This is a genomic window from Pseudomonas sp. Eqa60 (genome assembly GCF_018326405.1).
Classification (GTDB): Bacteria; Pseudomonadota; Gammaproteobacteria; order Pseudomonadales; family Pseudomonadaceae; genus Aquipseudomonas; species Aquipseudomonas protegens.
In genome coordinates this window covers 1,257,238-1,313,763 of sequence record NZ_AP024342.1, presented here as the reverse complement: position 1 = coordinate 1,313,763, position 56,526 = coordinate 1,257,238, and the positions used below count along the sequence as shown (strand labels likewise).

The window sequence follows — 56,526 nt, the reverse complement described above, 5'->3', positions numbered from 1 at the left end:
AACCTTCGGTTTGAGCCTCAAGCCGCAAGCTTCAAGCCTCAAGTCAAAGCCGATCAGCTTCTGACTTGGCGCTTGCCGCTTGCCACTTGCGGCTGCTTCATTAATTCAAATGTTCGACGCGGATACGCACCACCGGGCCAACGACGCCCTGCAGGGCCTCCAGGGCGGTGATCGCATCGTTGATGTGCTGCTCCAGAACACGGTGGGTCAGCAGGATCATCGGCACCAGGCCGTCCTGCTCTTCCACTTCCTTCTGCATGATCGATTCGATGTTGATGCCGCGCTCCGAGAGGATGCTCGCCACCTGGGCCAGTACGCCCGGGTGATCCTTGGCCTGGATGCGCAGGTAGTAGGCGCTCTCGCAGGACTCGATCGGCAGGATCGGATGATCCGACAGCGAGTCAGGCTGGAACGCCAGGTGCGGCACGCGGTTTTCCGGATCACTGGTCATGGCGCGAACCACGTCCACCAGGTCGGCCACCACCGAGGAAGCGGTCGGCTCCATGCCCGCGCCGGCGCCGTAGAACAGGGTCGAACCGGCAGCATCGCCATTGACCATGACCGCGTTCATCACACCGTTGACGTTGGCGATCAGGCGATCGGCCGGAATCAGGGTCGGGTGCACCCGCAGCTCGATACCGGCCTCGGTGCGGCGCGCCACACCCAGGTGCTTGATGCGGTAGCCCAGGGCCTCGGCGTAGTTCACGTCGGCGGTGGTGAGCTTGGTGATGCCTTCGGTGTAGGCCTTGTCGAACTGCAGCGGGATACCAAAGGCGATGGAGGCCAGGATGGTCAGCTTGTGCGCGGCATCGATGCCTTCGACGTCGAAGGTCGGATCGGCTTCGGCGTAGCCCAGGGCCTGCGCTTCGGCCAGCACGTCTTCAAAGGTGCGGCCCTTCTCGCGCATTTCCGAGAGGATGAAGTTGCCAGTGCCGTTGATGATCCCCGCCAGCCAGTTGATACGGTTGGCCGAGAGGCCTTCGCGGATCGCCTTGATCACCGGGATGCCACCGGCAACGGCGGCTTCGAAGGCCACGATCACGCCCTTCTCCTGGGCCTTGGCGAAGATTTCGTTGCCGTGCACGGCGATCAGCGCCTTGTTCGCGGTGACCACGTGCTTGCCGTTCTCGATGGCCTTGAGCACCAGGTCACGGGCCACGGTGTAGCCGCCCACCAGCTCGATGACGATATCGATTTCAGGGTTGGTGGCCACGGCGAAGACATCGTTGGTAATCGCAATACCGGTCGTTTGGAACTGCGGCTTTGGCGTACGGGTAGCAATCTGCGCTACTTCGATTCCACGCCCGGCACGGCGGGCAATCTCCTCGGCGTTGCGCTGAAGTACGTTTAGGGTACCGCCACCGACAGTACCCAGCCCACAGATGCCTACTTTGACCGGATTCACTCTGAACTCCCCATAAAACGGCCGACTCTAGGCCGGCCGTGGAATACAGCCGCAAACTGCGCGGCTCTCTATTAATGGCCCGCCGGCTTGGCCGGCGGGCCATGATCGTCAAAGGCTAGCGTGACGATGCAGGATTATTTCGCACCCAGGGCCAGTTTGGCGATCTGCGGTGCCGGCTGGTAGCCGGGAATCACCTGGCCATCGGCCAGAACGATGGCCGGGGTGCCGTTGACACCGATCGACTGGCCCAGGGCGAATTGCTTGGACACCGGGTTGGCGCACTTGGCGGCCTTGATTTCCTTGCCGTCGACCATCTTGTCCATCGCGGCTTTCTTGTCCGCCGAGCACCAGACCGCCTGCAGCTGTTCGTCACCCGGCGAGCCCAGGCCCTGGCGCGGGAACGCCACGTAGCGCACTTCCACACCCAGCTTGTTCAGCTCGGGCACTTCGGCGTGCAGCTTGTGGCAGTACGGGCAGGTGGTGTCGGTGAACACGGTGATGTGGGTCTTGGTCTCGCCAATGGCTGGATAGACCACAGTTTCCGCGACCGGAATGCCGTTGATCAACTTGGAAATGCCCAGGCGCTCGGTTTTTTCGGTGAGGTTGACCGGCTTGCCATCCTTGAGCTGGAACAGGTAGCCCTGGACCACGAACTGGCCGTCGGCGCTGGCGTACAGTACACGGCTGCCCTTGAGCTTGACTTCGTACAGGCCACCCATGGGGCTGGCGGTAATGCTTTCCACAGGCGTTTCGAGCTGCAGGGTCTCGAGGCTCTTGCGGATGGCTTTCTCGGCACTGTCATCGGCCATGGCAAAAGTGCTGAGCAGCGCCAGGGAGGCGGCGGCAAAAATCTGGGTCAAGCGCATGGGAACTCCTGAAGGCGGGCAAATGGGCCACTCGCAGCGATCACCATGGCAACCGCTCGCAAACAGCCGTTTTGCAAACCGGCAAAGCCTATCACATCTGTTTGCCGGCACCGACTACGGGCGACGCAAAGCGCGGCCCGGAAGGCAAATCAACCGCGCGGATGGTGCTTGGCGTGCAGATCCTGCAGCCGGGCGCGGGCCACATGGGTATAGATCTGGGTGGTGGACAGGTCGCTATGGCCCAACAGCATCTGCACCACTCGCAGGTCGGCGCCGTGATTGAGCAGATGGGTAGCGAAGGCATGGCGCAAGGTGTGGGGCGACAGCGCCTTGCCGATCCCGGCGACCTTGGCCTGGTGCTTGATCCGATGCCAGAAGGTCTGGCGGGTCATCTGCTCGCCACGCAGGCTGGGGAACAGCACGTCGCTGGGACGCCCGCCCAGTAGCTCGGCACGGGCATCACGCATGTAGCGCTCGACCCAGACAATCGCCTCCTCGCCCATGGGCACCAGGCGCTCCTTGCTGCCCTTGCCCATGACCCGCAGCACGCCCTGGCGCAGGTTGACCTGCTCCAGGGTCAGGCTGATCAGCTCGGTAACCCGCAGGCCGCAGGCATAGAGCACTTCGAGCATGGCCCGGTCGCGCTGGCCGATGGCCTCGCTCAGGTCCGGCGCGGCCAGCAGCGCTTCCACATCCGCCTCCGACAGCGACTTGGGCAACGGACGCCCCAGTTGCGGCATGTCGATCTGCAAGGTTGGATCGATTTCAATCAGCTTTTCCCGCAGCAGATAGCGATAGAAACCACGCACGCCCGAGAGGAATCGCGCTGTCGAGCGGGGCTTGTAGGCTTGCTCCACGCGCCAGGCCAGGTGATCGAGGATCAGCTCGCGCCCGGCCCGCGGCAACTCCAGCCCCTGCTCCTGCAACCAGCCGTTGAACAACGCCAGGTCACTGCGATAGGCGTCGCGCGTGTTGTCGGACAGGCCTTTCTCCAACCACAGGGCGTCGAGAAAACGGTCGATCAGGGGGTGGTCGATGGCAGGCATAAAGACTCGAAAGGCGCGGCCCAGAGGCCAGGCGTAAAAAAATAGTGAACTGCGCGCAGGGTCGCTAGTCTTTCATAGCCAGCCATTTTCAGGAACAGGGTGCATTGATGAGTGAACAACAGATTCTGCTGGCCTTCGGCGGCATCGGCGTGGCCGCGCTGGGCTGCCAGTGGCTGGCCTGGAGGCTGAAACTGCCGGCCATTCTCTTTCTGTTGCTCAGCGGCATTCTGGCCGGGCCGATACTGGGCTGGCTCGACCCGCAGGAGATGTTCGGCCCGCTGCTGATGCCCCTGGTTTCGCTGGCGGTGGCGCTGATCCTGTTCGAAGGCAGCCTGACCCTGCACCTCTCCGAGTGGCGCGAGATCGGCAGTGTGGTGCACCGCCTGGTGACCATCGGCGCGCTGTCCACCTGGGCCGTGATCACCCTGGCCACCCACTGGCTGCTGGGCTTCGACTGGATGCTGGCCCTGCTGTTCGGCACCCTGACCCTGGTCACCGGACCGACGGTGATCGTGCCCATGCTGCGGGTAGTGCGGCCCAAGGCCTCGATCGCCAATATCCTGCGCTGGGAAGGCATCGTCATCGACCCTATCGGCGCCCTGCTGGCGGTGGTGGTCTACAGCTTCATCATCGCCAGCGCCGAGGGCGCGGGCCTGAGCCAGAGCCTGCTGACCTTTGGCGGGGTGATTCTGTGCGGCAGCCTGTTCGGCATCGCCGGCGGCTGGGTCCTGGGCAGCATCATGCGCCGCCAGTGGCTGCCGGAATACCTGCACAACCTGGCAACCCTGGCGGCAGTGCTGGGAATCTTCATCGCTTCCAACCAGGTGATGCACGAATCCGGACTGCTGGCGGTGACCCTGATGGGCATGTGGATGGCCAACATGAAGGGCGTGGATGTGCGGCACATCCTGCACTTCAAGGAAAACCTCAGCGTGCTGCTGATTTCCGGGCTGTTCATCCTGCTGGCGGCACGCCTGGACCTCAAGGCGCTGATTGCCCTGGGCCCGCTGGTGCTGATCCTGCTGCTGGTGATCCAGTTCATCGCCCGGCCACTGAACGTGCTGCTGTCCACGGCCGGTTCCAACCTCAACTGGCGTGAACGCGCCTTGCTGGCGTGGATTGCCCCACGGGGGATTGTTGCAGCAGCGGTGTCGGCGATCTTCGCCATCCGCCTGGATGAAGCCGGTCATGAGGGGGCATTGCTGCTGGTGCCACTGACCTTTGCCGTGATCATCGGCACCGTGGTCCTGCAAAGCGCCACGGCTCGCCCCCTGGCGCGCCTGTTGAAAGTCGCCGAGCCGGCGCCCAGCGGCTTTCTCATCGTCGGCGCCAACGGCCCGGCACGGACCCTTGGCAAAGCCTTGCAGCAACTGGGCAGCCGGGTGCTGTTGACCGACTCCAGCTGGGAAAACATTCGCGCGGCGCGCATGGAAGGGCTGCCCACCTATTTCGGCAACCCGGCCTCGCAGCACGCCGATGCCCATCTGGACCTGGTGGGCCTGGGCCACTTGCTTGCACTCTCGCCCTCAGGAGAGCTGAACACCCTGGCCGCCATGCGCTTTCGCCACGACTTCGGCCACCAGCGCCTGTTCGCCCTGGCCAACAGCCAGGAAAGCCGGCGCACCGACAAGCACCGGGCCAGCCACGAACACCGCGGCCAGTTGCTGGGCAGCGAGGCCTTGACCTACACCAAGCTGGCCAGCCTGCTGGGCCAGGGCGCGGAGCTGTACAGCACCAACCTGACCGAAGCCTTTGGCTGGGACGATTACCAGGCCCTGCACGGCGAACGCGCCACTCTGCTGTTTGCCCGCGACAGTAGCGGCTGGGTGCATGTCGTCACCCCAGACAGCAGCCTCAAGCCGGCGGCAGGCTGGACGCTGCTGGCCCTGATCCAGCCCGAGTCCCTGTAACGCTCCCCTTGCAGGAACTGGTTTGCCAGCGAAGAGGCCCGATGGCTTATTCGCCGGCACGCCGGCTCCTACGTCGCAAACCCTGGAAGCACCGGCACCGGGCGCTTGTCATCGTCGATGGCGACAAAGCTGAACAAGCCATGGATGGCCTTTTCCCGACCATCACAGCTCATGCTCTCTACAAACACCTCGACTTCGACCTTGAGGCTGGTGTTACCCACCTTCACCACTCGCCCCACCAATTCGACGATCGAACCTGCGGCAATCGGATGGTTGAAATCAATGCGGTCGGTGGACACCGTCACCAACGGTAGCCGGCAGAAACGGGTCGCGGCGATAAACGAAACCTCGTCCATCCAGGCCAGGGCGGTGCCGCCGAACAGGGTGTTGTGATGATTGGTGGTGGACGGGAATACCGCCTTGGTCACGCGGGTCACCGAGAGTTCGGTACGGCGCTGGATTTCTTGCTCACGAAGGGTCATCGGACTACTGCCTGAATGGATGGATCCGCGCACGGGCACGCTGCGGGCATGGAACGCCCATGAGCGCTGCAGGGCAGCGACCCAAGGCTTGATGGGAATAATCGGGGGCGGCCTGCCTGTGGATAGAACCAGGCCAGGATTGCCGGGAGGATGCGACGCACCCTGGGCGTCCGTGCAGGCTGCACGGATCGGGCGATCACACTTTATTGGGCCGGCGAGTATATCGCCGCCCGGCAGGGGCCGAAAGAACCCGCCAGGGGCCAGAGGCCACAACCGGCGATAAAAAATGCGATTATCCGCGCACTGAAAAAGGAGACCCGCCGCCATGGATGCCCCGCTCGCGCCTTCGCTCGTCGCGCACCTGCAACAACGCCTGAACACCGACCGAGTGGATCATCCGAACTTCATCGGCCCGCCGCCCGACATCAGCCCATTGACGCCCGCTCAATTGGGCAGCCTGTGGCCGGCCATCCGCCGAGCCCTGCGCGATCATGCCAACCCGGCAGCGCAGCAACTGGCGACCGCGATCGTGCAGCAGGCCACGCAACTGGAGCTGAGCCCGGCCCTCGATCAAACCACCCTGCTGGAGGCGCTGCGCAGTTGCGTGAACTGGCAGGAGGCATTGGAACAACTGGCCTGTTTCAGCGGAACACCGAGCTCCGCCCTGGCCGAAGAACTGCGCAGGATCCTTGCGGAACCGGGCCCACAGTGGGCGCTGTACTACCACCAGGCGTACGTGCTGGCGCAATGGGTGGATGAAGAAACCCGCACGGCGCTGCGGCGTTGCGTGGAACAACACTACGCCGATGCGCCCTACGCCCGGCAGGAGTTCGAACTGCTTGAGCAACTGGAGCCTCGCTCACGGCAGGCCCTGGCCGGCAGCGAGTACTGGACCGGCCATCATCACCTGAGCGCCGATCCGGCCAGGGTGCTGATGGATGACGCGGCGTACGTCGAATTCTCACAGCAGATCCTCAGTACCGCAGCCCAGCGCCTGGACGCCATCCACAACGGCGCCACGCCCTATGTGGCCGATGGCGCCTTTACCACCGATGACACTCCGGTGATCGCCCGCGCCGCGCGGGTCGCCCTGCTGCGCGATGCCTCCTGGCTGCCGCCACTGATGGACATTTTGCTGCCCAAGGCCTGCGTCGCCCCGACCCAGGCCAAGACTGCGCCGTCGCAGTCCCTGGCCATCGCCCTGGGGCATTGCATCGAGCAGGTGCCAACCCCGGAAAGCGTGCAGGCACTGCGCAGCGCCCTGGGCCTGGTGCGCCATGCCAGCATCCAGAAAAAACTCGCCCGCAACCTCAAACCTGCCGAACGCGGCCTGGCCCAACGCCCCGAGATCGCCCTGCGCCTGGCCCCCACCAGCACGCCCGGCAAGGCCCAGCACGGGCTTCTGGCCAGTTGCCTGGAATCCGGGCTGTGGCAAGCCTTTGAGTTGTCTTTGCGCGACTGGCGAGCGCAACTGGCGGACTCCGCCGTGGGCTCGCCCTTTGCCCGCTCACTGGTTTGGGTTGCCCATTGCACAGATGGCCAACGCCGCAGCTTCCTGCTGGACGCAGATGCGCAAGCGCTAGACTCCCGGGGCCAACCGCTGAGCCTGGATGCCGGGTGCAGGATTTCGCTATGGCACCCGCTGTCAGCCAACGCCGCAGAGCGCCACGCCTGGCAGGCCCTGATCAGCGAACGCCGGATCAAACAACCGCTGCGCCAAGTGTTTCGCGAGTACTACCTGCCCTCTCAGCAAGAGCTGGAAAGCCACACCTGCCAGGCATTCGCCGGATACAGCCTGTCCATCCGCCCCCTGATCGGCCTGGCCCGCCGCGAAGGCTGGAAGATCGACAGGGACAGCGGCCTGAGCCGGAACCTGGGGGATATCCGGGTGAGCTTTGCGGTGGACGCGGCACTCTATCCGGGGCTGCAGGGGCACTGCCTGTCCGGCAGCGCAAGCTTCGCTCGGCGCACCGATAAACACTGGCAGCCGATGCTGCTGCAGGATGTGCCGCCGCAGGTGTTTTCAGAAGCCTGCCGGGCCATCGACCTGCTGGTGAGCGTCAGCAGTTTCGCCATCGAAGAGCTGGCACAAAGCGCCACCGGCCAGCCCCTGCCGCAAATGCCGACAGCCAGGCGCGAGCAACGCCTGAACCTGCTGGCCGGGCACAACCTCACCCAGATGGCTCTGATGCGCCAGCACGTGCTGGGCAGGGCTTTCGCCCCACTTATCGAGCAGGGGGTGTTGTCGATGGAGGGGCGCCATGCCCGCATCGGCGACCATGCGGTGCATCTGGCCACCGGGCGCGTGACACGCGATGGCGAACCCGTGGAGATGGCCCTGGCGGCGCAAAGCGGCAAATTGACCGCCGTGCCCTGGCTGCCTTATGACGAGGTACTGCTGGAACGGATCGCCAACACGGTCTGCGCCCTGCTGAACCGCTCCGGGCATTAAATGACAGGCAACAAAAAAGCAGCCCGTAGGCTGCTTTTTTCTGCATCGGAAGCTGGACTTAAGCCAGTTTTTCCTTGATGCGAGCTGCTTTACCCGACAGGTCGCGCAGGTAGTACAGCTTGGCTTTACGCACGTCACCGCGACGCTTGACAGCCATGCTGTCGATCTGCGGGCTGTAGGTCTGGAAAGTACGCTCTACGCCAACGCCGTTGGAGATTTTACGTACGGTGAACGCGCTGTTCACACCGCGGTTGCGCTTGGCGATAACTACGCCTTCGAACGCCTGCAGACGGGAACGATCACCTTCCTTCACTTTCACCTGAACGACAATGGTGTCGCCCGGGGCAAAGGCTGGGATCTCTTTGGTCATCTGCTCTGCTTCGAGTGCAAGGATGATTTTGTTGGTCATGCTGTGCTCCTAAGGTAAATCGTCGGATCTACCATCGATACGTTGTTAACTATCGTCCCGCTCGCGGAGATATTCCTCGAGCAGCTTCTTCTCTTCTCCAGAAAGCGAGCGGCTTTCCAGAAGATCGGCGCGTCGTTCATAGGTCCGACCAAGGGACTGCTGTAAACGCCAACGCCGGATGTGTGCGTGGTTGCCACTTAGCAACACGTCGGGAACACGCTGATCCGCATACACCTCCGGTCGGGTGTAGTGCGGGCAATCCAGCAGACCGTCCGTGAAGGAATCTTCCTCCGCGGAATCCACATGCCCTAAAGCTCCGGGCAGCAGTCGCGTAACCGCATCAATCAGGACCATCGCCGGCAGCTCGCCACCGGAGAGTACATAGTCGCCAATCGACCACTCTTCATCGACATGAGCATCAATAAAACGCTCGTCAATGCCTTCATAACGACCAGCAATCAGGATCAATGCATCCTCATTCGCCAACTCGCGCACCGCCGACTGATTCAGTTGGCGGCCTTGGGGCGACAGGTAGATCACCTTCGCGCCCTCCCCGGCTGCGTTTCTGGCCTGAACCAGTGCATCTTCCAGGGGCTTGATCTTCATCACCATGCCCGGACCACCGCCAAACGGGCGATCGTCCACAGTGTGATGTCGATCCGTGGTGTAGTCTCGCGGATTCCAACAGGTCAGCTGCAAGAGCCCCTGTTTCACCGCGCGGCTGGTTATGCCGTACTCGCTGATGGCGGAGAACATCTCGGGAAACAAACTGATCACTTCTACGCGCAAGTTAGCCACGCTTAGAAGTCCGCATCCCATTCCACCTTCATCTCGCCCGCGGCCAGGTCGACGGCCAACACGCATTGCTCGGTATAGGGCAACAGGCGTTCGCGATCATCCAGGCTGCCAGCGCAAGGCTTGACCACCATTACATCGTTCGAGCCGGTCTCCAGCAGGTGATCGATCTTCCCGAGCAGTTGCCCGAGGCCGTCGATAACCTTGAGACCTTGCAGCTGGTACCAGTAGTACTCGCCGTCGGTCAGTTCAGGGAACAGGCTGCGCGGCACGCAGATCTCGTAACCGGCCAGAAGACGAGCTTCCTCGCGATCATCAAGACCCTTGAGCTTTGCGACCAGGAACTTGTCGTTCCCGCGTCCGCTGACCAGCTCAACCTGCTTCACGCTACCTTCGCGCTTGAGCGTCCAGGTTTTGTAGTCCAACAGGTTTTTAATCGGATCAGTAAAGGAAAAGACCTTCACTTCGCCGCGAACGCCATGAACAGAGTAGATTTTGCCGATAACGATCAAATCATCAGCAGGAGCTGGCGTCGCGTTCATAGGGTTCAGGCTGCAGCCTTAGCCGATTCCTTCAGCAACTGAGCAACACGCTCAGAAGGCTGTGCACCAACGCTCAGCCAGTAGGCTACGCGCTCTTGGTTCACGGACAGGCGGACTTCTTGACCACGAGCGATCGGGTTGAAGAAGCCAACTTGTTCTTTGTGCGAACCGTCGCGTGGGTTGCGGCTGTCGGTCACGGTCAAGTGGTAAAACGGGCGCTTTTTGGAGCCGCCAAGGGCAAGACGGATTGTTAGCATGTGAACATCGTTCCTGTAGTCGGTGCTGCAAATCTAAATGCACAGCGGGCATGGGTGCCCGAAAGGCCGCATATTCTAAGGAATATCCGGACTTTTGCAAATGACTTTTTCCGGCGCCCGTCGGCTGCCATTCAGATTTGCCATGGAGCTGCCGCAAGCGACAGCGGGTGAGCGCACCCCAATCGAGGGTTTGCCCGGGATTCCACGTCCCCGTGGAAAAAGCGCCGGCATAACGGCCGGCGCGGATTCTTCAGATCTTCGGCATGCCGCCGCCGGGCAACATACCGCCCATGCCGCGCATCATCTTGGCCATACCGCCCTTGGCGGAGAACTTCTTCATCATCTTCTGCATCTGCTTGTGCTGCTTGATCAAGCGACCGATGTCCTGCACCTGGGTGCCGGAACCCAGGGCGATCCGGCGCTTGCGCGAACCGCTGATCAGCTCGGGGTCGCGGCGCTCGGCCGGGGTCATGGAGTTGATGATGGCTTCCATCTGCTTGAACTGCTTCTCTGCCGCGCCCTGGGCATTGCCCATCTGCGCCAGGTTCACGCCACCGATGTTCGGCAGCTTGTCCATCAGGCCGCCGAGACCGCCCATGTTCTTCATCTGCTGCAACTGATCGCGGAAGTCTTCGAGGTCGAAGCCCTTGCCCTTCTTCAGTTTTTTAGCAAGCTTGTCGGCCTTGTCCTTGTCGAGGGTCGCTTCAGCCTGTTCGATCAGGCTGAGCACGTCGCCCATGCCGAGGATGCGCGAAGCGATGCGCTCAGGGTGGAACGGCTCCAGGGCTTCGCTCTTCTCGCCCATACCGATGAACTTGATCGGCTTGCCGGTAATGGCCCGCACCGACAGCGCGGCACCACCACGGGCATCGCCGTCGACCTTGGTCAGGATCACACCGGTCAGCGGCAGCGCGTCGCCAAAGGCCTTGGCGGTGTTGGCGGCGTCCTGACCGGTCATGGCGTCGACCACGAACAGGGTTTCCACCGGCTTGATGGCCGCGTGCAGCGCCTGGATCTCGTCCATCATCTCGCTGTCGATGTGCAGGCGACCGGCGGTGTCGACAATCACGACATCGATGAACTTGAGCTTCGCCTCCTTAATAGCCGCTTCGGCGATAGCTACCGGCTTCTGGCTCAGGTCCGATGGGAAGAAGGTCACGCCAATATCATTGGCCAGGGTTTCCAGCTGTTTGATAGCCGCCGGACGGTAGACGTCCGCGGAGACCACCATCACGCTCTTTTTCTTGCGCTCTTTAAGAAAGCGCGCAAGCTTGCCGGCGGTGGTGGTCTTACCCGCACCCTGCAGACCGGCCATCAGCACCACGGCCGGTGGCACTGCGCTGAGGTTCAAATCTTCGTTGGCCGCGCCCATCAGGCTTTCCAGCTCGGCCTGGACGATCTTCACAAAAGCCTGGCCCGGCGTCAGGCTGCGGGACACTTCGGTGCCGACCGCACGCTCCTTCACGGAGTTGACGAAGTCCTTGACCACCGGCAACGCAACGTCGGCTTCGAGCAGCGCCATGCGCACTTCGCGCAGGGTGTCTTTGATGTTGTCCTCGGTCAGCTTGGCCTTGCCGGTGACATGGCGCAGCGTCTGCGAGAGACGGTCGGTTAGGTTTTCAAACATGCTCGATCCTTTCAGGCCCAAGGTAGACCGGGGGTAATGGCGGCCCAGAGCGTAATAAACAGGTGCTCGATGAGCCTGCGGCGTGGGCAGGTCGCGGATTATAGCGAAGACTGTGCGTGGCGGACACCTCGCCGTCTGCTTGCCTGGTCTTTCAGGGCTCTGGGTTCTATGCCAAACTCAGCGACTTTCGGGCCTGCCTAACAGGATTTATGCTCCCCTTGTCACCCAGTTTGCTACCCACCCTCGCCGCCGCCGTCCTTTATGCCGCTGCGACCTTCTACCAAGGCTCCCGCCTGGCCACAGGCGCCAAGGCGAACAAGCGCCTGCTGGTTACGCTCGGCATCCTGGCCTTGCTGGCCCATGCCGCCAGCCTGCTGACCCACTTGATGACTCCGGTCGGCCTGGGCCTGGACTTCTTCAGCGCCGCCAGCCTGATTGCCGCTGCAGTCATCGCCCTGACCCTGCTGGCCTGCTGGCGCATCCCGGTGGAAAACCTGCTGGTACTGCTGTTCCCGCTCGGCGCCCTGACCGCGCTACTGGCGCAATTCGTCCCCACCGGCACAGTGCCGGTGATCGATGAGGAACCCGGGATCCTCGCCCACATCCTGTTGTCGATCCTGGCCTACGGCATGTTCACCATCGCAGTGTTCCAGGCCTTGTTGCTGCTGGTGCAGGACCATCAGCTGAAGAACAAGCACCCGTCCGGGCTGATCAGGAACTTCCCGCCACTGCAAACCATGGAAAGCCTGCTGTTCGGTTTTCTCTGGGCCGGCTGGACCCTGCTGTCGCTGTCGCTGATCTCCGGCTGGCTGTTCGTCGAGAACCTGTTCGCCCAGCACCTGGTGCACAAGACACTGCTGGCCTGTTTGGCCTGGGTAGTGTTCAGCGTGCTGCTATGGGGCCGCAATCGCCTCGGCTGGCGCGGGCACAAGGCAATTCGCTGGACCCTGGCAGGTTTCTGCCTGCTGATGCTGGCCTACTTTGGCAGCAAGCTGGTTCGTGAATACATCCTGCACATCTGACGACCGGCCATGACCGATTCCCTGCCCACCGGGCCCATGCTCGCGGTAATCGCCCTGCTCATCGTCTGGTCGGGCCTGTTCACCGCTATCGATGCCGCCCAGCAGCACCTGCTGACCCTGCGCGGCAACTCGCGCAATGGCGACAAGTCCCAGGCACGCCTGGCCTTCCCCAAGGAAAGCCTGATCCTGTGCAATACCCTGTGCCGGGTCCTGGCGGTGATCATCAGCACCCTGCTGGCGCTGTTCTACTGGGCGGAAAATGGCCCCTGGCTGGCCTGCCTGATCAGCACCTGCGCCCTGCTGGTGCTGGCCGAATACCTGCCGCGAGCCCTGGCCGTGCGCTACCCGGAAGGTACCTTGGGCTTTGGCAACAGCCTGCTGCTCATTCCGATGAAAATCGTCTATCCCCTGGCCTGGCTGCTCGACACCCTCAGCCAGTTGCTGCTGCGCCCGTTTGCCCGCAAGGCCGGCGCGGTCAAGCACAGTGACGACGACCCGGCGCTACTGGACGACGAGCCCACGCCACAGGAGCCACATGCCCTGTCCGGCATCCACGCCCTGGACAACATCACCGTCAATGACATCCTGGTGCCCCGCAGCGAAGTGGACGGCATCAACCTGGACGACCCGATCGAGGACATCATCGCCCAACTGCGCCTGAACAGACGCACACGGCTGCCGGTGTTCCACAGCGATATCAACCAGGTCGAAGCGGTGCTCAACACCCGGCAGATCCGTCACCTGCTGCCGGACGCCAGCCTGACCAAGGACGCCCTGCTGGCGGCCTGCCACGAGCCCTACTTCGTCCCGGAAAGCACCCCGTTGCAGTTGCAACTGCTCAACTTCCACAAGCAGCAACGGCGCCTGGGCATGGTGGTGGACGAATACGGCGAAGTGCTGGGCATCGTCACCCTGGAAGACATCCTCGAAGAAATCGTCGGCGAGTTCGAAAGCGAGCACAGCCTGGACAACCCGCACATCCACCCCCAGGCCGATGGCCGCTATGTGGTGGAAGGTGCGGCATCGATCCGCGAGCTGAACAAGAGCCTGGGCTGGCACCTGCCCAGCGACGGTCCCAAGACCCTCAACGGCCTGGTCACCGAAGCCTTGGAAACCATCCCCGACAGCGCGGTGTGCCTGAAAATCGGCCGCTACCGCCTCGAAATCCTCGAAACCGAGGAAAACCGCGTCAGCCGCGTACTGATCTGGCACACCAGCAGCGTCCCCGCCCGCATCTGATCGCCTGCCGCCGCAGCCAATGGCGCCCCTGAAGGTCGAAAACCTTCTCGCCAGCCCGGCAGCCGCCAAGCCCCTTGTTGAATCGTTAGCCGCCTTTCTATAATCGATCCGCTTACCCAAGCCCTGTGCAGACCCGCTTGCTACCCGCACCCAGCGCAAATCTGCCGATAACCAGCCCTTCTGTTCGACGTCACTCCCATCCCGAGGGACGACCGCGCCAAACCCACATCCCTGGGTGCTCGACCATAATAATTCGCTCCACCGGAGCACAGACTGTCAGGGATAACCGCATGACGACCAGCACCGCCTACAGCGCCACCACGCCTGCCCAACCGAGCAATTCCGCCTCGCGGGTGGCCACTGCCAGCTTTATCGGCACCGCCATCGAGTTCTACGACTTCTACGTCTACGCCACCGCCGCCGCACTGGTGATAGGCCCGGTATTCTTTCCCCAGACCTCCGGCACCGCCCAGATGCTCTCGGCGTTCCTGACCTTCGGCATCGCCTTCCTTGCCCGCCCCCTGGGCTCGGCACTGTTCGGCCACTTCGGCGACCGTATCGGACGCAAGTCGACCCTGGTTGCCTCGCTGCTGCTGATGGGCGTGTGCACCACCCTGATCGGCGTACTGCCAGGCTACGCCAGCATCGGCGCCTGGGCGCCCATCCTGCTTTGCGTGCTGCGCTTCGGCCAGGGCCTGGGGCTGGGTGGCGAATGGGGCGGCGCCGCGCTGCTGGCCACGGAGAACGCACCGGAAGGCAAGCGCGCCTGGTTCGGCATGTTCCCGCAGTTGGGCCCCTCCATCGGTTTTCTCGCGGCCAACGGCCTGTTCCTGGCCCTGGCCATGGGCCTGGATGACGAGCAGTTCCGCTCCTGGGGCTGGCGCATTCCCTTCCTGCTCAGCGCCGCCCTGGTGATGGTGGGCCTGTACGTGCGCCTGAAGCTGCACGAAACCCCGGTCTTTGCCAACGCCGTGGCACGCCAGGAACGGGTGAAGATGCCACTGGTGGAACTCTTCAGCCAGTACTGGCTGCCGGTACTGCTCGGCGCCGCGTCGATGGTGGTGTGCTACGCCCTGTTCTACATCTCCACGGTGTTTTCCCTGAGCTACGGCGTCGCTACCCTGGGCTACAGCCGGGAAACCTTCCTCGGCCTGCTGTGCTTCGCCGTACTGTTCATGGCCGCGGCCACGCCTCTATCGGCCTGGGCCAGCGACCGCTTCGGGCGCAAGCCGGTGCTGATTGTCGGCGGCGTGCTGGCCATTCTCTCCGGCTTCACCATGGAACCCCTGCTGACCCAGGGTTCCACCGCCGGCGTGGCGCTGTTCCTGTGCATCGAACTGTTCCTGATGGGGGTCACCTTCGCCCCGATGGGCGCCCTGCTGCCGGAACTGTTCCCGACCCACGTGCGTTATACCGGCGCTTCGGCGGCGTACAACCTGGGGGGCATCGTCGGAGCTTCGGCCGCGCCGTTCTTCGCCCAGAAACTGGTGGCGATGGGCGGTTTGAGCTGGGTTGGGGGGTATGTTTCAGGGGCGGCGATCCTCAGTCTCATCGCGGTGCTGTGCCTGAAGGAAACGCGCAATAACGATTTGAATCGGGTCGCTTGAGCGACCGCTTCACGAGCAAGCTCGCTCCTACAGGTTCAGTCCGAACGCTGTAGGAGCGAGCTTGCTCGCAATGCTTTTTACAGCTCGACCACCACCGCTTGCGCAGCACGGGTCGCCTTGGCCCGGGCGGCTTCGATCGACTCGTCACGCGCCAGGGCTACGCCCATGCGGCGCTGGCCATTGACTTCCGGCTTGCCGAACAGGCGCAGCGCAGTGTCCGGCTCGCTCAGGGCGGCACCGAGGTTGGCGAAGGCGGTCTGGGTGGACGTGCCTTCTACCAGGATCACCGCCGAAGCCGAAGGGCCGAACTGGCGGATCAGCGGAATCGGCAAGCCGAGAATGGCCCGCGCATGCAGGGCGAACTGGGACAGGTCCTGGGAAATCAGGGTCACCAGGCCAGTGTCGTGTGGGCGCGGCGACACTTCGCTGAACCACACCTGGTCGCCCTTGATGAACAGTTCCACGCCAAACAGGCCGCGGCCCCCCAGGGCCTCGGTGACTGCCTTGGCCACCCGCTCGGATTCGGCCAGGGCTTTGGGACTCATGGCCTGGGGCTGCCAGGATTCCTGATAGTCGCCCTTTTCCTGGCGATGGCCGACCGGCGCGCAGAAGGTGGTGCCGCCCACATGACGCACGGTCAACAGGGTGATTTCGTAGTCGAAGTCGATAAAGCCTTCGATGATCACCCGGCCCTTGCCGGCACGGCCGCCTTCCTGGGCGTAGTCCCAGGCTTTCTGCACGTCGTCGACGCTGCGCAGCAGGCTCTGGCCCTTGCCCGAGGAACTCATCACCGGCTTGACCACGCACGGGAAGCCCAGGTCTTGCACGGCCTTGGAATAGTCTTCGAAGGTGTCGGCGAAATGGTACGGCGAGGTCGGCAGGTCCAGCTCTTCAGCGGCCAGGCGCCGGATGCCTTCGCGGTTCATGGTCAAGGAGGTGGCCCGGGCGGTGGGGATCACGGTGAAGCCCTCGGCTTCCAGTTCCACCAGGGTCGCGGTAGCGATGGCTTCGATTTCCGGCACGATGAAGTGCGGCTTCTCGGCTTCGATCACGGCCCGCAGCGCCGCGCCATCAAGCATGTTGATCACGTGGCTGCGATGAGCCACCTGCATCGCCGGAGCATTGGCGTAGCGGTCCACGGCAATCACCTCGACACCCAGGCGTTGCAGCTCGATCACCACCTCCTTGCCCAACTCACCACAGCCACAAAGCAAGACGCGGGTCGCGGTTGGCGACAGTGGAGTTCCGATACGAGTCATCTGAAGGTCCTCAAAGGAGCGGATCATCGAGGGCCGAGCGCCAGGCGGGCGACCCATGGGGAGCGGCATTTTACATGAAGCGCGGGCTTTGGCTCAGCCGGCGCACGCCGCTTTGCGCAAACGCCAGGCCATGGCCAGCCAGACCACGGTGACACCGGCAAACTTCGAACCCAGGGCGGTCAGGATCACCCCCGGGGTCAAGGCATCGATCATGCCGAAGAAGATGAAGGTATCCAGGGGAATGCTCAGGGCCGAGCTGATCCATAGACGATCATGCAGGGGCCGCTTGGTGATACTGAACACCAGCCAGTCGATGCATTCCGAGACGGCGAATGCCGTGGCGCTGGCCAGGGCGATGGTCGGATCGGAGGTCACATAGGACAGCACCAGGGCCGCCAGCATCGCGACGATGGCGCCGTGGCCGAAACGAGTCTGCACCATGTCCCGCAGGACAAACACCAACCCGCCCCAGGCCGACCAGATGATGTCCAGATGCGGGGCAGACGAAAAGGCGTAGTTGATCAGCACGACACTGCTGATATAGGCGATCAGGAAGAACATGGGGGCGAAGGGTACCTGTCAGGAAGGTGCACAGGTTACTGCAGGCCCGGGGCTGGGCCAAGAAGCCCTTTCGCCAGCACGCTGGCACCTGCACAAGATTGCAGGAGCCGGCTTGCTGGCGAAACGAGCGGATCAACTTGCCGAGCTGGAGCCGATCATCCACAGCAAGCCGCTGGACTTGGCCCGCTCATGGCACAGGGCCAGGACCGCACGCCGCTCGGCGTTGTCCATGCGGCTCCAGCGGGTGATCTCGTCCACCGTGCGCTGGCAACCGGTGCAGATATCCTGCTCGTCCAGGGCACAGATGCTCACGCAGGGCGAAGCGACGGGTCTTTCAGGGGCTGTCATTGTTCTTGCTCAACCAGGTCTCGGGCATAACGCTGGGCATTATGAACGTAGTGCGCGGCGCTGGCTTCGAGCATTTTCTTCTGCGGCTCGGTCAACTCCCGTACCACCTTGCCTGGCGAGCCCATGACCAGCGAACCGTCGGGGATTTCCTTGCCCTCGCCGATCAGCGAGTTGGCGCCGATGATGCAGTTCTTGCCGATCTTCGCGCCATTGAGGATCACCGCGTTGATGCCGATCAGGCTGTAGTCGCCCACGGTGCAGCCGTGCAGCATGGCATTGTGGCCGATGGTCACGCCGGTACCGATGGTCAGGGGAAAGCCCATGTCGGTGTGCATCACCGTGCCATCCTGGACGTTGCTGTGCTTGCCGATCAGGATCAGTTCGTTGTCCCCGCGCAGCACGGCGTTGAACCAGACGCTGGCTCCCTCCTCCAATTTGACCTTGCCCACCAGCGTGGCATTCGGGGCAACCCAGCTCTGTGGATGGGTCTCGACTCGGGCGTCGCCCAGGCGGTATTTCATCTTATTGTCCTCATGGCTCAGGCAGCCGCGGGTTTATGCCATGCGAAGTGATGGCTTCAGGTATCGATATAGTTTTTCGGCGGGCGATGCAGGCTGATTCCGGCGTCGTACAACAGGTTGACCAGCTCGACGATCATGATCGCGGTCAGGCCCCAGATCTTGTACTCGCCAAAGCGGTAGCTGGGGACGTACCAGCTGCGCCCCTGGTAATCGATGCGATGGGTATGTTCACGGGGGTCCTGGCGAAAGAACTCCAGGGGCACGCTGAAAACGGCGGCGATCTCGGCGTCATTGGCCTGGTATTCGACATAGTCGGGAATCACCCCGACGTAAGGCGTGACCTTGATTCCGTGCAGGGAAATCAGCGGGCTCAAAGGCCCGATGACCTCCACCAGCCCCGGCGGCAGGCCGATTTCCTCCTTGGCCTCGCGCAGCGCGGTAAAGATCAGGTCCGGGTCTTCCGGATCGCGCCGGCCACCAGGGAAAGCCACCTCGCCGCCATGGGTCGACAGCCCGCTGGCACGCAAGGTCAATACCAGTTCCGGTTCTTCGCTGCGGGTGATGGGCACCAGCACCGCAGCCTCGGGAAAACGTCGGTCGGTCTCCAGCGTACGCGGCGTGTAGTGGCTTACCCGATGAAGTAGCTCGTCCAGCATGAGGCATCTCGATCTGTTGGCTACCGTGCATCATGCACCAATCCAATCTTCGGCCCAACCCCCGCCCCCGGGCATGTCGCTTAACGACAACTTGCCGACAACGGGGCTGGCGCGCCAAGATAGCCCCAGCCTTTTCGGATACCCCACATGAAATTTTGCAGCCAGTGCGGCAACCCGGTGACCCAGCGCATTCCCGAAGGCGATTCGCGCCTGCGCTATGTCTGCGACCACTGCCAGACCATCCATTACCAGAACCCCAATATCGTCGCCGGCTGCCTTGCCACCTGGGAGGGCAAGGTGCTGCTGTGCCGTCGCGCCATCGAGCCGCGCCTGGGCTACTGGACCCTGCCCGCAGGCTTCATGGAAAACGGCGAGACCATCGAACAGGCGGCCATTCGCGAAACCTACGAGGAGGCCTGCGCCCGGGTGCGCGGCCTGAGCATCTACACCCTGATCGACGTGCCGCACATCAGCCAGGTGCATGTGTTCTTTCGCGCGGAGCTCGCCGACCTGGACTTTGCCGCCGGCCCCGAGAGCCTGGAAGTGCAGTTGTTCGACGAAGCCGATATCCCTTGGTCCGAGCTGGCTTTCCGCACCGTCGGCCGTACCTTAGAATGCTTCTTCGCTGACCGGCGGGCCGCAGCCTTTGAAGTGCGCTCCGAATCCATTCCGCCGCTCTCTCAGCCTGCCATCAGTTAAACAATAAAACGTGCACGGGATCTGTGTGCGCCTGGGGATATCGTGTCAATGCGCTGGTTGCTTGCCCTGCTGTGCTGTTCCGTCGTTGCTGTGTGCCAGGCCTCCACCGTGGAAACCCTGGACGGCAAGGTCATCGAAAAGGTCCTGGTGCTCAAGTCCGCCCATCAACTGCAACTGATCAACGGTGGCAAGCCACTGAAGACCTACCGCATATCCCTGGGCAAGAAACCCAAGGGTCCCAAGCTCATGGAGGGCGACAAGCGCACCCCTGAAGGCCTCTACTGGCTCGACTGGCGCAAGACCAGCGACCGCTACAACCTGGCCATGCACATCTCCTATCCGAACATCACCGATGCCGCCCGCTCGCGGCGCGAAGGGGTGGACCCGGGCGGCATGATCATGATCCACGGCACCCCGGACACCGAAGAATTCCCGGAGCAGTATTTCCACACCCTGGACTGGACAGACGGGTGCATCGCCATGCGCAACGTCGACATGCGCGAGGTCTGGGGCCTGGTCAAGGACGGCACCATGATCGAGATCCGCCCTTAATTTCCCTTCCGCAAAAAATATTTTTACCCCCGCCAGCTCTTCCACTGCGCCCATACCACTTGGCGACCCGCAAGGGGTCGCCACTCGACGCCATGGCGATGGCAGTCAGACCTGCCTAATACCACTTTAATCATTTACCCTTCAAAGCACCCCGTAAACGCTGGATTTACGCCACCTTCAGCAGACCAGTGGCGTTGACATGGTATCTAAGTGGTATTAGTTTTTCGGCACTACCGGGCGACAACAACTTAATAACCGCATCGGAAAACCTACAGATGAATCACCTCCTGGCCCTGCGCCCCGACGACTCTCAACCCACTCCGCTGTACCTGCAACTGGCTCGCAACCTGGAAGCGGCAATCCATGCCGGCCAGTGGAAAGCCGAGCAGGCACTGCCGTCGGAACGCAACCTCAGCGAATTGCTGGGGATCTCCCGGGTCACCGCGCGCAAGGCCTTGGAAGTGCTCTTCGAACAGGGCTTGATCCGCCGCAGCCAGGGCTCGGGGACCTTCATCACCCCGCGCCTGGAGCAACCGCTGTCGCGGCTCTCCGGCTTCAGCGAAATGCTCCGCCTGAAGGGTTTCGTGCCCGGCTCCCAATGGCTGGAACGCACCCTCACCCCGCCCACCCATGAAGAACTGATCCGCCTCGGCCTGTCGCCCAACGACAAGGTGGCGCGGCTCAAGCGCCTGCGCAAAGCCGATGACACCGTGATGGCCATCGAGATGAGCACCCTGCCGGCCAGCATCATCGCCCAGCCGGAAGCGGTCGGGGATTCGCTCTATGAATACCTCGATGGCATCGGCAAGCCCGTGGTGCGGGCGCTGCAGCACATCCAGGCGATCAATGCCTCGGACGAATTCGCCGCCCTGGTGGGCATCGCCCCCGGCACCGCAATGTTGCTGATGACCCGGGTCGGCTACCTGGAAGACAACACGCCGATCGAGGTCACCGACACCTACTGCCGCAACGACTACTACGACTTCGTCGCTGAACTGCGACGCTGAACCCGCTTCCGGAGCCAGAGAAACGCCATGTCCGAAGACAATATCCTCACGCCCCAAGGCTGGGTCCGCGGCCGTCTGCTGCATCAGGACGGCAAGGTGATCGCCATCGAAGGCAGCCCCTGCAATCCGGCGGACAACGACCTGCCCTACCTGCTGCCCGGCTTTATCGACCTGCATGTGCACGGCGGCGGCGGCAAGGACATCATGCAAGGCCGCGATGCCTTCCAGACCATCACCCGCACCCATGTGCGCTTCGGCACCACCTCGTTGCTGGCCACCACCATGACGGCCCCCAGCGAGGAAATCCGCCAGGTCCTGGAGCAACTGGGCAGCTATGCCGAACAGCGCCCCCAGGGCTGCGCCCGAGTGCTCGGCGTGCACCTGGAAGGCCCCTACATCAACCCCGGCAAACTTGGCGCCCAGCCCAACTTCGCCCACACCGCACTGCTGGCGGAAGTGGAGCAGTACCTGGCGCTGGCGCCGATCCGCGTGATCACCATCGCCCCGGAAGTCGCCGGCCACGACGGCCTGATCCGCGAACTCAGCGCCCGCGGCGTGCGCATGCAGATCGGCCACACCCTGGGCAGCTACGAGGAAGGCGTGGCGGCCCTCGCCGCTGGCGCCACCAGTTTCACCCACCTGTACAACGCCATGAGCCCGCTGCATCACCGCGAGCCGGGGATCGTCGGCGCGGCCCTGGCCCACGCCCAGTACGCCGAGCTGATCCCGGACCTGCTGCACGTGCATCCCGGCGCCATGCGCGTGGCCCTGCGCTCGATCCCATGCCTGTACTGCGTTACCGACTCCACCGCAGCTGCCGGCATGCCCGACGGTGAATACAAGCTGGGCAGCCACACCGTGACCAAGTGCCTGGGTGGTGTGCGCCTGGCCGACGGCACGCTGGCCGGCAGCACCCTGACCATGGACCAGGCCCTGCGCAATCTGGTGAAGATCGGCCTGCCCCTGGCCGAAGCCTCGCAGCGCCTGTCGCAATTTCCCGCCGACTACCTCGGCATCCCTGAACGCGGCCGCCTGCAGCCTGGCAGCTGGGCCGACAGCGTGCGCCTTGACCGTGCACTCACACTGACCGCCGTCATGGTCGAAGGAGAAGACATTGACTTCAAAAATGCTTGAAGAGGCGCTGTCCTCGCACCTGGCCGCGAGCAACCAGTTGCAGCACCTGGACCCGGCGCTGCTCGAGGTCGCCGGCCGCCTGCGCCGCCAGCCGCCACAAGTGGCAATGACCGTGGCCCGGGGCAGCTCCGACCACGCCGCCAGCTACTTCGCCTACCTGACCATGCAGCAAGTGGGTATTCCCGTGGCCTCGCTGCCGATGTCGGTGGTGACCATGCAGCAGGCGCCCCTGCGGGTCAGCGGCCAGGCGGTGTTCGCCTTTTCGCAATCGGGGCAAAGCCCGGACCTGGTAAACAGCGTGCGCCTGCTGCGCAAGCGCGGGGCCCTCAGCGTGGCCATGGTTAACGCGGAAAACAGCCCGCTGGAAGCGGCCAGCGAATTCTTCCTGCCGTTGCACGCCGGCGCCGAGCAGAGCGTGGCCGCCACCAAGAGCTTTATTGCCACCCTCAGTGCCAGCGCGCGACTGATCGGCCACTGGAATGATGACGGACGCTTGCTCGAAGCCGGCCTGGCCCTGCCCGAAGGCCTGCGCCAGGCCGCGACCCAGGATTGGAGCCTGGCCGTCAATGCGCTGCGCGATTGCCAGCGCCTGATGGTAATCGGCCGCGGGGCGGGATTCGCCATTGCCCAGGAAGCCGCGCTCAAGCTCAAGGAAACCTCAGCTATCCAGGCCGAAGCCTTCAGCAGTGCCGAAGTCCGCCACGGCCCCATGGCGCTGATCGACCACGACTATCCGCTGCTGGTGTTCGCCCCCCGCGGCGCCGAGCAGGGCGGCCTGCTGAGCCTGGCCGCCGACATGCGCCAGCGCGGCGCCAAGGTGCTGCTGGCCGCTCCGGACGACATCGGTGAGCGGGACCTGACCCTGAGTCGTGCCGAACACCCGGCACTCGACCCGATCCTGGCGATCCAGAGTTTCTACGTCATGGCCGCCGGCCTCGCCCAAGCCCGCAGCATGGACCCCGACCAACCGCGCCACCTGAGCAAAGTGACCCGCACTCACTAAGCCCCATCGCCAACGAGTACTGCGCCATGCACAACAACAATAACGAACTGACGCTCGGTGCCCCGTTAAGCGGGCCAGTGCTAGCACTACGCAGCGTGCCCGACCCGGTGTTCGCCAGCGGTGCCATGGGCGACGGCATCGCCATCGATCCCCTCAACGACACCCTGCATGCGCCCTGCGCCGGCCAGGTGATCCAGGTCGCACGTACCGGGCACGCAATCACCCTGCGCGCCGCCAATGGGGCCGAACTGCTGCTGCACCTGGGCCTGGACACTGTCGAACTGCAGGGCGAGGGGTTTGCCCTGCTGGTGAAGGAAGGCCAGCAGGTGCGTGCCGGCCAGCCCTTGCTGCGGGTTGATCTGGACCACGTGGCACAGCATTGCCGAAGCCTGATCAGCCTGCTGATCCTGACCAATGGCGAGGGTTTCGACCTGCGCCCGCTGACCCTGTCGACAGTCCAGGTGGGCGAGCCATTACTGCACATCAGCCGGCGCGCCAACGCTGGCCCGCAGCCGCTGGCGCAAGAGCAATCCGGGCAGCAGGCCAGCGCCCGGATCAAGGTCGCCCATCGCGGCGGCCTGCATGCCCGCCCCGCCGCCCTGGTGCGCCAGACCGCCCTGAGCTTCAACAGCCATTCGCAGTTGATCTTCAAGGACAAGAGCGCCCCCTGCACCAGCCTGATCGCCCTGATGAGCCTGGGCATCGGTGAACAGGAAGAAGTGCTGGTCAGTTGCCAGGGCGACGATTGCCAGGATGCCCTGCAGGCGGTGCTGCAGACCCTCGGCACCGCGATGGCCGCAGATGCCCATGGCGAAACCCCGGTACCGGCCCCGGCCGCCCAAGGCCCCGTGGAAGACGGCGTGCTGCCGGGCGTCTGCGCCGCGCCGGGCCTGGTGTGCGGACCCCTGGTGCGGCTTAACGCCATGGTCTTGGCGGAGGATCATGGCCAGCATGCACCCGAGCCTCAACGGCAAGCATTGAGCACCGCACTGAACCAGGTGCGCGGGGAAATCCGCCACACCCTGGAGCAGGCCCGGCAACGCCGCGACCAGCAGGAACAGGACATCTTCAGCGCCCACCTGGCGCTGCTCGAAGACCCGACCCTGCTGGACGCCGCCGAAGCCTCCATTGCCCAGGGCCGCGCCGCCACCCATGCCTGGAGCGCGGCGATTACCGAGCAATGCCAGATCCTGCAGCAACTGGGCAGTACGCTGCTGGCTGAACGCGCCAACGACCTGCGGGACCTGCAGCAGCGCGTTCTGCGCGCCCTGCTGGGGGAAGCCTGGCACTACGACCTGCCAGCCGGGGCGATCGTTGCCGCCGAGGAGTTGACCCCTTCCGACCTTCTGCAACTCAGCGCCCAGGGCGTGGCCGGGCTGTGCATGGCCGCCGGCGGTGCCACTTCCCACGTGGCGATCCTCGCCCGGGGCAAGGGCCTGCCTTGCCTGGTGGCCCTGGGCCCGCAAGTGCTGCGCATCGACAGTGGCCGCCAGGTGGTGCTGGATGCCAACGGCGGGCGCCTGGAACTGGAGCCCGACCCGCAGCGCATCGCACAGGTGCAACAGGCCGGTGAAACCCAGCGCCAGCGCCATGCGCTGCAACAGCAAAAAGCCCATGAGCCCGCCCTGACCCAGGACGGCCAGCAGATCGAGGTGGCGGCCAATGTGGCGTCCAGCGAGGAAGCCCGGGACGCCCACCAGGGTGGCGCCGACGGCGTCGGCCTGCTGCGCACCGAGTTTCTCTTCGTTGACCGCCAGACCGCCCCCGATCAAGAAGAACAGCGCCAGGCCTATCAGGCAGTGCTCAACGCCATGGGCGACAAGCCGGTGATCATTCGCACCATCGACGTCGGCGGCGACAAACAGCTGGATTACCTGCCCCTGTCGGTGGAAGCCAACCCGGTACTTGGGCTGCGCGGCATCCGCCTGGCCCAGGCGCGCCCCGAACTGCTGGACCAACAACTGCGGGCGCTGCTCCAGGTCAGCCCCGTGCAACGCTGCCGGGTGATGCTGCCGATGGTCACCGAAGTCGCCGAGCTGCTGCACATTCGCCAGCGCCTGGACCTGTTCGCTGCCGAACTGGGCCTGAGCCAGCGCCCGGAACTGGGGGTCATGATCGAAGTCCCCGCCGCCGCCCTGATGGCCGAGCAACTGGCCGAACACGCCGACTTCCTGTCCATCGGCACCAACGACCTGTCCCAGTACACCCTGGCCATGGACCGTGACCACGCCGGGCTGGCGGCACGGGTCGACGCCCTGCACCCCGCCCTGCTGCGGCTGATCGCCCAGACCTGCGCCGGCGCCCAGCGCCATGGTCGCTGGGTCGGGGTCTGTGGCGCCCTGGCCTCCGATCCCCTGGCCACACCCGTACTCATCGGCCTGGGCGTCAGCGAGCTGTCGGTCAGCCCGCCACAGGTGGGCGAGATCAAGGACCGGGTGCGCCAGCTGGACGCCAGCCAGTGCCGCCAGCTCAGCCAGCCGCTGCTCAACCTGCCCGGTGCCGCCGCAGTCCGTCAGGCCTGCGAACGGCTTTGGCCTCTGCACTCATAACAAGAATTCCAGGAGAGACGCCATGTACCAGTATTTCATCGAGGGCCTGCAACGCCTCGGCCGGGCGCTGATGCTGCCCATCGCCATCTTGCCCATCGCCGGTCTGCTGCTGCGCCTGGGCGACACCGACCTGCTGAACATCGCGATCATCCACGATGCCGGGCAGTCGATCTTCGGCAACCTGGCGCTGATCTTCGCCATCGGTATCGCCGTCGGCTTTGCCAAGGACAACAATGGCACCGCCGGGCTGGCCGGGGCCATTGGCTACCTGGTGATGATCTCGACCCTCAAGGTGCTGGACGCCAGCATCAACATGGGCATGCTCGCCGGGATCATCAGCGGGCTGATGGCCGGCGCGCTGTACAACCGCTTCAAGGACATCAAGCTGCCGGAGTACCTGGCGTTCTTCGGCGGCCGGCGCTTCGTGCCCATCGCCACCGGTTTCACCGCCGTGGGCCTGGGGGTGGTGTTCGGCCTGATCTGGCCGCCGATCCAGCACGGCATCAACAGCTTCGGCCAGTTGCTGCTGGAGAGCGGCAGCTTCGGCGCCTTCGTCTTCGGCGTGTTCAACCGGCTGCTGATCGTCACCGGCCTGCACCACATCCTCAACAACATGGCCTGGTTCATCTTCGGCAGCTTCACCGACCCGAGCACCGGCGCCGTGGTCACCGGCGACCTGACCCGCTACTTTGCCGGCGACCCCAAGGGCGGCCAGTTCATGACCGGGATGTTCCCGATGATGCTGTTCGGCCTGCCCGCCGCCTGCCTGGCGATGTACCGCAACACACCGCCGGAACGGCGCAAGGTAATGGGCGGGATCTTCCTGTCCATGGCCCTGACATCCTTCCTGACCGGGGTCACCGAGCCGATCGAATTCGCCTTCATGTTCCTTGCCCCCCTGCTGTACCTGGTGCATGCCCTGCTCACCGGGCTGGCCATGGCCCTGACCAACCTGCTGAACATCCACCTGGGCTTTACCTTTTCCGGCGGCGCCATCGACATGGCCCTGGGCTGGGGCCGCTCCACCAACGGCTGGAAGGTGTTTCCGGTGGGCCTGCTGTACGCGGTGGTGTACTACCTGGTGTTCGATTTCTGCATCCGTCGCTTCAACCTCAAGACCCCGGGCCGTGAAGACAGCCCCTCCAGTGAGAAGACTGAACTGAGCGTCGACCAGCGCGCCGCGGCCTACATCAAGGCCCTGGGTGGCGCCGGCAACCTGCTTACCGTTGGTGCCTGCACCACGCGCCTGCGCCTGGAGCTGGCAGACCGCAACCTGGCTTCGGACAGCGAGCTCAAGGCCCTGGGCGCCATGGCCGTGGTGCGCCCCGGCAAGGGCGGCAGCTTGCAGGTGGTGGTGGGGCCGCTGGCAGACAGCATCGCCGACGAGATCCGCCTGGCGTCACCCGTTTCGGCCAGGGCTGCGGTGGCACAGGCGCCTGTTGAAGAACCCCCGCAGGTCGACATTTCCATCCACGAAGCCCAGCAGTGGCTCAACGCCCTGGGCGGTCGGGACAACCTGCTGCAGATGGACTGTGTGGCGCTGACCCGGTTGCGAGTGCGAGTGAACAATAGCCGCAGCCTGTCGGAGCCGGCGCTCAAGGGGCTGGGCTGCCAGGGCATGCGGCGCATGGAGGGGGACGTCTGGCACGTGCTGATTGGCGAAAAGGCCGGGGGCTTGCAGGTGGCGCTGGCGGGCTTGCTGCACCGAGAGGTCGGCGCAGGTGCTTGAAGGCACTTTCGCCGGCCAGCCGGCTCCTACAAGGCTCCTGTAAGAGCCGGCTGGCCGGCGAAGGCCCACAAAAAAGCCCGCTGACCGTTGCCGGTTCAGCGGGCTTTGTGTCTGTGGATAACCTCAGAACGCTTCGAGGCGCCAGACTTCATAAGCCGGCGTTTCGTAGGGATGGCTCTGCTTGAGGGCCAGTACCACGTCGCGAATCAGTTCGTCGGCCACCACCAACTCGACCTTCCACTCCTCCACTCGCTCCACCTGGCCGGTCTGCCCGAGAAACGGCTGGCTGCCGTCCAACGGGCGAAACTGGCCCTGGCCGAGCACCTGCCAGGCGCACTGGTCATAGGCGCCGATGCGTCCGCCGCCCGCGACGAACACAGCGCTCTTGACCGACTCCACATGGCTGGGGGGCACGAAGAAGCTGAGCTTGTACATCAGCCTCAGTTCACCCAGACCCGAGCGTTACGGAACATGCGCATCCACGCCCCATCTTCGTTCCACTCATCCGGGCGCCAGGAGTTCTGCACGGCTCGGAACACCCGCTCAGGGTGCGGCATCATGATGGTGACGCGGCCGTCACGGCTGGTGAGGCCGGTGATCCCGCGCGGCGAACCGTTGGGGTTGGCCGGGTAGCGCTCGGTGACCTTGCCGTGGTTGTCGACGAAACGCAGGGCCACGCAACCGGACAGGTCGGCTTCCAGCAATGCCTCTTCGCTTTCGAACTCCGCATGGCCTTCACCGTGGGCGATGGCGATCGGCATCCGCGAACCGGCCATGCCCTGCAGGAAGATCGAGTTCGACTCCTGCACCTGGACCATGGCCACCCGGGCTTCGAACTGCTCGGAGCGGTTGCGCACGAAGTGCGGCCAGAACTCGCTGCCCGGGATCAGCTCGTGCAGGTTGGACATCATCTGGCAACCGTTGCACACACCCAGGGTGAAGCTGTCGGTACGTTCGAAGAAGCCCTGGAAGGCGTCGCGGGCGCGGCTGTTGAACAGCGCCGACTTGGCCCAGCCTTCACCGGCGCCCAGTACGTCGCCGTAGGAGAAGCCGCCGCAGGCAACCATGCCCTTGAAGTCGTTGAGGTCGACGCGACCGGCGAGGATATCGCTCATGTGCACGTCGATGGCGTTGAAGCCGGCGCGGTCAAAGGCCGCTGCCATTTCCACCTGGCCGTTGACGCCCTGCTCACGCAGTACCGCCACCTGTGGACGCACGCCTTTCTTGATGTAAGGCGCGGCGATGTCCTGGTTGACGTCGAAGCCCAGCTTGACGCTCAGGCCCGGGTTGTCTTCTTCCAGTACCACGTCGAATTCCTGCTCGGCGCAGTCGGCGTTGTCCCGCAGGCGCTGGATCTGGTAGCTGGTCTCAGCCCACTGACGCTGCAGCAGGCGGCGCTGGCCGGTGAACACGCTTTCGCCGTTGTAGGAGATGCTCACTTCACCGTTGTTGATCGGCTGGCCGATCACGGCCACGCAATCGCCCAGGCCGGCGGCGCTGAACTGGGCCAGCACGTCCGGAGTAGCGTCCTGGCGCACCTGGATCACCGCACCCAGCTCTTCGTTGAACAGGATGGCGGCGATTTCGGCGGTGTTTTCCGCCACGGCGTCGAGGCTCAGGTTCAGGCCGCAATGGCCGGCGAAGGCCATTTCCACGGCGCTGACCAGCAGGCCGCCATCGGAACGGTCGTGGTAGGCCAGCAGGTGACCGTCGGCGTTGAGGCCCTGGATCACCGCGAAGAAGGCCTTGAGGTCTTCCGCATCATCCACGTCCGGTGCCTGGCTGCCGAGCTTGCCGTGGGTCTGGGCGAGGATCGAGGCGCCCATGCGGTTCTGCCCGCGACCGAGGTCGATCAGGATCAGGTCGGTGGTGCCCTTGTCCATGCGCAGTTGCGGGGTCAGGGTCTGGCGAATGTCCGCTACGGGTGCGAAGCCAGTGACGATCAGCGACAGCGGCGAGGTGACGCTCTTGTCCACGCCCTCTTCGTTCCAGCGGGTGGCCATGGACATGGAGTCCTTGCCCACCGGGATGGTGATGCCCAGCTCTGGGCACAGCTCCATGCCCACTGCCTTGACGGTGTCGTACAGGCGCGCGTCTTCGCCCGGGTGGCCGGCTGCGGACATCCAGTTGGCGGAGAGCTTGATGTCGCTGATCTTGTTGATGCGCGAGGCCGCGATGTTGGTCAGGGTCTCGCCGATCGCCATGCGGCCGGACGCCGGGGCATCCAGCAGGGCCAGCGGCGTGCGCTCGCCCATGGCCATGGCCTCACCGGTGTAGACGTCGAAGCTGGTGGCGGTCACGGCCACGTCGGCCACCGGCACCTGCCATGGGCCGACCATCTGGTCGCGGGCCACGAGGCCGGTGATGGTGCGGTCGCCGATGGTGATCAGGAAGCTCTTGCTGGCCACGGCCGGGTGGTGCAGGACGCGCTCGATGCTCTCGGCGATATCCAGGGTGCTTGGATCGAAATCGTCACCCAACTCGTTTTCCCGTACGGCCGAACGGTGCATGCGCGGGGCCTTGCCCAGCAGCACTTCCAGCGGCATGTCCACCGGGCTGTTGCCGAAGTGGCTGTCGGTCACGGTCAACTGTGGTTCGGCAGTGGCTTCGCCGACCACCGCGAACGGGCAGCGCTCACGCTCGCAGATGGCCTTGAAACGTTCGAAATCCGCAGCGCCTACCGCCAGGACATAACGCTCCTGGGATTCGTTGGACCAGATTTCGTGCGGGGCCATGCCCGGCTCGTCGTTGGGGATGTTGCGCAGTTCGAAGCGACCGCCACGGCCGCCATCGTTGACCAGTTCCGGGAAGGCGTTGGACAGGCCACCGGCGCCCACGTCGTGGATGAAGCTGATGGGGTTGTTATCCCCCAGTTGCCAGCAACGGTCGATGACTTCCTGGCAACGGCGTTCCATCTCAGGGTTTTCACGCTGTACCGAAGCGAAATCCAGGTCCGCCGAGCTGGTGCCGGTGGCCATGGAGGAAGCGGCGCCGCCGCCCAGGCCGATGAGCATCGCCGGGCCGCCGAGCACGATCAGCTTGGAGCCGACGGTGATCTCGCCTTTCTGCACGTGCTCGTCACGGATGTTGCCCATGCCGCCTGCCAGCATGATCGGCTTGTGGTAACCGCGAACTTCATCGCCACGAGGCGTGGTAATGGATTGCTCGAAGGTGCGGAAATAACCGGTCAGGGCCGGACGGCCGAATTCGTTGTTGAACGCCGCGCCGCCCAGTGGGCCTTCGATCATGATGTCGAGGGCGGTGACGATGCGCTCTGGCTTGCCGTACGGCACTTCCCACGGCTGTTCGAAGCCCGGGATCTGCAGGTTGGACACGGTGAAACCGGTGAGGCCGGCCTTGGGCTTGGCGCCGCGCCCGGTGGCGCCTTCGTCGCGGATTTCGCCGCCGGAACCGGTGGAGGCCCCCGGGAACGGCGCGATGGCGGTCGGGTGGTTGTGGGTCTCGACCTTCATCAGGATGTGCACCGGCTCCTGCACCGCACCGTACTGGCGGGTCTCAGGGTTCGGATAGAAACGCCCGGCAACCGAACCGACGATGACCGCAGCGTTGTCCTTATAGGCGGAGAGCACACCTTCGTTGTGCATCTGATAGGTGTTCTTGATCATGCCGAACAGGCTTTTTTCCTGGCTCTGGCCGTCGATATCCCAACTGGCGTTGAAGATCTTGTGGCGGCAGTGCTCGGAGTTGGCCTGGGCGAACATCATCAGTTCGATGTCGTGGGGATTACGCTTGAGGCCCTGGAAGGCGTTCATCAGGTAATCGATTTCGTCTTCGGCCAGGGCCAGGCCCAGCTCGCTATTGGCCTGCTCCAGCGCAGCCCGGCCACCGCCGAGGATGTCGATGGCGGTCAGCGGCTTGGGTTCGGCGTGGCTGAACAGGCCGGCGGCCTGTTCCAGGTTGGCCACCACGATCTGGGTCATGCGGTCGTGCAGGGCGTCGGCAATCAGTTGGGCCTCGGCCTCGCTGAACTCACCAGCCACATAGAAGGCGATGCCGCGCTCCAGGCGCTGGATCTTCGCCAAGCCACAGTTGCGGGCGATGTCGCTGGCCTTGCTCGACCACGGCGAAATGGTGCCGAAACGTGGCAGGACCAGGAACAGACGGCCGGTCGGCTCTTGTACCGGAACGCTGGGGCCGTACTTCAGAAGGCGCGCAAGCACCTGCTGTTCGTCGCCGGTCAGGACGCCGGTGACTTCGGCGAAGTGAGCGAATTCAGCATACAAGCCACTGACAGCCGGTACTTTCTGGCTCAGTTGCTCAAGGAGTTTGCTGTGGCGAAAGGCAGAAAGGGCAGGAGCGCCGCGCAGGATCAACATCTTCGGGACAGCCTCGGGAAGGGGGTGTGCTTTGAGGCCGTGCATTCTAACGTAAACCGCTGGCATCGGCACTCGAAACGCAACCCCCGGGCGCCTCCGGACGTCGGCCCGGGGCCAGCCCCCTATAACAAAGCCTCATCAGGGTCATTGCCGGTGGTTATTTTAAACGTCACATTCAGCGCCCAGGCCCCATTCCTGAGGCCTTCAGCCCGGCTCGACCATCGCTAGCAGACAAGCCCTTCGCTGTCGAGATATGGCGGCCGTTATCCTTTGCGTATACTGCGCCAATGTTTTCCCCTATGGCTTTACGTCCGCGCTGCGCCAAGTGGCTCATCGTTACCGGACTCTTCCTGATGCTCGGCGCCTGTGTTGAGAAACCCAGCACGCTCGAGCGCGTAAAGGAGGATGGTGTGCTGCGGGTGGTCACCCGTAACAGCCCTGCCACCTACTTTCAGGATCGCAACGGTGAAACCGGCTTCGAATACGAGCTGGTGAAACGCTTTGCCGACGATCTGGGGGTGGAGCTCAAGATCGAGACCGCCGACAACCTCGACGACCTATTCGACCAGCTGGGCCAGCCCAAGGGCCCGGTACTGGCCGCCGCCGGCCTGGTGAGCAGCGAGCAGCGCAAGCAGCAGGTGCGGTTCTCCCACCCCTATCTGGAAGTCACGCCCCAGGTCATCTATCGCAATGGCCGTTCCCGCCCCACCACCGCGCAAGACCTGGTGGGCAAGCACATCATGGTGCTCAAGGGCAGCACCCACGCCGAACAACTGGCGGAACTCAAGCTCAAGTACCCCGGCATCGAATACGAAGAGTCGGACGCCGTGGAAGTGGTGGACCTGCTGCGCATGGTGGACGAAGGGCAGATCGACCTGACCCTGGTGGACTCCAACGAACTGGCGATGAACCAGGTCTACTTCCCCAATGTGCGAGTGGCCTTTGACCTGGGCGACGCCCGCAGCCAGAGCTGGGCCGTGGCCGCAGGCGACGACAACAGCCTGCTCAACGAGATCAACAGTTTCCTCGACAAGGTCGAGAAGAACGGCACCCTGCAACGCCTGAAGGACCGCTACTACGGCCATGTGGACGTGCTCGGCTATGTCGGCGCCTACACCTTTGCCCAGCACCTGCAGCAACGCCTGCCCAAGTACGAGAAGCACTTCAAGGCGTCGGCCAAGCAGGAAAAGCTCGACTGGCGCCTGCTGGCGGCGGTGGGCTATCAGGAATCGATGTGGCAGGCCGAGGTCACCTCCAAGACCGGGGTGCGCGGGCTGATGATGCTGACCCAGAACACGGCCCAGGCCATGGGCGTTTCCAACCGCCTGGACCCCAAGCAGAGCATCAGCGGCGGGGCCAAGTACCTGGCCTATATCAAGGAACAGCTGGACGACAAGATCGAGGAACCGGACCGCACCTGGTTCGCCCTGGCCGCCTATAACGTCGGCACCGGCCACCTGGACGATGCGCGCAAGCTGGCCGAGAAAGAGGGCCTGAACCCGAACAAGTGGCTGGATGTGAAGAAGATGCTGCCGCGCCTGTCGCAGAAGCAGTGGTACAGCAAGACCCGCTACGGCTATGCCCGGGGCGGCGAGCCCGTGCATTTCGTCGCCAACATCCGTCGCTACTACGACATTCTCACCTGGGTGACCCAGCCGCAGCTGGAAGGCGACCAGGTTGCCGAAGGCAACCTGCACGTACCCGGGGTCAACAAGACCAAGCCGCCGGAAGAGAATCCGCCGCTTTAAAAGCATTCGCCGGCCAGCCGGCTCCTACGCAGGTTGTGCAGGAGCCGGCTGGCCGGCGAAGGCGATTCAGGCCTTGGCCGCAGCCGCCAGGATCAAGGCCTTCATCTCAGCCACCGCACCTTTGAAACCGACAAACAGAGCGTGTGCCACCAGGGCATGGCCGATGTTCAGCTCGTTGATGCCCTTGATCGCCGCCACCGCCTCGACGTTGTGGTAATGCAAGCCATGGCCGGCGTTGACGATCAGCCCCTGGGCCAGGCCAACAGCAACGCCGTCGACGATACGCTGCAGCTCCTCGGCCACTTCACTGGGCGTCTGGGCATCGGCATAACGCCCGGTGTGCAACTCGATGGCCGGCGCGCCGACCCGCTTGGAGGCCTCGATCTGGCGATCGTCGGCGTCGATGAAAAGGGACACTTCGGAACCGATTTTCGACAGCCGCTCTACCGCCGCCTTGATCCGCGCCTCCTGCCCCGCCACATCCAGGCCGCCTTCGGTGGTGAGCTCCTGGCGGGTTTCCGGCACCAGGCAGATGTGTGCCGGACGGATACGCTCGGCAAAAGCCATCATCTCTTCGGTGACGCCCATTTCGAAGTTCATGCGGGTCTGCAGCACATCCTTGAGCAGCAGCACGTCGCGCTCCTGGATATGCCGGCGATCTTCGCGCAGGTGCACGGTGATGCCGTCGGCGCCCGCCTCTTCCGCGTCCAGCGCTGCCTTGACCGGGTCCGGGTAACGGGTGCCCCGTGCCTGGCGCAGGGTGGCAACGTGGTCGATGTTCACGCCAAGAAGAATGCGATTGCTGGTGGTCACGGAAGCGCTCCTGAATAAATGAAGATTCGGCGCACAGCATACGGGGAGACTAAGGCTTGCGAAACAACTCGCGACTGACCAGGGGCCGGCCGCCCAGGTGCACCGCCAGGGCCTGGCGCATCAGGCGCTTGGCCGCCGACAGCGCGCCGGGAGCGCTCCAGTCGGCATCGGCCATGGCCAGCAACTCGGTGCCGTTGAACAACCCCGGCTGCAGCAGGAACACCTGCTCCAGCCCGGCATCCACCTGTAAGCGGTACAGGCCGTCGGCAGCAATGGGCGCGCCATGGATGTCGCTGTCCAGGGCAAAGCCGTAGCCCAGGTCATCCAGCAGGCGCCACTCGAAGGCCCGCAGCAGAGGCTCCAGGGGACGGCCTTCGGCCAGGGCCAGCAGCGTGGCAGCGTAGTGGTCGAATACCGCGGGATGGGGATCTTCCGCCGGCAGCAGGCGAATCAACAGCTCGTTCAGATAGAGGCCGCTGAACAACGCCTCGCCATTGAGCCAGGCGGCAATGCCGGCACTTTCCATGCGCCCGACGTTCTTCAGTTCGCCACGGCCGCGAAACTCGACCTCCAGGGGCACGAAGGGCCGCGCCAGGGTCCCGGCCTTGCCCCGGGCATTGCGCAGCACCGCTCGCAGGCGACCTTGGGGGGTAAGAAAATCCACCAGGGCACTGCTTTCGCGGTAGGCGCGGCTGTGCAGGACGTAGGCGAGTTGGCCGACTGGGGCGTTGCTGGACATGGTTGCGGGGGATCTCAGGGGAAGAGAGGGAACCGGGTCCGGAGAAGGGGTTGCAGCTGCTCGCCGGCAAGCCGGCTCCTACAGGAAGGTGCAGGAGCCGGCTTGCCGGCGAAGCGCATCAGAGGTCGCCGTAGCCCAGCGAGCGCAGGGCGCGTTCGTCGTCGGACCAGCCGCCCTTGACCTTGACCCAGAGGTTGAGCATGACCTTGGAATCGAACAGCAGCTCCATGTCCTTGCGCGCCTCCATGCCGATGCGCTTGATCCGCTCACCCTTGTCGCCAATGATGATTTTCTTCTGGCCGTCGCGCTCGACGAGGATCAAGGCATGGATATGCAGGGTCTTGCCCTGCTGCTTGAACTCTTCGATTTCCACGGTGATCTGGTAGGGCAGCTCGGCACCGAGCTGGCGCATGATCTTTTCCCGTACCAGTTCAGCGGCGAGGAAGCGGCTGCTGCGGTCGGTGATCTGGTCTTCCGGGAAGAAGTGGTCGTTCTCCGGCAGGTGCTTGGCGATCAGGCCTTCCAGGGCTTCGAGGTTGTGCCCCTGCTGGGCGGAGACCGGCACGATCTCGGCGTTCGGCAGTTGCTCCTGCAGCCAGGTCAGGTGCGGCATCAGCTCGGCCTTGTCCTCGATGCGATCGGTCTTGTTGATCGCCAGGATTACCGGGCCCTGCACGTACTGCACACGCTCCAGCACCAGTTGGTCTTCGTCGGTCCACTTGGTGCGATCGACCACGAAGATCACCACGTCGACGTCTTTCAACGCCGCCGAAGCGGTCTTGTTCATGTAGCGGTTCAGCGCCTTCTCGTTGCTCTTGTGCATACCGGGGGTATCGACGTAGACCGCCTGGATGGCGCCTTCGGTCTTGATCCCGAGCATGTTGTGACGAGTGGTCTGGGGCTTGCGCGAGGTGATCGCCAGCTTCTGGCCGAGGATGTGGTTGAGCAGCGTCGACTTGCCCACGTTGGGGCGGCCGACGATGGCGACATAGCCACAGCGTGTTGCAGTTGAATCAGTCATGGCCATTCTCCACGCCCAGGGCAATCAGTGCTGCGGCGGCCGCTACCTGTTCGGCAATACGGCGGCTCACACCCTGACCTCGGCTTTTTTCATTCAATAAGGTGACTTCACATTCAACGAAGAATGTCCGGCAATGCGGTTCGCCCTGGATATCCACCACTTCGTAACGTGGCAATTCGCAGGCGCGGGACTGGAGGAACTCCTGCAGCCGGGTCTTGGGGTCCTTGTTGGTGTCCACCAGGGTCAGGCTCTCGAACTCCGAGGCCAGCCAGGACAGCACGCGGTCACGGGCAGTCTCCATGCCGGCGTCCAGGTAGATCGCACCAATCAGGGCCTCCAGGGCATCGGCAAGGATCGACTCACGACGGAAACCGCCGCTCTTCAATTCGCCGGAGCCCAGGCGCAGGTACTCGCCCAGGTCGAAACCACGGGCCAGCACCGCCAGTGTTTCACCTTTTACCAGACGCGCGCGCAAACGCGACAGCTGGCCTTCGCGGGCCTGGGGAAAGCGCTCGAACAGCGCCTCGCCGGCAACGAAGTTGAGAATGGCGTCACCGAGAAACTCCAGGCGTTCGTTGTTGCGCCCGGCAAAGCTGCGGTGAGTGAGGGCCAGCAGCATCAGCTCCTGGTCCTTGAAGGAATAACCGAGCTGACGCTCGAGACGGCTCAAAGAAACGCTCACGGTTTACCCACGCTGGTTTCGTTGCCGAAACTCGCCATCCCAGGGGCCGCGCACGAGGTGCGGGTGGCAATTAACGCTGTGTTCAAATTTACATCCTGAATATCGTTGACTGCATGCTTCTGGCGATAAGGCTGTTACGGGTCGCCCAAGGGCAAGGCCGTTTTATACAAGAGCCAGAAAAGCATTCGGCGCTGTGTTCAACAGCGCCGCGTGTGATTACTTGATCAGGCCAACCCGCGAGAAATTCGGCAGGTGGCTGAGTTTCGGTTCGGGCCAGCTCATCCAGACTGCGAAGGCCTTGCCGACGATATTCTTGTCGGGAACCATGCCCAGCAGGTCCTTGGGAATACTTGGATCGTCCCAGTAGCGACTGTCGTTAGAGTTGTCGCGGTTGTCGCCCATCATGAAGTAGTGCCCGGCCGGCACCACCCAGCGACCGTCCGGGGTTGCCCGGTAACGGCTCATTTCCTTGCGGATCAAGTGCTCGGCGGCGCCCAGTTTTTCCTTGTACAGCTCGGCGCTGCCCAAGGTGCCGGGTTCAGCCCCCACCAGTTGCTCCGCCACCGGCTGACCGTTGACGAACAGGTGCTTGTCGCTGGTGTAGCGCACTTCATCACCCGGCAGGCCGACCACACGCTTGATGTAGTTGACGTTCGGATCGCTTGGGTAGCGGAACACCATCACATCGCCGCGCTGCGGATCACCGACTTCGATGACCTTCTTGTCGATCACCGGCAAGCGGATCCCGTAGGAAAACTTGTTCACCAGGATGAAGTCGCCCACATCCAGGGTCGGCTTCATCGAGCCCGATGGAATCTGGAACGGCTCCACCAGGAACGAACGCAGCACCAGGACGATGAACAGCACCGGAAAGAACGACTTGCCGTATTCAACCAGCAGCGGCTCTTTGCTCAGCTTCTCGACCACCACCCCGTCCGGCTGGCTGACGCTGCCCTGATAGTTGGCAATGGCGGCACGCCGGCGCGGTGCCAGGAACACCAGGTCGAGCAACGCCAAGAGACCGCAAACGAAGACAGCGATGACCAGCAACAGCGGGAAATTTAGTGACATAGGACCTAACTATCCAACCTGAGCACGGCAAGGAAGGCTTCTTGTGGAATTTCCACGTTGCCCACTTGCTTCATGCGTTTCTTACCGGCCTTCTGCTTTTCCAACAGCTTGCGCTTACGGCTAACGTCGCCGCCGTAGCATTTGGCCAGTACGTTCTTTCTGAGCGCCTTGACGGTTGTCCGCGCCACAATCTGCCCGCCAATGGCGGCCTGGATTGCCACGTCAAACATCTGCCGAGGAATCAGTTCTTTCATCTTTTCGGTCAGCGCACGCCCTTTGTAGTGGGCGTTGTCACGGTGCACGATCAACGCCAGGGCGTCGACCTTCTCACCGTTGATCAGCACATCCAGTTTCACCAGATTAGCCGACTGGTAACGATCGAAATGGTAATCCAGCGAAGCATAGCCGCGGCTGGTGGATTTCAGGCGGTCGAAGAAGTCCAGGACCACTTCGTTCATCGGCAGATCGTAGGTCACCTGGACCTGGCTGCCGAGGAACAGCATGTCGTGCTGCACGCCGCGCTTCTCGATGCACAGGGTTATGACGTTGCCCAGGTGCTCTTGCGGCACAAGAATATTGGCCCGCACGATCGGCTCGCGCATGTCTTCGATCGCCGACAGATCCGGAAGCTTGGACGGGTTGTCGACGTAGATCGTTTCACCGTTCTTCAGTTGCAGCTCGAAGATTACCGTCGGTGCGGTGGTGATCAGGTCCAGGTCGTACTCGCGCTCCAGGCGCTCCTGGATGATCTCCATGTGCAGCATGCCGAGGAACCCGCAGCGGAAGCCGAAGCCCAGGGCGTCGGAGCTTTCCGGGGTGTACTGCAGGGAAGAGTCGTTGAGGGTGAGCTTCTGCAGGGCTTCGCGGAAATCCTCGAAGTCGTCGGAGCTGACCGGGAACAGGCCGGCGTAGACCTGGGGCTGGATGCGCTTGAAACCCGGCAGCACTTCAACGTCCGGGGTCGAGCTCAGGGTCAGGGTGTCACCCACGGGCGCGCCGTGAATGTCCTTGATGCCCGCGATGATGAAGCCCACTTCACCGGCCTTGAGGTCGGTGGTGGCGGTGTGTTTCGGGTTGAATACACCAACGCTGTCCACCAGGTGGATCTTGCCGGTGGATTTCACCAGGATCTTGTCGCCCTTCTTCACCCGGCCATGACGTACACGTACCAGGGACACGACGCCCAGGTAGTTGTCGAACCAGGAGTCGATGATCAGGGCTTGCAGCGGGTCTTCGATGTTGCCGGTCGGTGCCGGAATGGTGGTCACCAGGCGCTCGAGCACCTCGTCCACGCCCAGGCCGGTCTTGGCGCTGCAGGTCACGGCGTCGGTGGCATCGATACCGATGATCTTCTCGATCTCTTCCTTGACCCGCTCAGGATCGGCCTGTGGCAGGTCGATCTTGTTCAGCACCGGCATCACTTCCAGGCCTTGCTCGATGGCGGTGTAGCAGTTGGCAACCGACTGGGCTTCGACGCCCTGGCCGGCGTCCACCACCAGCAATGCACCTTCACAGGCCGCCAGGGAACGGCTGACTTCGTAGGTGAAGTCCACGTGGCCCGGGGTGTCAATGAAGTTCAGCTGGTAGGTAATGCCGTCGCGGGCCTTGTAATAGAGGGTGACGCTGTGGGCCTTGATGGTGATCCCGCGCTCACGCTCAAGGTCCATGGAGTCCAGAACCTGGGCTTCCATTTCGCGCTCGGCCAGGCCGCCGCACATCTGGATGAAGCGATCGGCCAGAGTCGACTTGCCATGGTCAATGTGGGCGATGATGGAGAAATTGCGGATATGACTCAAATCACTCACGGATGAACACTCAAAAAGGCTGCAGGCATGGCCCGCCGAAAAATAGCCGGGAATTGTACCTGATACTCGGCACAAGCGTCACGCTCGCCTGTCAGCGTTTGTCAAATGCAAAAACGCCCCGATCCAAGGACCGGGGCGTTACGTCAAGACCCTGGCAAAGCCGCGGAATCAGCCGGCCCGGCGCAACAGCCAGACGCCCGCCACCGCGCAGATACCCGCAGGCACCAGCACCGCGAACAGCGGCGAAAAGCCAAATACCAGGCTCGAAGGGCCCAGCAGATCCTGGGCGATGCGGAAGGTGAAACCCACCAGTACGCCGGTGAATACCCGCTGACCCAGGGTCACCGAACGCAGCGGACCGAAAATGAAGGAAATGGCCATCAATACCAGCGCCGCCGTCACCAGCGGCTGCAGGACCTTGACCCAGAACGCCAGCCAGTAGCGACCGTTGTTCAGGCCCTGGTCGGCCAGGTAGTGGATGTAGCCCCACAGGCCGCTGATGGACAGGGATTCCGGCGCCATCACCACAGTGCTCAGCAGTTGCGGGCTCAAGGCCACATCCCAACGTTCGCCGGGCACGCTGATGACTTCGGTATGACCGTCGCGGAAGTAGGTGGTGGTGACATCCGTCAACTGCCAGTAGTCCTCGTGGAAACGGGCCTGGCGGGCAAAACTCGACGACAGCATGTGGCGCTGATCATCGAAGTGGTAGCGGGTCACGCCATAGAGCAGGCCATTGGGCTGCACTGCGTTGATATGGATGAATTCATCGCCCTGGCGGTGCCACAGGCCGTGCTTGGAACTCTGGGCATCGCCGGAACCCTGGGCCAGGGCCCGGCTGGCCTGGGCCTGGGTCTCGGTGGCCGGCGCTACGTATTCGCCCACCAGCACGCCCACCAGCATCAGCACCAGCATGGGTTTCATGACCGCCCAGACAATACGGCCCACCGATACACCGGCCGCGCGCATGATGGTCAACTCGCTGTTACTGGCCAGGCTGCCAAGGCCGATCAGGCAGCCGATCAGGCCTGCCATCGGCAGCATTTCATAGACCCGACGCGGCGCAGTGAGGGCCACGTAGCTCATTACATCCACCACGGTATACGTTTCGTTGACAGCCCCCATCTCATCGATGAAGGCAAACAGCGAGGCCAGCCCGAGGATGATCCCCAGGACCGCCAGGATAGCCATGAACACACTGCTACCGATGTAGCGATCGAGCTTAACCACGAGCCATCTCCTTCACGCTGCGACGACTCGCCATTTTCAAGCGCATCGGCTCCCAATACATCAGGCCGAGGCCGATCAACAGAAACAGTAGGTGCACCCACCACAGCCCCAGGGCCGGGGAAATCTTGCCCTTCTCCAGTGCACCGCGCACGGCGATCAGGATGGTCAGATAAGCCATGTACAGCAGGATCGCCGGGATCAGTTTAAGGAAGCGGCCCTGGCGCGGGTTCACCCGGGACAACGGCACCGCCATCAGTGTCACGATGAACACCAGCAATGGCAGGGACAGGCGCCATTGCAGCTCGGCACGGGCTCGCAGGTCATCCTTGCCGATCAGGTCAGCGGTGGGCATGGCATCGCGATCGGTGACTTCGTCGCTGACGTCCGGACGCTCCAGCAAAACACCGTAGGTGTCGTACTTGATCACCCGGTAGTTGGCCTCGCCCGGGTTGCCGTCATAGCGATAGCCGTTTTCCAGGATCAGGTAGCGATTGCCGTCGGGGCGAATGTCCTGATGGCCCTTCTCGGCCACCAGCACCGAAATGCCCTCGTCCTTTTTCTGCTGGCCCAGGCGCTTCTCGGAAATGAACACGCCGCCCAGATTGGTTCGGTCTTCGGACAACTGCTCGGTGTAGGTGACCCGGGTACCGTCGTTGAGCGCCTGGAAGCGCCCCGCCACCAGCGTGTCGAACTCGGTCAGGGCATCCTGCTTGTTCAGCAACAGCTGGAACTGGTTGGCACCCTGGGGCGCCAGGCTCAGGCTCAGCCAGGCCACCAGCAGGGCCACCAGGGCCGCCGGGATCATGGTTATGCCCAACAGGCGTTGCTGGCTCATGCCGGTGGCCGACAGCACGGTCATCTCGCTTTCGAGATAGAGCCGGCCGTAAGCCAGGAGAATGCCGAGGAACAGCCCCAGGGGCAGGATCAGTTGCAAGAAGCCCGGCAGTCGAAAACCCATGATCAGGAACAGCGAGCCCGGATCCAGGGCCCCCGAGGCGGCTTGCGCGAGGAACTTGACGAAGCGCCCGCTCATGATGATGACCAGCAATACCGCGCTCACGGCACTCAGGGTCAGCAGGATTTCGCGGGACAGATAACGAAAGACGATCAAACCAGACACTCCAGGGTTGTCAGGCTAAGGCGGCCGAACAAGCAAACGTATCGAGCCGGCCCCAGACGCGGGGCCGCCGAAAAAAGATGGCGCATTATCCTGTGATTGCGCGCGCCTGTCACGGAGGATGCTCACCCAGCGCTCTAATGCGCCGAAACTGGCCCATGCGAGGGTTGTCAGCCGCGACCGGCGAGGTTCAAACTGGCGGCTTTGTCGTCGGCAGCATGCGGCGTCTTCTTCTATATAGATAAGCTCGGCGCAGGACAGCCTCCTGCGCTCTTTGACCATTTATTCAGGGACCCAGACATGGAACTGGTTGTAAAAAGCGTTAGCCCGGAAACGTTGAAGACTGCCACCCTGGTGGTCGCCGTCGGCGAAGGCCGCAAACTCGGCAGCGTTGCCAAGCAACTCGACGAACTCAGCGGCGGCGCCATCAGCGCCGTACTCAAGCGCGGCGACCTGGCCGGCAAGGTCGGCCAGAGCCTGCTGCTGCACGGCGTGGCCAAGCTCAAGGCCGAGCGGGTGCTGCTGGTAGGCACCGGCAAGGACGGCGAACTGGGCGACCGCCCGTTCCGCAAGATCATCAGCGGCGTGCTCACCACCCTCAAGGGCCTGGGCGGCAGCGACGCCGTGCTGGCGCTGGATGAAGTCGTGGTCAAGGGCCGCGACAGCTACGGCAAGACCCGCCTGCTGGCGGAAACCCTGGTGGACGGTGGTTATGTCTTCGACCGCTACAAGAGCCAGAAGGCAGAGCCCCGCGCCCTGAAGAAAATCACCCTGCTGACCATCAAGGCCGCCGAAGCCGAAGTCCAGCGCGGCGTAACCCATGCCCAGGCCATCGCCAACGGCATGGCCTTTACCCGCGACCTGGGCAACCTGCCGCCGAACGTCTGCCACCCGACCTTCCTCGGCGAACAGGCCAAGGCCCTGGGCAAGGAGTTCAAGGGCCTGAAGGTCGAGGTCCTCGACGAGAAGAAGATCAAGGAACTGGGCATGGGCTCGTTCTATGCCGTGGGCCAGGGCAGCGACCAGCCGCCACGCCTGATCGTCATGCAGTACAACGGCGGCAAGAAGTCCGAGAAGCCGTTCGCCCTGGTGGGCAAGGGCATCACTTTCGACACCGGCGGTATCAGCCTCAAGCCGGGCGCCGGCATGGATGAAATGAAGTACGACATGGGCGGCGCCGCCAGTGTGTTCGGCACCCTGCGCGCCGTGCTGGAGCTGAAGCTGCCGATCAACCTGGTGTGCATCCTGGCCTGCGCCGAGAACATGCCCAGCGGTGGCGCCGCGCGCCCTGGCGACATCGTCACCACCATGAGCGGGCAGACCGTGGAGATCCTCAACACCGACGCCGAAGGCCGCCTGGTGCTGTGCGATGCCCTGACCTACTCCGAGCGCTTCAAGCCACAGGCCGTGATCGATATTGCCACCCTCACCGGTGCCTGCGTGGTCGCCCTGGGCGCCCATACTTCGGGCCTGCTGGGCAACAACGACGAACTGATCGGCCAACTGCTCAGCGCCGGCCAGCAAGCCGACGACCGCGCCTGGCAACTGCCGTTGTTCGACGAGTACCAGGAGCAACTGGACAGCCCGTTCGCCGACATCGCCAACATCGGCGGGCCGAAGGCCGGCACCATCACCGCCGCCTGCTTCCTCTCGCGCTTCACCAAGAACCTCAACTGGGCGCACCTGGACATCGCCGGCACTGCCTGGACCAGCGGTGGCAAGGACAAGGGCGCCACTGGCCGTCCGGTCCCCCTGCTGACCCAATACCTGCTGGACCGCGCCAAAGCCTGAAACCATGACCGCAGGGGGCGCCGCATGAAGGCGGCGCCCTCCTCGGCTCAGGAAGCCCAATGACCAAAGTCGACTTCTATATTCTTCCCAGCGCGGACCCTGCGGCGCGCCTGGATTTTGCCTGCAAGCTCACCGACAAGGCCTGGCGCATGGGCCACCGCATCTACCTGCATTGCAGCGATGCAGAGCAACGGGACGAGCTCGATGCCCGCCTGTGGCGCTTCAAGGGCGAAACCTTCGTCCCCCACGGCCCGGCGGAAAGCGAACCCGAAAGCCTGATCGTCCTCGGCCTCGGCCAGGACCCCGGCCCCCACAATGACCTGCTGGTGAACCTGGACCTGAAAGTGCCGGCCTTCGCCCCGCGTTTTGCCCGGATTGCCGAGGTGGTGGTAGAAGACCCCGCTATTCGTCAGGCGGCCCGCGAGAGTTTCCGTTTCTATCGCGAACAGGGCTATCCTCTGCAAGATCACCGTTTACAGCGACTCTGAGCACCCGATGGACACTCCCAATCCGCTGCAAAAGCCCGCGCACCTGCTGGATGACCTCGAGTCGATCCGTAAACTGCTCGGCGATGAAAACCTGCAACCGCCACTGCTGACCGAGACCGTCAGCAGCGAAGTACAGATTCCCCTGCTGTTCGACATGGTGGGCAACCAGCAGCCGGCCGCTGCCCAAGCCGCCCCTGCTGCACCTGCCAAGGCGCAACCCGCGCCAGCCGCCGCACCCGCACCGGCTCAAGCGGCGACACCCGCTCCAGTACCTGCTGCGGCGGCCCCCGTCGCCAAGCCTGCCCCCGCCAGCAACAACGCCGATGCCTTGCTGCACCTGGACAGCGAACTGCGCGCCGCCGCACAACTGATCATGCAGGACGTGATCGACGACTTCGCGCCGCATATCGAAACCGAGATCAAGCGTCGCCTCGACGCCCGCCTGGAACGCCTGCTCGCAGCGGCCACCAGCGGCAAACCATAAGCCACACGCAAAAGCCGGGCCGGGCCATCTTGTCGCTTGCCGCAGGTGGCTTGCTGCCGCCCCCCTCCGCTATACTTCCCGGCTTTTCCTGAATAAATGCCAATAGGGTCCCGCCGCGCATGGATAAGACCTACCAGCCGCACGCCATTGAAACTTCCTGGTACCAGACCTGGGAGTCCGAGAACTACTTCGCCCCGCAAGGCGCGGGCGACTCCTACACCATCATGATCCCGCCGCCGAACGTCACCGGCAGCCTGCACATGGGCCACGGCTTCAACAACGCGATCATGGACGCCCTGATCCGTTTCCGCCGCATGCAGGGTCGCAACACCCTGTGGCAGCCGGGCACCGACCACGCCGGCATCGCCACGCAAATGCTAGTGGAGCGCCAGATCGAAGCCCAGGGCCAGAATCGCCATGACCTGGGCCGGGAAAAATTCCTCGAAAAAGTCTGGGAATGGAAGGATCAGTCCGGGGGCAACATCAGCCGCCAGATCCGCCGCCTGGGCTCCTCCGTGGACTGGAGCCGCGAGCGCTTCACCATGGACGACGGCCTCTCGGAAGCGGTGAAGGAAGCCTTCGTGCGCTTGCACGAAGACGGCCTGATCTACCGCGGCAAGCGCCTGGTGAACTGGGATACCAAGCTGCACACGGCGATTTCCGACCTCGAAGTGGAAAACCACGACGAGAAGGGTTTCCTGTGGAACCTCAAGTACCCGCTGGCCGACGGCGCCAAGACAGCCGAAGGCAACGACTACCTGATCGTCGCCACCACCCGTCCGGAAACCATGCTCGGTGACTCCGCCGTTGCGGTGAACCCTGAAGACGAGCGCTACAAGGCCCTGATCGGCAAATTCGTCGAGCTGCCCCTGGTGGGCCGCCGCATCCCGATCATCGCCGACGATTACTGCGACCCCGAATTCGGCACCGGCTGCGTGAAGATCACCCCGGCCCACGACTTCAACGACTATGAAGTCGGCAAGCGCCACAACCTGCCGCTGCTCAACATCTTCGACAAGAACGCCGCCGTACTGCCGGCCTGCCAAGTGTTCAACCTGGACGGCAGCCTGAACGACAGCATCGACGGCAAGATCCCGGCCGAGTACGTGGGCCTGGACCGCTTCGAAGCACGCAAGCAGATCGTGGCCGCGTTCGACGCCGCCGGCCTGCTGGTGAGCGTCGACGACCACGCGCTGAAAGTGCCGAAGGGCGACCGTTCCGGCACCGTCATCGAGCCGTGGCTGACCGACCAGTGGTATGTCTCCACCAAGCCGCTGGCAGAACCTGCCATCGCCGCCGTGGAAGACGGCCGCATCGCCTTCGTGCCCAAGCAGTACGAGAACATGTATTTCTCCTGGATGCGTGACATCCAGGACTGGTGCATCAGCCGCCAGCTGTGGTGGGGACACCGCATTCCGGCCTGGTACGACGAGTCGGGCAAAGTCTATGTCGGCCGCGACGAAGCGGAAGTACGGGCCAAGCACAACCTCGGCCCGGACGTTGCCCTGCAGCAGGACAACGACGTGCTCGACACCTGGTTCAGTTCGGGCCTGTGGACCTTCTCCACCCTGGGCTGGCCGGAGCAGACCGACTTCCTCAAGACCTTCCACCCCACCGACGTGCTGGTCACCGGCTTCGACATCATTTTCTTCTGGGTCGCCCGGATGATCATGCTCACCATGCACCTGGTGAAGAACGAAGACGGCACGCCGCAGGTTCCGTTCAAGACCGTGTACGTGCACGGCTTGGTCCGCGACGGCCAGGGCCAGAAGATGTCCAAGTCCAAGGGCAATGTCCTCGACCCGCTGGACATCATCGACGGTATCGACCTCGAAACCCTGGTGCAGAAGCGCACCACCGGCCTGATGCAGCCCAAACTGCAGAAAGCCATCGAGAAGCAGACCCGCGCCGAATTCGCCGACGGCATCGCCAGCTACGGCACCGACGCCCTGCGCTTCACCTTCTGCTCCCTGGCCACCACTGGTCGCGACATCAAGTTCGACATGGGCCGCGTCGAGGGTTACCGCAACTTCTGCAACAAGATCTGGAACGCCGCGCGCTACGTACTGGACAAGGGCGAAGACTGCGGCCAGAACGGCGAAGCTTACGAGCTGTCCCTGGCGGACCGCTGGATCATCTCGCAGCTGCAGCGCACTGAAGCCGAAGTCACCCGCCAACTCGACCAGTTCCGTTTCGACCTGGCCGCCCAGGCCCTGTACGAGTTCATCTGGAACCAGTACTGCGACTGGTACCTGGAGCTGTCCAAGCCCGTGCTGTGGGACGAGAACTCGCCGGTTGAACGCCAGCGCGGCACCCGTCGCACCCTGGTGCGCGTGCTGGAAGTGGCGCTGCGCCTGGCGCATCCGTTCATGCCGTTCATCACCGAGGAAATCTGGCAGCGCCTGGCGCCGTTGGCAGGCAGCACCGGCAAGACCATCATGCTGCAACCTTGGCCGGTGGCTAACGAAACCCGCATCGACCAAGGCGCCGAGGACGACATCGAATGGCTCAAGGGCCTGATGCTCGGCACTCGCAACATTCGCGCGGAAATGAACATCGGCCCGGGCAAGCCCCTGGCCCTGTTCCTGAAGAACGTCAGCGCCGAAGACCAGCGTCGCCTGACCGAGAACGAAGCCTTGCTGAAGAAGCTGGCCCGTCTCGAGTCCATCACTGTGTTGGCTGCCGGCGACGAAGCGCCGCTGTCCGCCACGGCCCTGGTGGGCGAGATGGAAGTGCTGGTGCCCATGGCCGGCCTGATCGACAAGGGCGCCGAACTGGCGCGCCTGGACAAGGAAATCCAGCGCCTGCAAGGCGAAGTGCAGCGAGTGGGCGGCAAGCTGTCCAACCCGTCCTTCGTCGACAAGGCCCCGGCCGAAGTGATCGAGAAGGAACGCGCCAAACTGGCCGAGGCCGAACAGGCCCTGGGCAAGCTGGCGGAGCAGCACGCACGGATCTCCAGCCTGTAACGGCGATTCGCGCAGTGTGAAAGAGGGAGGCCGCAAAGGCCTCCCTTTTTTATTGGCGGCAGATCGCTTTCGCTGGCAAGCCAGCGAAAGCGTTACGCGGTGGTTTGCCAGGAGCCGGCTTGCCGGCGGCGAAGCCTCCCGCCCCAACGCCGCAAGATATGGGACAATGCCCGCCACTTTGAACCAGCCCCGAATCGATCCCCCATGACCGCCCCCAACACCCCCAAGCCTGCGCGCAAAAAACCCAAGCCTGCCTCCCCAGCCAAAGCCGCCACGCCCCGGGAAAAGGCCAGCCTGCATCCGCGCAATCGTCACCAGGGGCGTTACGACTTCCCGCAACTGATCAAGAGCACACCGGAGTTGGGGCAGTTCGTGATCCTCAATCCCTATGGCAAGGAAAGCATCGACTTCGCCGACCCGGCCGCCGTGCGGGTATTCAACCGGGCCCTGCTCAAGGCCTTCTACGGCATCGCCCACTGGGATATTCCGGCGGACTTCCTCTGCCCGCCAGTGCCCGGTCGCGCTGACTATGTGCACTTCCTCGCCGATCTGCTGGCCAGCCACAACCAGGGTGAAATCCCTCGTGGCGCGGCCGTGCGGGTCCTGGATGTCGGGGTCGGCGCCAACTGCATCTACCCCCTGATCGGCTACAGCGACTACCGCTGGCAGTTCCTCGGCTCGGACATCGACAGCACCGCCCTGGCGGCGGCCAAGGCGATTGTCCAGGCCAACGGCTTGAACAAGGCCATCAGCCTGCGCCAGCAGGGCAATCCCAAGCAGATCCTCACCGGCCTGCTGGACAGCACCGAGCGTTTCGACCTGACAATGTGCAACCCGCCCTTCCATGCCTCCCTGGACGAAGCCACCCGCGGCAGCCAGCGCAAATGGCGAGCCCTGGGCAAGGCCGATCCCAAGCGCAAGCTGCCGGTGCTGAACTTCGGCGGCCAGGCACGGGAACTCTGGTGCGAGGGCGGCGAGATCCGTTTCGTCAGTCAGTTGATCAGCGAGAGCGCGGGCGTCGGCCAGCAAGTGCTGTGGTTCAGCACCCTGGTGTCAAAGGCTTCGAACCTGCCAGCCATTGAAAGCGCACTGAAAAAGGCCGGAGCCCTGGAAAGCCAGGTGGTGGAAATGTCCCAGGGACAGAAACAGAGCCGCTTCGTCGCCTGGACCTTCAAGGACAAGGCACAGCAACAGGCCTGGGGTCAGGAACGCTGGGTTAGGAAGAACTAGAGAGGCGGGGAATTCAAAGACGATTCACCTTGCGTGAATCGGTGTCACACAAACCGTGCCCGGAAGACTTCTGAGCACGGTTTCACTGCAAGTATTACTTGTTAACAGCGTCGGTCAGGCCTTTAGCCACAACCAGCTTGATAACTTTCTTGGCAGCGATTTCGATGGCAGCGCCAGTCGATGGGTTACGGCCAGTACGGGCAGGACGCTCGGTCACTTTCAGTTTGCCGATACCTGGCAGAGTGATTTCGCCGCCATTTTCCAATTGATCAGCAACGATCTGAGCCAGTTGGTCCAGGGCGTTACGCGCGGTGGTTTTCGGCGCGTCGATAGCTTCAGCGATATCAGCGATCAGTTGGTCTTTAGTAATAGCCATTGTGGTGTTCCTTCCCTATCAAATTCATTTGGATTGCAGAGTGCAGTGTCAGCCATCGAGCCAGATCTTGTGAATCTGGCACCCCGGTTACAACCACGACAGATCGGGGTTATAGATACCGAAATCAGGGTTTGGTTCGACCCGACAAATGCTGAATGCACGCTTAACGCTGAGACATCGCGTAAGACGGGGCAAAACTAGCACACAGACGGGGAAATATCCGCCTCTACCTAGCCATTTGGTCAGCTTTATTGCTCTAAATCGGTAAAAAAATGCATAAGCCTTACCGACGAGCCGTTCATCACCCGGCAAACCGCGCCAAAACCAGCGGGTGCGGTACACTGGGCACTTTTTCGGGGAGCCCGCCCTCCCCCTTCAATCAGCCGAGAAGCCCATGCCGATCCGTCATTGCATCGTCCACCTGATCGACAAAAAACCCGACGGCAGCCCAGCAGTCCTGCACGCCCGCGATTCCGAACTGGCAGAGTCCGCGGCCATCGAGAACATGCTCGCCGACCTCAATGAAAGCTATAACGCCAAACAGGGCAAAGCCTGGGGCCTGTTCCACCCCGAGTCCGGTGCGTTCCCCTTCAGCGGCTGGCTGAAGGAGTACCTGGACGGCGGCCAGGACTTCACCGCGTTCAGCCGGGTGGCGGTGGAGCATCTGCAGAAGCTGATGGAAGAGTCCAACCTGTCGGTGGGCGGCCACGTACTGTTCGCCCACTACCAGCAAGGCATGACCGACTACCTGGCGATCGCCCTGCTGCACCACAGTGAGGGCGTGGCGGTGACCGACCAGCTGGACGTGACGCCGTCCCGTCACCTGGACCTGGGCCAGCTGCATCTGGCGGCGCGGATCAACATCTCCGAATGGCAGAACAACAAGCAGTCCAAGCAGTACATCTCCTTTATCAAGGGCAAGAACGGCAAGAAGGTCTCGGAGTATTTCCGCGACTTCATCGGCTGCCAGGAAGGCGTCGACGGCCCGGGCGAGACCCGCACCCTGCTCAAGGCCTTCAGCGACTTCGTGGAAAGCGAGGACCTGCCGGAAGACTCGGCCCGGGAGAAGACCAAGACCCTGGTGGACTACGCCAGCAGCCAGGCCAAGCTCGGCGAACCCATGGGCCTGGAAGAACTCTCGGAACTGATCGACGAGGATCGCCCCAAGGCGTTCTACGATCACATCCGCAACAAGGACTACGGGCTGTCGCCGGAGATCCCCGCGGACAAGCGCACCCTGAACCAGTTCCGCCGCTTCACCGGTCGCGCCGAGGGCCTGTCCATCAGTTTCGAGGCCCATCTACTGGGTTCGAAGATCGAGTACGACGAAGAAGCCGGGACCCTGATCATCAAGGGCCTGCCCACCCAACTGACCGACCAGCTCAAGCGCCGTAACTGATGCTCCAGGGGGTATTGAAGAAGTTCCTGCTGATCCTGCTGGTGGTGGTGACCTACCAGCACTGGGGCAAGATCGAGCGGCTGTTCAACCCTTCGGCAATGGTCAGCGAAGAGACCCGCGAGCATGCCCGGGTGGTGCTGTACGCCACCGACTGGTGCGGCTACTGCAAGGCCACCCGGCGCTTTCTCGATCAGAAGGGCATTCCCTTCCGGGAATTCGACATCGAGAAAGACGCCGCGGCACGCCAGGCCTACACCGCCCTGGGCGGTGCCGGGATTCCGATCCTGGACGTGAATGGCACCCTGATCCGCACCTACGACCCCGACGCAATCATGGCCGCGCTGAAGCCCTAGGAGCCGTTTCCCTTGCCAGCGAAGGGGGCGGCCGCTCGTTCGTCGAACCTGGGAACGCCTTCGCAGGCAAGCCAGCTTCTGCAGATATGCATCACTGGGCCTGGATGCGAAAGCCCAGCCGTGGGAAGTGCACGTGGACCACTCCGGCACGTGGATCTTCACGGCGCAGGATCAGCTCTTCAGTACCGGCGAACAGCAACTCGCCCGCCACCGGGTCGACACCGTAGTCAGTCGCGGCAATCACCACCTGCTGACCCGCCTTGAAGCCGTTGGGGTCGACGAACTGTTCATCCGGGAGCGCCGTCGGGCTGGCACTGCGCGAGACCTCGAGGGCCTCTTCGGCGCTCATTTCGGTGAAGGAGCCATGCCCGAAACCCAGGACCCGCGCCAGCCAGCCAGCAACCGCCGGGTAGTCGTCCACCAGCGGCGCGGTCACCGGCGTGCCCTTGAGGAACCACAGCGGGTGAGCCAGGGCAATATCGGCAATCGACGGTTGGCCAAACAGGAAGTCCCCGGGCTCGCGCTGCAACTGCTGCTCCAGGCGCGCCATGAGGGTCGGCCACTGATGCTTGGCCACCTCCAGAGGCAGCCGGCTGGCGCTGCCGCCACTGAACAGCCCGGCACGGTCAGCCATGAAGGCCTTGACCGCTTCCGGCGGCAGCTTGCCGAAACGCACGGCTGCGGATTCAGGCTGGAATACCAGGGTCACCGCGTGCTGGAACACTACCGAATCGACCCAGGCGGCGAAGGCCGCACTGATCATTTCCTGGCCTTCGGGAAACAGCGCAGGCGAGGATTTTTCCTGCTCCAGGCGGCGCGCGATCAAGGCCGTGTCGCAATAGATATCCGCGCCGACCTGCAACACCGGGGTCTTGCGATAGCCACCGGTCAGGGCGGTCAGGTCGGGCTTGGGCATCACCGGGGAAATCTTCACCGAGCGCCAGGACAGCCCCTTGAAACCCATCAACAAGCGGGCTTTTTCCGCAAAGGGAGAGGTCGGGTAATGGTGGAGAATCAACTCTGACATGCTGGGGTCCGCCGGAAGAGGGAGAGCGCTGAGCTTAGCGCGCAATCCGTGGACGGCCTACAGATCCGGCTGATGAGAACCTATCAGTCAGATTGATGCCGCGGCGGTGGCCGAAGCCACCAGGCATTCCTTGGCACTCTTCCTGAGCTTCTTGATCAGCCGCTCCTGGCGCAAGGCTTCGCCCTTGTTCCGGCAAGCCTCGGTATAGACCAGCGCCACCGCCGGGCTGGAGAGAAAGAAACGCGCGCCCTTGCCGCTCTGGTGCTTGGCGAAGCGCTTCACGGGGTCGTCGCTGATACCGCAGTACAGGGCACCGTTGGCCGCCCGCACCAGATACACGAACCAGGGCTTGGCGTCAGTGGCAGGCTGCGCCGTTTCGGCACTGGAGGATGAAAGAGGGCTGGTCACAAAAGGTATCGAGGCCTGTGGATAACAAGCCGCGATCTTAGCAGAGGATGGCTTTCAGCGACCGCTCTGGAAGGCCTTGAGCCCCTTGCGCGCCTGGGCTCGAACAGCATTCTTGAGCAGCGGCGTCCAGCCCAGCAGCAGGCCCTTGGTGCCCAGGGCCTGGCGCGCCCAACGCCACATGTCGAACTGATCGTGATGCTCGCAGATCTTGCCGTCGCGAAACACGAACCGGGCCTGGATATCGTTGATCACCGTATTGCCGGTCTGGCTGAACAGGTAGGTGGCAACCCAGTGCGCGCCGCCGGAATTCGAGTCGGCTCGCACCTGATCGAAAGTCAGGGAAAAGTCCTTGGCACGGGAGGTGAGCATGCGCCACATATCGCCGGCATCACGCCCGCGCAACTCGCCGAACGCCGGGTCACTGAACAGCACATCCTCGGTGTAGCAGGCGCTCATGGCCTCGGCATCCAGGCGCTGGAAAGCCTGATAGAACTCGGTGATCAGGGCGCGATGGGCATCACTCATGAACGGACTCCGAAAGGGCAAGGGGGATGCAGCACAATAATCCGCAACCCCGGCGAACACTATCGGCATTTACCGGGCAAATAGCGCAAGCAAGGCCCGTCAGATTCTCTCGCTCTGCACCTGCACATGCAGCGAACGACCGGCGCCCAGCCCGGCAATGATCGCACCGCAGCCCAACACCGCGAAAATCCAGCCCACAGCGTTCCAGCCCCCGGTCCAGTCGTGCACCAGGCCCACCGCAAACGGCCCCATGGAAGCCAGGGTGTAGCCGATGCCCTGGGCCATGCTCGACAGGTTGGCCGCCACATGGGGGTCCCGGGAGCGCAGCACGATCAGGGTCAGGGCCAGGCTGAAGGTGCCGCCCTGCCCCAGGCCCAGCAGGACCGCCCAGCCCCACAGGCCCTCGATGGGCGCGTACAGGCAACCGAACAGGCCGCCCAGGGTCATCAGCATGACAATCACGATGGCCAGGCGCTGGTCCTTGCCCCGGGTCGCCAGCCAGGGCGCCGCCAGAGAACTGGCCAATTGCACGATCACCGAACCGGACAGCACCAGCCCGGCCTGGGTCGGGGTCAGCCCACGGCCGATCAGGATCGACGGCAACCAGCCAAACACGATGTATGCCAGGGAGGATTGCAGGCCCATGTACAGGGTTACCTGCCAGGCCAGGCGGTCCCGCAGCAGGCCGCGCACGCGAAAGGCCACATGGTGAGCACCGTGCTTGTGCCCCACCTGAGGCAACCAGAACAGGGCCGCCACCAGCGCCGGCACCACCCAGAAGCCCAGCCCCATGGCCCAACTGCCCCCGAAATGCTGGCTCAGAGGCACCGTGGCCCCCGCCGCCATCGCCGCGCCCAGGCACAGGGCCATGGTGTAGACCCCGGTCATGGTGCCCGCGTGCCGGGCGAAGTCACGCTTGACGATACCCGGCAGCAGCACCCCGATCACGCCGATGCTGGCGCCGGCCAGGATGCTCCCGGCAAACACTCCGACCTCACCGAAGGAACTGCGCAGCACAATGCCCAGGGCCAGGGTCATGAGGATGCCCAGCACCACCCGCTCGGCGCCGAAGCGCCGGGCCAGCAGCGGCGCCAAAGGCGCGAACAGCCCCAGGCACAGCACCGGCAAGGTAGTCAGCAGCCCGGCCTTGGCGGCCGATAGCCCCAGGTGCTGCGACACATCACTGAGCAGTGGCGCCATGCTCGACAGCGCCGGACGCAGGTTCAGCGCCACCAGGATCAGCCCCAGCAGCAACAGCCAGGGGCGCTGCAGAGGCGGTGGAGCCTGCTGCACCTCCTCATCATCAGCCTCGGCGTCGATCAGCAGCTCTTCGAGCTCGGCGGAACGCCGAGGCGAGGACGGGGTATTCGCAGGTACCGTTTGATTGGACATGGAGGTCTCGGACTCAGGATTCGTTGATCAGCTGGCGGGAAATGTTCTTGGCTCGTTCGGGGTCGCGTTGCTCGATGGCATCCAGCAGGTGCTGGTGCCGATCGAAGACTTCCTGACGCCTGGGGGTCACGGTCAGGGTCTGGCGCAACTGGGCGCCGACCACGCTGGAGAAATAGCGATACAGCTGGCTGAGGGTCGGGTTGTGGGCGGCGTCCACCAGGCGCTGGTGAAACACCAGGTCGCAGGCGATATAGCTTTCCAGCTCGCCATGAAAGTGCCCGCCGCTCACGGCCAGCGCATCGCTCAGGGCGTGCAGGTCCTCGTCGGTACGGCGCAGGGCGGCCAGGCCGACGGCCTCAACTTCCAGAATGTGGCGGGTTTCCCGGGCCTGCTCCAGGGAGCACTGGGACAGTGCCTGGAGCATGTCCAAGGGATCGGCCACCGCCCGCAGGTAACTGCCGTCACCCTGGCGGATCTCGATCAGCCCGGAAAACGCCAGTACTCGCAGGGCCTCGCGGACGGTGTTGCGGCTGATGCCCAGCTCACTGGCCAGTTCAGGTTCGGTGGGCAGGCGCTGGCCCACGACCCAGGCGCCATTGGTGATGCGCAGGCGCAATTGCTCCAGGGCCTGGTCGACCAGGGAACGTTTGATCAGGGGGGATATTTCGCTCATTGAACTCACTCTTTCATCCAATCATCGGACGAATTGCCTGGCATGGTATTCAGACCTTTACCAGAGTTCAACGTTTTAGGCTGGAGCAGGCACTTTCGCCATTTCAGCCAGGCCTTGACAAAAAACCCTATAAGGGTAATTTCGAGTCAGCCTCAAGGGTGTCTCATGGAAAAGAAAACACCTCATTACGACCTGTCGCTGATCAAGGCACAGGTCGTTCGGCAAGGGGCGCAAGCCTTCACTCGAAGCGCGTTGCTCTGTGGCAAGGAACTCGGATTGTCCTTGGCGGCCATGCAACGAGTGATAGCCGGACTCCAGGGCAGCATGCTCTACAAATCGATGACCACCTATCACGATCACCGGGTGTGGCAGGACGTGTATTACACCGGCATCGATAACCGGACGCTCTACATCAAGATCACCCAGCGCCCCGGCATAGGGCCTCCAGTGATCTCCTTCAAGGAGGCACAAGCATGAAACGACAACAGTGCTACAGCTGCGGCGCTCCCACCGGCATGCTGGCGTTCGAGCAGCGCAGCGAGCTCATCGACTACCGGCATCTGCAGCGTCACCTCCATGGCCTGGCGGGTTGGGAATGCCAGGAATGCGGTGAAATCGAATTCGACGCACCGAGTGCAGAACGCTACGCCGCCGCGGGCGACCAATTGCTGGAGGAGTACCGGCAGGTCGTCGCCGCAGACATGAAGCGCATCCGCCGCAAGCTGCACCTTTCCCAGAAAGAAGCGGTCAGGCTGCTGTCGGGTGGCGGGCACAATGCCTTTTCCCGCTATGAGCGCGGCGAAGTCGGTGCCCCTCAACCGCTGTACATGCTGATGCGCCTGCTGGATCGCCACCCGCAGTTGATGAAGGACGTACTGGAGCTCAGCGAACCGCAACTGGCGCCCTCAGCCTTGAGCGACCAACCCGAACCACAGCTCGGCGCTGCCGGCCGTTGAACGCCGGGCAAAAATAAACCCGGAGCCAGTCCGGGTTTATCGTCAGCGCAGGCCCCGCAGCAGCATCAATGCAGGATCTGGCTCAGGAACAGCTTGGTACGGTCGTTCTGCGGGTTGTCGAAGAAGTCGTTGGGCGCCGCCTGCTCGACGATCTCGCCCTTGTCCATGAAGATCACCCGGTTGGCCACGGTGCGGGCAAAGCCCATTTCGTGGGTCAC

Annotated in this window: 53 protein-coding genes (1 of these 53 only partly in view); 22 read left to right on the top strand and 31 right to left on the bottom strand. The window is 63.4% G+C overall.

All coding sequences use genetic code 11. From position 1 onward, the window contains the following. Window positions 1-100: 100 nt before the first annotated feature. The 3 genes from KI242_RS05815 to xerD all read right to left on the bottom strand — a co-directional run bounded on the left by KI242_RS05815 (window position 101) and on the right by xerD (window position 3,317). Window positions 101-1,405 carry a homoserine dehydrogenase gene (locus KI242_RS05815; RefSeq protein WP_011059451.1) on the bottom strand — a complete coding sequence of 435 codons (1,305 nt, stop codon included), beginning with the start codon at window positions 1,403-1,405 and terminating at the stop codon, window positions 101-103. Between the two features lie 134 nt (window positions 1,406-1,539). Next, window positions 1,540-2,271 (bottom strand): thioredoxin fold domain-containing protein, encoded by a 732-nt coding sequence (locus KI242_RS05810; protein ID WP_011059450.1) that lies wholly within the window; start codon window positions 2,269-2,271, stop codon window positions 1,540-1,542. 149 nt (window positions 2,272-2,420) lie between these two features. After that, the gene (gene xerD, locus KI242_RS05805) at window positions 2,421-3,317 is read right to left on the bottom strand and encodes a site-specific tyrosine recombinase XerD (RefSeq protein WP_011059449.1); all 897 of its coding nucleotides are present in this window, start codon (window positions 3,315-3,317) and stop codon (window positions 2,421-2,423) included. Window positions 3,318-3,424: 107 nt separating this feature from the next. On the opposite strand from xerD, the gene KI242_RS05800 reads away from it, so the two are divergent. Continuing rightward, window positions 3,425-5,227: a sodium:proton antiporter gene (locus tag KI242_RS05800; RefSeq protein WP_053149192.1), complete on the top strand. Its 1,803-nt coding sequence runs from the start codon at window positions 3,425-3,427 to the stop codon at window positions 5,225-5,227. 68 nt (window positions 5,228-5,295) lie between these two features. Here the strand turns inward: KI242_RS05800 and KI242_RS05795 are convergent, their stop codons facing one another. After that, window positions 5,296-5,709, bottom strand: a complete 414-nt coding sequence (locus KI242_RS05795; protein WP_019094772.1) for an acyl-CoA thioesterase — start codon at window positions 5,707-5,709, stop codon at window positions 5,296-5,298. Window positions 5,710-6,034: 325 nt separating this feature from the next. On the opposite strand from KI242_RS05795, the gene KI242_RS05790 reads away from it, so the two are divergent. Next, the gene (locus KI242_RS05790) at window positions 6,035-8,161 is read left to right on the top strand and encodes a DUF4132 domain-containing protein (RefSeq protein WP_212805984.1); all 2,127 of its coding nucleotides are present in this window, start codon (window positions 6,035-6,037) and stop codon (window positions 8,159-8,161) included. Between the two features lie 58 nt (window positions 8,162-8,219). On the opposite strand, the gene rplS is transcribed toward KI242_RS05790, so the two are convergent. From rplS to ffh, 5 genes are all read right to left on the bottom strand, one after another. Then, window positions 8,220-8,570, bottom strand: coding sequence for a 50S ribosomal protein L19 (gene rplS / locus KI242_RS05785; protein ID WP_009047143.1), 351 nt, complete (start codon window positions 8,568-8,570; stop codon window positions 8,220-8,222). Between the two features lie 45 nt (window positions 8,571-8,615). After that, window positions 8,616-9,389 (bottom strand): tRNA (guanosine(37)-N1)-methyltransferase TrmD, encoded by a 774-nt coding sequence (gene trmD, locus KI242_RS05780; protein WP_019094770.1) that lies wholly within the window; start codon window positions 9,387-9,389, stop codon window positions 8,616-8,618. Further along, entirely contained in the window at window positions 9,371-9,907 is a 537-nt protein-coding gene (rimM, locus tag KI242_RS05775; RefSeq protein WP_011059444.1) for a ribosome maturation factor RimM, read from the bottom strand. The genes trmD and rimM overlap by 19 nt, the downstream gene beginning before the upstream one ends. A gap of 5 nt (window positions 9,908-9,912) precedes the next feature. Further along, window positions 9,913-10,164, bottom strand: a complete 252-nt coding sequence (gene rpsP, locus KI242_RS05770; protein ID WP_007927680.1) for a 30S ribosomal protein S16 — start codon at window positions 10,162-10,164, stop codon at window positions 9,913-9,915. Window positions 10,165-10,414: 250 nt separating this feature from the next. Continuing rightward, the gene (gene ffh, locus KI242_RS05765) at window positions 10,415-11,791 is read right to left on the bottom strand and encodes a signal recognition particle protein (RefSeq protein WP_011059443.1); all 1,377 of its coding nucleotides are present in this window, start codon (window positions 11,789-11,791) and stop codon (window positions 10,415-10,417) included. A gap of 218 nt (window positions 11,792-12,009) precedes the next feature. On the opposite strand from ffh, the gene ccsA reads away from it, so the two are divergent. From ccsA to KI242_RS05750, 3 genes are all read left to right on the top strand, one after another. After that, window positions 12,010-12,813, top strand: a complete 804-nt coding sequence (gene ccsA / locus KI242_RS05760) for a cytochrome c biogenesis protein CcsA (protein WP_173476934.1) — start codon at window positions 12,010-12,012, stop codon at window positions 12,811-12,813. A gap of 9 nt (window positions 12,814-12,822) precedes the next feature. Next, complete coding sequence (locus tag KI242_RS05755; protein ID WP_053156496.1) at window positions 12,823-14,052, top strand: transporter associated domain-containing protein; 1,230 nt, start codon at window positions 12,823-12,825, stop codon at window positions 14,050-14,052. Window positions 14,053-14,342: 290 nt separating this feature from the next. Next, window positions 14,343-15,659, top strand: coding sequence for an MFS transporter (locus KI242_RS05750; protein WP_015634277.1), 1,317 nt, complete (start codon window positions 14,343-14,345; stop codon window positions 15,657-15,659). Window positions 15,660-15,736: 77 nt separating this feature from the next. Here the strand turns inward: KI242_RS05750 and purT are convergent, their stop codons facing one another. The 5 genes from purT to KI242_RS05725 form a co-directional block, all read right to left on the bottom strand. Beyond that, window positions 15,737-16,918, bottom strand: coding sequence for a formate-dependent phosphoribosylglycinamide formyltransferase (gene purT, locus KI242_RS05745; protein WP_015634276.1), 1,182 nt, complete (start codon window positions 16,916-16,918; stop codon window positions 15,737-15,739). 93 nt (window positions 16,919-17,011) lie between these two features. Further along, a complete protein-coding gene (locus KI242_RS05740; RefSeq protein ID WP_015634275.1) occupies window positions 17,012-17,479 on the bottom strand; it encodes a hypothetical protein in 468 nt (155 codons plus the stop codon). A 132-nt stretch (window positions 17,480-17,611) separates the two neighbouring features. Further along, window positions 17,612-17,827, bottom strand: coding sequence for a DUF1289 domain-containing protein (locus tag KI242_RS05735; RefSeq protein WP_011059437.1), 216 nt, complete (start codon window positions 17,825-17,827; stop codon window positions 17,612-17,614). Next, on the bottom strand, window positions 17,824-18,348 hold the full coding sequence (locus KI242_RS05730) for a gamma carbonic anhydrase family protein (RefSeq protein WP_011059436.1): 525 nt from the start codon (window positions 18,346-18,348) through the stop codon (window positions 17,824-17,826). Before KI242_RS05730 ends, KI242_RS05735 begins: the two co-directional genes overlap by 4 nt. Before the next feature lie 56 nt (window positions 18,349-18,404). Further along, entirely contained in the window at window positions 18,405-19,004 is a 600-nt protein-coding gene (locus tag KI242_RS05725) for a CoA pyrophosphatase (RefSeq protein ID WP_011059435.1), read from the bottom strand. 147 nt (window positions 19,005-19,151) lie between these two features. On the opposite strand from KI242_RS05725, the gene KI242_RS05720 reads away from it, so the two are divergent. From KI242_RS05720 to nagE, 7 genes are all read left to right on the top strand, one after another. After that, on the top strand, window positions 19,152-19,703 hold the full coding sequence (locus KI242_RS05720) for an NUDIX hydrolase (protein WP_011059434.1): 552 nt from the start codon (window positions 19,152-19,154) through the stop codon (window positions 19,701-19,703). Between the two features lie 48 nt (window positions 19,704-19,751). Further along, window positions 19,752-20,255: a L,D-transpeptidase family protein gene (locus KI242_RS05715; protein WP_011059433.1), complete on the top strand. Its 504-nt coding sequence runs from the start codon at window positions 19,752-19,754 to the stop codon at window positions 20,253-20,255. Window positions 20,256-20,530: 275 nt separating this feature from the next. Then, complete coding sequence (locus KI242_RS05710; protein WP_011059432.1) at window positions 20,531-21,262, top strand: GntR family transcriptional regulator; 732 nt, start codon at window positions 20,531-20,533, stop codon at window positions 21,260-21,262. A gap of 27 nt (window positions 21,263-21,289) precedes the next feature. Beyond that, window positions 21,290-22,396, top strand: coding sequence for an N-acetylglucosamine-6-phosphate deacetylase (gene nagA / locus KI242_RS05705; protein ID WP_019094765.1), 1,107 nt, complete (start codon window positions 21,290-21,292; stop codon window positions 22,394-22,396). After that, window positions 22,377-23,399: an SIS domain-containing protein gene (locus tag KI242_RS05700; RefSeq protein ID WP_011059430.1), complete on the top strand. Its 1,023-nt coding sequence runs from the start codon at window positions 22,377-22,379 to the stop codon at window positions 23,397-23,399. Before nagA ends, KI242_RS05700 begins: the two co-directional genes overlap by 20 nt. A 26-nt stretch (window positions 23,400-23,425) precedes the next feature. Continuing rightward, window positions 23,426-25,948 (top strand): phosphoenolpyruvate--protein phosphotransferase, encoded by a 2,523-nt coding sequence (ptsP, locus tag KI242_RS05695; RefSeq protein ID WP_212805983.1) that lies wholly within the window; start codon window positions 23,426-23,428, stop codon window positions 25,946-25,948. A 22-nt stretch (window positions 25,949-25,970) separates the two neighbouring features. Continuing rightward, the gene (gene nagE, locus KI242_RS05690; RefSeq protein WP_212805982.1) at window positions 25,971-27,677 is read left to right on the top strand and encodes an N-acetylglucosamine-specific PTS transporter subunit IIBC; all 1,707 of its coding nucleotides are present in this window, start codon (window positions 25,971-25,973) and stop codon (window positions 27,675-27,677) included. A 123-nt stretch (window positions 27,678-27,800) separates the two neighbouring features. Here the strand turns inward: nagE and KI242_RS05685 are convergent, their stop codons facing one another. Both KI242_RS05685 and purL read right to left on the bottom strand, forming a co-directional pair. Continuing rightward, complete coding sequence (locus KI242_RS05685; protein WP_053149171.1) at window positions 27,801-28,112, bottom strand: YqfO family protein; 312 nt, start codon at window positions 28,110-28,112, stop codon at window positions 27,801-27,803. Between the two features lie 5 nt (window positions 28,113-28,117). Beyond that, a complete protein-coding gene (gene purL, locus KI242_RS05680; protein ID WP_011059426.1) occupies window positions 28,118-32,014 on the bottom strand; it encodes a phosphoribosylformylglycinamidine synthase in 3,897 nt (1,298 codons plus the stop codon). Between the two features lie 287 nt (window positions 32,015-32,301). Between purL and mltF the strand changes: the two genes are divergently transcribed. Then, window positions 32,302-33,762, top strand: a complete 1,461-nt coding sequence (gene mltF / locus KI242_RS05675) for a membrane-bound lytic murein transglycosylase MltF (RefSeq protein WP_011059425.1) — start codon at window positions 32,302-32,304, stop codon at window positions 33,760-33,762. A gap of 66 nt (window positions 33,763-33,828) precedes the next feature. Here the strand turns inward: mltF and pdxJ are convergent, their stop codons facing one another. The 8 genes from pdxJ to lptF form a co-directional block, all read right to left on the bottom strand. Continuing rightward, entirely contained in the window at window positions 33,829-34,575 is a 747-nt protein-coding gene (gene pdxJ / locus KI242_RS05670) for a pyridoxine 5'-phosphate synthase (protein WP_123430104.1), read from the bottom strand. Between the two features lie 49 nt (window positions 34,576-34,624). Then, window positions 34,625-35,314 (bottom strand): DNA repair protein RecO, encoded by a 690-nt coding sequence (recO, locus tag KI242_RS05665; protein ID WP_011059423.1) that lies wholly within the window; start codon window positions 35,312-35,314, stop codon window positions 34,625-34,627. 118 nt (window positions 35,315-35,432) lie between these two features. After that, entirely contained in the window at window positions 35,433-36,335 is a 903-nt protein-coding gene (gene era / locus KI242_RS05660) for a GTPase Era (RefSeq protein WP_041116115.1), read from the bottom strand. Continuing rightward, window positions 36,328-37,017: a ribonuclease III gene (rnc, locus tag KI242_RS05655; protein WP_011059421.1), complete on the bottom strand. Its 690-nt coding sequence runs from the start codon at window positions 37,015-37,017 to the stop codon at window positions 36,328-36,330. The genes era and rnc overlap by 8 nt, the downstream gene beginning before the upstream one ends. Before the next feature lie 216 nt (window positions 37,018-37,233). Then, complete coding sequence (gene lepB, locus KI242_RS05650; RefSeq protein WP_011059420.1) at window positions 37,234-38,088, bottom strand: signal peptidase I; 855 nt, start codon at window positions 38,086-38,088, stop codon at window positions 37,234-37,236. 5 nt (window positions 38,089-38,093) lie between these two features. Further along, the gene (lepA, locus tag KI242_RS05645; RefSeq protein ID WP_011059419.1) at window positions 38,094-39,893 is read right to left on the bottom strand and encodes a translation elongation factor 4; all 1,800 of its coding nucleotides are present in this window, start codon (window positions 39,891-39,893) and stop codon (window positions 38,094-38,096) included. A gap of 168 nt (window positions 39,894-40,061) precedes the next feature. After that, window positions 40,062-41,123, bottom strand: coding sequence for an LPS export ABC transporter permease LptG (gene lptG, locus KI242_RS05640; RefSeq protein WP_011059418.1), 1,062 nt, complete (start codon window positions 41,121-41,123; stop codon window positions 40,062-40,064). After that, on the bottom strand, window positions 41,116-42,234 hold the full coding sequence (gene lptF / locus KI242_RS05635) for an LPS export ABC transporter permease LptF (protein WP_015634263.1): 1,119 nt from the start codon (window positions 42,232-42,234) through the stop codon (window positions 41,116-41,118). Before lptF ends, lptG begins: the two co-directional genes overlap by 8 nt. A gap of 306 nt (window positions 42,235-42,540) precedes the next feature. Between lptF and KI242_RS05630 the strand changes: the two genes are divergently transcribed. From KI242_RS05630 to rlmF, 5 genes are all read left to right on the top strand, one after another. Next, entirely contained in the window at window positions 42,541-44,031 is a 1,491-nt protein-coding gene (locus KI242_RS05630) for a leucyl aminopeptidase (RefSeq protein WP_065364580.1), read from the top strand. A 59-nt stretch (window positions 44,032-44,090) separates the two neighbouring features. Further along, window positions 44,091-44,519, top strand: coding sequence for a DNA polymerase III subunit chi (locus KI242_RS05625; RefSeq protein ID WP_015634262.1), 429 nt, complete (start codon window positions 44,091-44,093; stop codon window positions 44,517-44,519). Between the two features lie 7 nt (window positions 44,520-44,526). After that, the gene (locus tag KI242_RS05620; RefSeq protein ID WP_041116109.1) at window positions 44,527-45,003 is read left to right on the top strand and encodes a hypothetical protein; all 477 of its coding nucleotides are present in this window, start codon (window positions 44,527-44,529) and stop codon (window positions 45,001-45,003) included. Window positions 45,004-45,122: 119 nt separating this feature from the next. Further along, window positions 45,123-47,969, top strand: coding sequence for a valine--tRNA ligase (locus KI242_RS05615; RefSeq protein WP_053156478.1), 2,847 nt, complete (start codon window positions 45,123-45,125; stop codon window positions 47,967-47,969). Window positions 47,970-48,173: 204 nt separating this feature from the next. Continuing rightward, the gene (gene rlmF / locus KI242_RS05610) at window positions 48,174-49,199 is read left to right on the top strand and encodes a 23S rRNA (adenine(1618)-N(6))-methyltransferase RlmF (protein WP_053149153.1); all 1,026 of its coding nucleotides are present in this window, start codon (window positions 48,174-48,176) and stop codon (window positions 49,197-49,199) included. Between the two features lie 94 nt (window positions 49,200-49,293). Here the strand turns inward: rlmF and KI242_RS05605 are convergent, their stop codons facing one another. Beyond that, window positions 49,294-49,575, bottom strand: coding sequence for an HU family DNA-binding protein (locus KI242_RS05605; protein WP_003440137.1), 282 nt, complete (start codon window positions 49,573-49,575; stop codon window positions 49,294-49,296). Window positions 49,576-49,969: 394 nt separating this feature from the next. Here KI242_RS05605 and yejK point away from each other — a divergent pair, with 394 nt between their 5' ends. Both yejK and KI242_RS05595 read left to right on the top strand, forming a co-directional pair. Further along, window positions 49,970-50,974 carry a nucleoid-associated protein YejK gene (yejK, locus tag KI242_RS05600; protein WP_011059411.1) on the top strand — a complete coding sequence of 335 codons (1,005 nt, stop codon included), beginning with the start codon at window positions 49,970-49,972 and terminating at the stop codon, window positions 50,972-50,974. Continuing rightward, on the top strand, window positions 50,974-51,327 hold the full coding sequence (locus KI242_RS05595; RefSeq protein ID WP_011059410.1) for a glutaredoxin family protein: 354 nt from the start codon (window positions 50,974-50,976) through the stop codon (window positions 51,325-51,327). The genes yejK and KI242_RS05595 overlap by 1 nt, the downstream gene beginning before the upstream one ends. A 91-nt stretch (window positions 51,328-51,418) precedes the next feature. Here KI242_RS05595 and KI242_RS05590 read toward each other — a convergent pair whose 3' ends face one another. The 5 genes from KI242_RS05590 to KI242_RS05570 form a co-directional block, all read right to left on the bottom strand. Continuing rightward, entirely contained in the window at window positions 51,419-52,354 is a 936-nt protein-coding gene (locus KI242_RS05590; RefSeq protein WP_212805981.1) for a glutathione S-transferase family protein, read from the bottom strand. A gap of 87 nt (window positions 52,355-52,441) precedes the next feature. After that, window positions 52,442-52,762 carry a GIY-YIG nuclease family protein gene (locus tag KI242_RS05585; protein ID WP_212805980.1) on the bottom strand — a complete coding sequence of 107 codons (321 nt, stop codon included), beginning with the start codon at window positions 52,760-52,762 and terminating at the stop codon, window positions 52,442-52,444. Window positions 52,763-52,816: 54 nt separating this feature from the next. After that, window positions 52,817-53,287: a nuclear transport factor 2 family protein gene (locus tag KI242_RS05580; RefSeq protein ID WP_011059407.1), complete on the bottom strand. Its 471-nt coding sequence runs from the start codon at window positions 53,285-53,287 to the stop codon at window positions 52,817-52,819. Between the two features lie 99 nt (window positions 53,288-53,386). Beyond that, the gene (locus tag KI242_RS05575; protein WP_019096059.1) at window positions 53,387-54,679 is read right to left on the bottom strand and encodes a CynX/NimT family MFS transporter; all 1,293 of its coding nucleotides are present in this window, start codon (window positions 54,677-54,679) and stop codon (window positions 53,387-53,389) included. 13 nt (window positions 54,680-54,692) lie between these two features. Next, window positions 54,693-55,352 carry a FadR/GntR family transcriptional regulator gene (locus tag KI242_RS05570; RefSeq protein ID WP_011059405.1) on the bottom strand — a complete coding sequence of 220 codons (660 nt, stop codon included), beginning with the start codon at window positions 55,350-55,352 and terminating at the stop codon, window positions 54,693-54,695. 165 nt (window positions 55,353-55,517) lie between these two features. Between KI242_RS05570 and KI242_RS05565 the strand changes: the two genes are divergently transcribed. Together KI242_RS05565 and KI242_RS05560 are read left to right on the top strand one after the other, a co-directional pair. Continuing rightward, complete coding sequence (locus KI242_RS05565) at window positions 55,518-55,829, top strand: type II toxin-antitoxin system MqsR family toxin (protein ID WP_077933388.1); 312 nt, start codon at window positions 55,518-55,520, stop codon at window positions 55,827-55,829. Then, window positions 55,826-56,308, top strand: coding sequence for a type II toxin-antitoxin system MqsA family antitoxin (locus tag KI242_RS05560; RefSeq protein ID WP_077933387.1), 483 nt, complete (start codon window positions 55,826-55,828; stop codon window positions 56,306-56,308). The genes KI242_RS05565 and KI242_RS05560 overlap by 4 nt, the downstream gene beginning before the upstream one ends. A gap of 65 nt (window positions 56,309-56,373) precedes the next feature. Here the strand turns inward: KI242_RS05560 and KI242_RS05555 are convergent, their stop codons facing one another. After that, on the bottom strand, window positions 56,374-56,526 hold the 3' end of the coding sequence (locus tag KI242_RS05555) for an amino acid ABC transporter ATP-binding protein (RefSeq protein ID WP_011059402.1). It continues 612 nt past the right edge of the window; 153 of the gene's 765 nt are visible here — the last part of the coding sequence; the start codon falls outside the window, past its right edge; it ends in the stop codon at window positions 56,374-56,376.

What these genes read in the sequence shown, in the direction of transcription:
- KI242_RS05810 (WP_011059450.1), bottom strand. Translation starts at nt 2,271, where the DNA reads ATGCGCTTGACCCAGATTTTTGCCGCCGCCTCCCTGGCGCTGCTCAGC.
- xerD (WP_011059449.1), bottom strand. Translation starts at nt 3,317, where the DNA reads ATGCCTGCCATCGACCACCCCCTGATCGACCGTTTTCTCGACGCCCTG.
- KI242_RS05800 (WP_053149192.1), top strand. Translation starts at nt 3,425, where the DNA reads ATGAGTGAACAACAGATTCTGCTGGCCTTCGGCGGCATCGGCGTGGCC.
- KI242_RS05795 (WP_019094772.1), bottom strand. Translation starts at nt 5,709, where the DNA reads ATGACCCTTCGTGAGCAAGAAATCCAGCGCCGTACCGAACTCTCGGTG.
- KI242_RS05790 (WP_212805984.1), top strand. Translation starts at nt 6,035, where the DNA reads ATGGATGCCCCGCTCGCGCCTTCGCTCGTCGCGCACCTGCAACAACGC.
- rplS (WP_009047143.1), bottom strand. Translation starts at nt 8,570, where the DNA reads ATGACCAACAAAATCATCCTTGCACTCGAAGCAGAGCAGATGACCAAA.
- trmD (WP_019094770.1), bottom strand. Translation starts at nt 9,389, where the DNA reads ATGGGATGCGGACTTCTAAGCGTGGCTAACTTGCGCGTAGAAGTGATC.
- rimM (WP_011059444.1), bottom strand. Translation starts at nt 9,907, where the DNA reads ATGAACGCGACGCCAGCTCCTGCTGATGATTTGATCGTTATCGGCAAA.
- rpsP (WP_007927680.1), bottom strand. Translation starts at nt 10,164, where the DNA reads ATGCTAACAATCCGTCTTGCCCTTGGCGGCTCCAAAAAGCGCCCGTTT.
- ffh (WP_011059443.1), bottom strand. Translation starts at nt 11,791, where the DNA reads ATGTTTGAAAACCTAACCGACCGTCTCTCGCAGACGCTGCGCCATGTC.
- KI242_RS05755 (WP_053156496.1), top strand. Translation starts at nt 12,823, where the DNA reads ATGACCGATTCCCTGCCCACCGGGCCCATGCTCGCGGTAATCGCCCTG.
- KI242_RS05750 (WP_015634277.1), top strand. Translation starts at nt 14,343, where the DNA reads ATGACGACCAGCACCGCCTACAGCGCCACCACGCCTGCCCAACCGAGC.
- purT (WP_015634276.1), bottom strand. Translation starts at nt 16,918, where the DNA reads ATGACTCGTATCGGAACTCCACTGTCGCCAACCGCGACCCGCGTCTTG.
- KI242_RS05740 (WP_015634275.1), bottom strand. Translation starts at nt 17,479, where the DNA reads ATGTTCTTCCTGATCGCCTATATCAGCAGTGTCGTGCTGATCAACTAC.
- KI242_RS05735 (WP_011059437.1), bottom strand. Translation starts at nt 17,827, where the DNA reads ATGACAGCCCCTGAAAGACCCGTCGCTTCGCCCTGCGTGAGCATCTGT.
- KI242_RS05730 (WP_011059436.1), bottom strand. Translation starts at nt 18,348, where the DNA reads ATGAAATACCGCCTGGGCGACGCCCGAGTCGAGACCCATCCACAGAGC.
- KI242_RS05725 (WP_011059435.1), bottom strand. Translation starts at nt 19,004, where the DNA reads ATGCTGGACGAGCTACTTCATCGGGTAAGCCACTACACGCCGCGTACG.
- KI242_RS05720 (WP_011059434.1), top strand. Translation starts at nt 19,152, where the DNA reads ATGAAATTTTGCAGCCAGTGCGGCAACCCGGTGACCCAGCGCATTCCC.
- KI242_RS05715 (WP_011059433.1), top strand. Translation starts at nt 19,752, where the DNA reads ATGCGCTGGTTGCTTGCCCTGCTGTGCTGTTCCGTCGTTGCTGTGTGC.
- KI242_RS05710 (WP_011059432.1), top strand. Translation starts at nt 20,531, where the DNA reads ATGAATCACCTCCTGGCCCTGCGCCCCGACGACTCTCAACCCACTCCG.
- nagA (WP_019094765.1), top strand. Translation starts at nt 21,290, where the DNA reads ATGTCCGAAGACAATATCCTCACGCCCCAAGGCTGGGTCCGCGGCCGT.
- ptsP (WP_212805983.1), top strand. Translation starts at nt 23,426, where the DNA reads ATGCACAACAACAATAACGAACTGACGCTCGGTGCCCCGTTAAGCGGG.
- nagE (WP_212805982.1), top strand. Translation starts at nt 25,971, where the DNA reads ATGTACCAGTATTTCATCGAGGGCCTGCAACGCCTCGGCCGGGCGCTG.
- KI242_RS05685 (WP_053149171.1), bottom strand. Translation starts at nt 28,112, where the DNA reads ATGTACAAGCTCAGCTTCTTCGTGCCCCCCAGCCATGTGGAGTCGGTC.
- purL (WP_011059426.1), bottom strand. Translation starts at nt 32,014, where the DNA reads ATGTTGATCCTGCGCGGCGCTCCTGCCCTTTCTGCCTTTCGCCACAGC.
- mltF (WP_011059425.1), top strand. Translation starts at nt 32,302, where the DNA reads ATGTTTTCCCCTATGGCTTTACGTCCGCGCTGCGCCAAGTGGCTCATC.
- recO (WP_011059423.1), bottom strand. Translation starts at nt 35,314, where the DNA reads ATGTCCAGCAACGCCCCAGTCGGCCAACTCGCCTACGTCCTGCACAGC.
- era (WP_041116115.1), bottom strand. Translation starts at nt 36,335, where the DNA reads ATGACTGATTCAACTGCAACACGCTGTGGCTATGTCGCCATCGTCGGC.
- lepB (WP_011059420.1), bottom strand. Translation starts at nt 38,088, where the DNA reads ATGTCACTAAATTTCCCGCTGTTGCTGGTCATCGCTGTCTTCGTTTGC.
- KI242_RS05630 (WP_065364580.1), top strand. Translation starts at nt 42,541, where the DNA reads ATGGAACTGGTTGTAAAAAGCGTTAGCCCGGAAACGTTGAAGACTGCC.
- KI242_RS05625 (WP_015634262.1), top strand. Translation starts at nt 44,091, where the DNA reads ATGACCAAAGTCGACTTCTATATTCTTCCCAGCGCGGACCCTGCGGCG.
- KI242_RS05620 (WP_041116109.1), top strand. Translation starts at nt 44,527, where the DNA reads ATGGACACTCCCAATCCGCTGCAAAAGCCCGCGCACCTGCTGGATGAC.
- KI242_RS05615 (WP_053156478.1), top strand. Translation starts at nt 45,123, where the DNA reads ATGGATAAGACCTACCAGCCGCACGCCATTGAAACTTCCTGGTACCAG.
- rlmF (WP_053149153.1), top strand. Translation starts at nt 48,174, where the DNA reads ATGACCGCCCCCAACACCCCCAAGCCTGCGCGCAAAAAACCCAAGCCT.
- KI242_RS05605 (WP_003440137.1), bottom strand. Translation starts at nt 49,575, where the DNA reads ATGGCTATTACTAAAGACCAACTGATCGCTGATATCGCTGAAGCTATC.
- yejK (WP_011059411.1), top strand. Translation starts at nt 49,970, where the DNA reads ATGCCGATCCGTCATTGCATCGTCCACCTGATCGACAAAAAACCCGAC.
- KI242_RS05595 (WP_011059410.1), top strand. Translation starts at nt 50,974, where the DNA reads ATGCTCCAGGGGGTATTGAAGAAGTTCCTGCTGATCCTGCTGGTGGTG.
- KI242_RS05590 (WP_212805981.1), bottom strand. Translation starts at nt 52,354, where the DNA reads ATGTCAGAGTTGATTCTCCACCATTACCCGACCTCTCCCTTTGCGGAA.
- KI242_RS05580 (WP_011059407.1), bottom strand. Translation starts at nt 53,287, where the DNA reads ATGAGTGATGCCCATCGCGCCCTGATCACCGAGTTCTATCAGGCTTTC.
- KI242_RS05575 (WP_019096059.1), bottom strand. Translation starts at nt 54,679, where the DNA reads ATGTCCAATCAAACGGTACCTGCGAATACCCCGTCCTCGCCTCGGCGT.
- KI242_RS05570 (WP_011059405.1), bottom strand. Translation starts at nt 55,352, where the DNA reads ATGAGCGAAATATCCCCCCTGATCAAACGTTCCCTGGTCGACCAGGCC.
- KI242_RS05565 (WP_077933388.1), top strand. Translation starts at nt 55,518, where the DNA reads ATGGAAAAGAAAACACCTCATTACGACCTGTCGCTGATCAAGGCACAG.
- KI242_RS05560 (WP_077933387.1), top strand. Translation starts at nt 55,826, where the DNA reads ATGAAACGACAACAGTGCTACAGCTGCGGCGCTCCCACCGGCATGCTG.